The sequence below is a fragment of the Pseudomonas sp. Sample_22 genome (assembly GCF_004307635.1).
GTDB lineage: Bacteria > Pseudomonadota > Gammaproteobacteria > Pseudomonadales > Pseudomonadaceae > Aquipseudomonas.
Genome location: NZ_RCNY01000031.1, coordinates 57,672 through 112,741 on the forward strand (window position 1 = coordinate 57,672; position 55,070 = coordinate 112,741).

Annotated in this window: 61 protein-coding genes (2 of these 61 cut by a window edge); 31 read left to right on the forward strand and 30 right to left on the reverse strand. The window is 58.5% G+C overall.

The window, feature by feature from the left end; translation table 11 throughout:
- Together D8U73_RS07285 and D8U73_RS07290 are read left to right on the forward strand one after the other, a co-directional pair.
- Window positions 1-349, forward strand: the 3' end of a protein-coding gene (locus D8U73_RS07285; RefSeq protein WP_056856359.1) for a sensor histidine kinase. 545 nt of this gene lie to the left of the window's left edge; the window shows 349 of its 894 coding nt (coding positions 546-894); its start codon lies off the left edge, out of view; it ends in the stop codon at window positions 347-349.
- Complete coding sequence (locus D8U73_RS07290; protein WP_130904081.1) at window positions 346-1,002, forward strand: response regulator transcription factor; 657 nt, start codon at window positions 346-348, stop codon at window positions 1,000-1,002. The genes D8U73_RS07285 and D8U73_RS07290 overlap by 4 nt, the downstream gene beginning before the upstream one ends.
- Here the strand turns inward: D8U73_RS07290 and yegS are convergent.
- Window positions 986-1,903 (reverse strand): lipid kinase YegS, encoded by a 918-nt coding sequence (yegS, locus tag D8U73_RS07295; RefSeq protein ID WP_056856361.1) that lies wholly within the window; start codon window positions 1,901-1,903, stop codon window positions 986-988. The two genes, D8U73_RS07290 and yegS, sit on opposite strands and share 17 nt — an antisense overlap.
- Window positions 1,904-2,131: 228 nt before the next feature.
- On the opposite strand from yegS, the gene D8U73_RS07300 reads away from it, so the two are divergent.
- Window positions 2,132-2,443, forward strand: coding sequence for a hypothetical protein (locus D8U73_RS07300; RefSeq protein ID WP_056856362.1), 312 nt, complete (start codon window positions 2,132-2,134; stop codon window positions 2,441-2,443).
- A 62-nt stretch (window positions 2,444-2,505) separates the two neighbouring features.
- Here D8U73_RS07300 and glp read toward each other — a convergent pair whose 3' ends face one another.
- Both glp and moaB read right to left on the reverse strand, forming a co-directional pair.
- Window positions 2,506-3,732, reverse strand: a complete 1,227-nt coding sequence (gene glp, locus D8U73_RS07305; protein ID WP_130904082.1) for a gephyrin-like molybdotransferase Glp — start codon at window positions 3,730-3,732, stop codon at window positions 2,506-2,508.
- Window positions 3,716-4,255: a molybdenum cofactor biosynthesis protein B gene (gene moaB / locus D8U73_RS07310; protein WP_046816112.1), complete on the reverse strand. Its 540-nt coding sequence runs from the start codon at window positions 4,253-4,255 to the stop codon at window positions 3,716-3,718. Before moaB ends, glp begins: the two co-directional genes overlap by 17 nt.
- 81 nt (window positions 4,256-4,336) lie before the next feature.
- Here moaB and mobA point away from each other — a divergent pair, with 81 nt between their 5' ends.
- Together mobA and D8U73_RS07320 are read left to right on the forward strand one after the other, a co-directional pair.
- Window positions 4,337-4,939: a molybdenum cofactor guanylyltransferase MobA gene (gene mobA / locus D8U73_RS07315; RefSeq protein WP_130904083.1), complete on the forward strand. Its 603-nt coding sequence runs from the start codon at window positions 4,337-4,339 to the stop codon at window positions 4,937-4,939.
- A gap of 77 nt (window positions 4,940-5,016) precedes the next feature.
- Window positions 5,017-5,238 carry a YgdI/YgdR family lipoprotein gene (locus tag D8U73_RS07320; protein ID WP_056856365.1) on the forward strand — a complete coding sequence of 74 codons (222 nt, stop codon included), beginning with the start codon at window positions 5,017-5,019 and terminating at the stop codon, window positions 5,236-5,238.
- A gap of 79 nt (window positions 5,239-5,317) precedes the next feature.
- Here the strand turns inward: D8U73_RS07320 and D8U73_RS07325 are convergent, their stop codons facing one another.
- The 5 genes from D8U73_RS07325 to D8U73_RS07345 all read right to left on the reverse strand — a co-directional run bounded on the left by D8U73_RS07325 (window position 5,318) and on the right by D8U73_RS07345 (window position 8,756).
- Entirely contained in the window at window positions 5,318-5,596 is a 279-nt protein-coding gene (locus tag D8U73_RS07325; protein WP_056856366.1) for a hypothetical protein, read from the reverse strand.
- Between the two features lie 126 nt (window positions 5,597-5,722).
- The gene (locus D8U73_RS07330; protein ID WP_056856367.1) at window positions 5,723-6,613 is read right to left on the reverse strand and encodes a pseudouridine synthase; all 891 of its coding nucleotides are present in this window, start codon (window positions 6,611-6,613) and stop codon (window positions 5,723-5,725) included.
- Window positions 6,614-6,684: 71 nt separating this feature from the next.
- Complete coding sequence (locus D8U73_RS07335; protein WP_056856368.1) at window positions 6,685-7,002, reverse strand: hypothetical protein; 318 nt, start codon at window positions 7,000-7,002, stop codon at window positions 6,685-6,687.
- A 167-nt stretch (window positions 7,003-7,169) separates the two neighbouring features.
- Window positions 7,170-7,406, reverse strand: a complete 237-nt coding sequence (locus tag D8U73_RS07340) for a glutaredoxin family protein (RefSeq protein WP_056856369.1) — start codon at window positions 7,404-7,406, stop codon at window positions 7,170-7,172.
- Window positions 7,407-7,547: 141 nt separating this feature from the next.
- Window positions 7,548-8,756 carry an ammonium transporter gene (locus D8U73_RS07345; protein WP_130904084.1) on the reverse strand — a complete coding sequence of 403 codons (1,209 nt, stop codon included), beginning with the start codon at window positions 8,754-8,756 and terminating at the stop codon, window positions 7,548-7,550.
- A gap of 327 nt (window positions 8,757-9,083) precedes the next feature.
- On the opposite strand from D8U73_RS07345, the gene D8U73_RS07350 reads away from it, so the two are divergent.
- From D8U73_RS07350 to D8U73_RS07385, 8 genes are all read left to right on the forward strand, one after another.
- Window positions 9,084-9,398, forward strand: a complete 315-nt coding sequence (locus D8U73_RS07350; protein ID WP_008055105.1) for a YqjD family protein — start codon at window positions 9,084-9,086, stop codon at window positions 9,396-9,398.
- Between the two features lie 2 nt (window positions 9,399-9,400).
- A complete protein-coding gene (locus tag D8U73_RS07355; protein ID WP_056856371.1) occupies window positions 9,401-9,790 on the forward strand; it encodes a phage holin family protein in 390 nt (129 codons plus the stop codon).
- Window positions 9,787-10,131, forward strand: coding sequence for a hypothetical protein (locus D8U73_RS07360; RefSeq protein WP_056856372.1), 345 nt, complete (start codon window positions 9,787-9,789; stop codon window positions 10,129-10,131). Before D8U73_RS07355 ends, D8U73_RS07360 begins: the two co-directional genes overlap by 4 nt.
- A gap of 140 nt (window positions 10,132-10,271) precedes the next feature.
- The gene (locus tag D8U73_RS07365) at window positions 10,272-11,600 is read left to right on the forward strand and encodes a deoxyguanosinetriphosphate triphosphohydrolase (RefSeq protein WP_056856373.1); all 1,329 of its coding nucleotides are present in this window, start codon (window positions 10,272-10,274) and stop codon (window positions 11,598-11,600) included.
- Window positions 11,601-11,772: 172 nt separating this feature from the next.
- The gene (locus D8U73_RS07370; RefSeq protein WP_056856887.1) at window positions 11,773-12,159 is read left to right on the forward strand and encodes a response regulator; all 387 of its coding nucleotides are present in this window, start codon (window positions 11,773-11,775) and stop codon (window positions 12,157-12,159) included.
- A gap of 246 nt (window positions 12,160-12,405) precedes the next feature.
- A complete protein-coding gene (locus tag D8U73_RS07375; protein WP_056856374.1) occupies window positions 12,406-13,032 on the forward strand; it encodes a response regulator transcription factor in 627 nt (208 codons plus the stop codon).
- Window positions 13,033-13,040: 8 nt separating this feature from the next.
- On the forward strand, window positions 13,041-16,682 hold the full coding sequence (locus D8U73_RS07380) for a transporter substrate-binding domain-containing protein (protein WP_130904085.1): 3,642 nt from the start codon (window positions 13,041-13,043) through the stop codon (window positions 16,680-16,682).
- 48 nt (window positions 16,683-16,730) lie between these two features.
- Window positions 16,731-19,676 carry an HD domain-containing phosphohydrolase gene (locus tag D8U73_RS07385; RefSeq protein ID WP_130904086.1) on the forward strand — a complete coding sequence of 982 codons (2,946 nt, stop codon included), beginning with the start codon at window positions 16,731-16,733 and terminating at the stop codon, window positions 19,674-19,676.
- Here the strand turns inward: D8U73_RS07385 and D8U73_RS07390 are convergent, their stop codons facing one another.
- Window positions 19,677-20,159, reverse strand: coding sequence for a GAF domain-containing protein (locus tag D8U73_RS07390; protein ID WP_056856377.1), 483 nt, complete (start codon window positions 20,157-20,159; stop codon window positions 19,677-19,679).
- On the reverse strand, window positions 20,156-21,046 hold the full coding sequence (locus D8U73_RS07395) for an ATP-binding protein (RefSeq protein ID WP_056856378.1): 891 nt from the start codon (window positions 21,044-21,046) through the stop codon (window positions 20,156-20,158). Before D8U73_RS07395 ends, D8U73_RS07390 begins: the two co-directional genes overlap by 4 nt.
- 163 nt (window positions 21,047-21,209) lie before the next feature.
- Here D8U73_RS07395 and D8U73_RS07400 point away from each other — a divergent pair, with 163 nt between their 5' ends.
- Window positions 21,210-23,537 carry a response regulator gene (locus D8U73_RS07400; RefSeq protein ID WP_177434402.1) on the forward strand — a complete coding sequence of 776 codons (2,328 nt, stop codon included), beginning with the start codon at window positions 21,210-21,212 and terminating at the stop codon, window positions 23,535-23,537.
- On the opposite strand, the gene D8U73_RS07405 is transcribed toward D8U73_RS07400, so the two are convergent.
- The 3 genes from D8U73_RS07405 to msrB form a co-directional block, all read right to left on the reverse strand.
- Complete coding sequence (locus tag D8U73_RS07405; protein WP_056856380.1) at window positions 23,521-23,982, reverse strand: MarR family transcriptional regulator; 462 nt, start codon at window positions 23,980-23,982, stop codon at window positions 23,521-23,523. The genes D8U73_RS07400 and D8U73_RS07405 overlap by 17 nt on opposite strands.
- The gene (locus tag D8U73_RS07410) at window positions 23,979-24,464 is read right to left on the reverse strand and encodes a glutathione peroxidase (RefSeq protein WP_056856381.1); all 486 of its coding nucleotides are present in this window, start codon (window positions 24,462-24,464) and stop codon (window positions 23,979-23,981) included. Before D8U73_RS07410 ends, D8U73_RS07405 begins: the two co-directional genes overlap by 4 nt.
- A 160-nt stretch (window positions 24,465-24,624) precedes the next feature.
- The gene (msrB, locus tag D8U73_RS07415; RefSeq protein ID WP_056856382.1) at window positions 24,625-25,020 is read right to left on the reverse strand and encodes a peptide-methionine (R)-S-oxide reductase MsrB; all 396 of its coding nucleotides are present in this window, start codon (window positions 25,018-25,020) and stop codon (window positions 24,625-24,627) included.
- Between the two features lie 225 nt (window positions 25,021-25,245).
- Here msrB and D8U73_RS07420 point away from each other — a divergent pair, with 225 nt between their 5' ends.
- Window positions 25,246-26,457 (forward strand): pyridoxal phosphate-dependent aminotransferase, encoded by a 1,212-nt coding sequence (locus D8U73_RS07420; protein ID WP_056856383.1) that lies wholly within the window; start codon window positions 25,246-25,248, stop codon window positions 26,455-26,457.
- A 319-nt stretch (window positions 26,458-26,776) separates the two neighbouring features.
- On the forward strand, window positions 26,777-27,667 hold the full coding sequence (htpX, locus tag D8U73_RS07425) for a protease HtpX (RefSeq protein WP_007973520.1): 891 nt from the start codon (window positions 26,777-26,779) through the stop codon (window positions 27,665-27,667).
- A 172-nt stretch (window positions 27,668-27,839) separates the two neighbouring features.
- Here htpX and D8U73_RS07430 read toward each other — a convergent pair whose 3' ends face one another.
- The gene (locus D8U73_RS07430; protein ID WP_130904088.1) at window positions 27,840-28,496 is read right to left on the reverse strand and encodes a thiopurine S-methyltransferase; all 657 of its coding nucleotides are present in this window, start codon (window positions 28,494-28,496) and stop codon (window positions 27,840-27,842) included.
- Window positions 28,497-28,598: 102 nt separating this feature from the next.
- On the opposite strand from D8U73_RS07430, the gene D8U73_RS07435 reads away from it, so the two are divergent.
- Entirely contained in the window at window positions 28,599-29,366 is a 768-nt protein-coding gene (locus D8U73_RS07435) for a class III extradiol ring-cleavage dioxygenase (protein ID WP_130904089.1), read from the forward strand.
- An 82-nt stretch (window positions 29,367-29,448) separates the two neighbouring features.
- Here the strand turns inward: D8U73_RS07435 and D8U73_RS07440 are convergent, their stop codons facing one another.
- The gene (locus D8U73_RS07440) at window positions 29,449-31,122 is read right to left on the reverse strand and encodes a DEAD/DEAH box helicase (RefSeq protein ID WP_056856386.1); all 1,674 of its coding nucleotides are present in this window, start codon (window positions 31,120-31,122) and stop codon (window positions 29,449-29,451) included.
- Between the two features lie 420 nt (window positions 31,123-31,542).
- Between D8U73_RS07440 and D8U73_RS07450 the strand changes: the two genes are divergently transcribed.
- On the forward strand, window positions 31,543-32,334 hold the full coding sequence (locus D8U73_RS07450) for a crotonase/enoyl-CoA hydratase family protein (RefSeq protein WP_130904090.1): 792 nt from the start codon (window positions 31,543-31,545) through the stop codon (window positions 32,332-32,334).
- Window positions 32,335-32,461: 127 nt separating this feature from the next.
- Here the strand turns inward: D8U73_RS07450 and D8U73_RS07455 are convergent, their stop codons facing one another.
- Window positions 32,462-33,217 (reverse strand): spermidine synthase, encoded by a 756-nt coding sequence (locus D8U73_RS07455; protein WP_056856388.1) that lies wholly within the window; start codon window positions 33,215-33,217, stop codon window positions 32,462-32,464.
- A gap of 148 nt (window positions 33,218-33,365) precedes the next feature.
- Between D8U73_RS07455 and D8U73_RS07460 the strand changes: the two genes are divergently transcribed.
- A complete protein-coding gene (locus D8U73_RS07460; protein ID WP_056856389.1) occupies window positions 33,366-34,712 on the forward strand; it encodes a 3-deoxy-7-phosphoheptulonate synthase class II in 1,347 nt (448 codons plus the stop codon).
- 146 nt (window positions 34,713-34,858) lie between these two features.
- Here D8U73_RS07460 and D8U73_RS07465 read toward each other — a convergent pair whose 3' ends face one another.
- Window positions 34,859-36,088, reverse strand: a complete 1,230-nt coding sequence (locus tag D8U73_RS07465) for a winged helix-turn-helix domain-containing protein (RefSeq protein WP_130904091.1) — start codon at window positions 36,086-36,088, stop codon at window positions 34,859-34,861.
- Window positions 36,089-36,169: 81 nt separating this feature from the next.
- The gene (locus tag D8U73_RS07470) at window positions 36,170-36,385 is read right to left on the reverse strand and encodes a DUF1127 domain-containing protein (RefSeq protein ID WP_056856391.1); all 216 of its coding nucleotides are present in this window, start codon (window positions 36,383-36,385) and stop codon (window positions 36,170-36,172) included.
- 95 nt (window positions 36,386-36,480) lie between these two features.
- Here D8U73_RS07470 and D8U73_RS07475 point away from each other — a divergent pair, with 95 nt between their 5' ends.
- On the forward strand, window positions 36,481-37,335 hold the full coding sequence (locus D8U73_RS07475) for a LysR substrate-binding domain-containing protein (protein WP_056856392.1): 855 nt from the start codon (window positions 36,481-36,483) through the stop codon (window positions 37,333-37,335).
- On the opposite strand, the gene D8U73_RS07480 is transcribed toward D8U73_RS07475, so the two are convergent.
- Window positions 37,325-38,074 carry a sulfite exporter TauE/SafE family protein gene (locus tag D8U73_RS07480; protein WP_082557657.1) on the reverse strand — a complete coding sequence of 250 codons (750 nt, stop codon included), beginning with the start codon at window positions 38,072-38,074 and terminating at the stop codon, window positions 37,325-37,327. The two genes, D8U73_RS07475 and D8U73_RS07480, sit on opposite strands and share 11 nt — an antisense overlap.
- A gap of 109 nt (window positions 38,075-38,183) precedes the next feature.
- Here D8U73_RS07480 and D8U73_RS07485 point away from each other — a divergent pair, with 109 nt between their 5' ends.
- The 4 genes from D8U73_RS07485 (at window position 38,184) to D8U73_RS07505 (ending at window position 41,486) form a co-directional block, all read left to right on the forward strand.
- Window positions 38,184-39,146, forward strand: coding sequence for a LysR family transcriptional regulator (locus D8U73_RS07485; RefSeq protein ID WP_130904092.1), 963 nt, complete (start codon window positions 38,184-38,186; stop codon window positions 39,144-39,146).
- Between the two features lie 64 nt (window positions 39,147-39,210).
- A complete protein-coding gene (locus D8U73_RS07490; RefSeq protein ID WP_056856395.1) occupies window positions 39,211-39,672 on the forward strand; it encodes a MarR family transcriptional regulator in 462 nt (153 codons plus the stop codon).
- A gap of 345 nt (window positions 39,673-40,017) precedes the next feature.
- On the forward strand, window positions 40,018-40,437 hold the full coding sequence (locus D8U73_RS07500; protein WP_056856396.1) for an organic hydroperoxide resistance protein: 420 nt from the start codon (window positions 40,018-40,020) through the stop codon (window positions 40,435-40,437).
- Between the two features lie 35 nt (window positions 40,438-40,472).
- Window positions 40,473-41,486, forward strand: coding sequence for an alpha/beta hydrolase (locus tag D8U73_RS07505; RefSeq protein WP_056856397.1), 1,014 nt, complete (start codon window positions 40,473-40,475; stop codon window positions 41,484-41,486).
- A 328-nt stretch (window positions 41,487-41,814) separates the two neighbouring features.
- On the opposite strand, the gene D8U73_RS07510 is transcribed toward D8U73_RS07505, so the two are convergent.
- The gene (locus D8U73_RS07510; RefSeq protein ID WP_056856398.1) at window positions 41,815-42,384 is read right to left on the reverse strand and encodes an elongation factor P; all 570 of its coding nucleotides are present in this window, start codon (window positions 42,382-42,384) and stop codon (window positions 41,815-41,817) included.
- 48 nt (window positions 42,385-42,432) lie between these two features.
- Complete coding sequence (gene earP, locus D8U73_RS07515) at window positions 42,433-43,575, reverse strand: elongation factor P maturation arginine rhamnosyltransferase EarP (protein ID WP_130904093.1); 1,143 nt, start codon at window positions 43,573-43,575, stop codon at window positions 42,433-42,435.
- A gap of 124 nt (window positions 43,576-43,699) precedes the next feature.
- Here earP and D8U73_RS07520 point away from each other — a divergent pair, with 124 nt between their 5' ends.
- Together D8U73_RS07520 and D8U73_RS07525 are read left to right on the forward strand one after the other, a co-directional pair.
- Complete coding sequence (locus tag D8U73_RS07520; RefSeq protein ID WP_130904094.1) at window positions 43,700-44,107, forward strand: hypothetical protein; 408 nt, start codon at window positions 43,700-43,702, stop codon at window positions 44,105-44,107.
- A gap of 2 nt (window positions 44,108-44,109) precedes the next feature.
- Window positions 44,110-44,592: a GreA/GreB family elongation factor gene (locus D8U73_RS07525; protein ID WP_056856401.1), complete on the forward strand. Its 483-nt coding sequence runs from the start codon at window positions 44,110-44,112 to the stop codon at window positions 44,590-44,592.
- Window positions 44,593-44,598: 6 nt separating this feature from the next.
- Here D8U73_RS07525 and cysB read toward each other — a convergent pair whose 3' ends face one another.
- From cysB to D8U73_RS07550, 5 genes are all read right to left on the reverse strand, one after another.
- Entirely contained in the window at window positions 44,599-45,573 is a 975-nt protein-coding gene (gene cysB, locus D8U73_RS07530; RefSeq protein ID WP_007899921.1) for an HTH-type transcriptional regulator CysB, read from the reverse strand.
- 113 nt (window positions 45,574-45,686) lie between these two features.
- Window positions 45,687-46,190 carry a universal stress protein gene (locus D8U73_RS07535; protein WP_056856402.1) on the reverse strand — a complete coding sequence of 168 codons (504 nt, stop codon included), beginning with the start codon at window positions 46,188-46,190 and terminating at the stop codon, window positions 45,687-45,689.
- A 94-nt stretch (window positions 46,191-46,284) separates the two neighbouring features.
- On the reverse strand, window positions 46,285-47,190 hold the full coding sequence (locus D8U73_RS07540; protein WP_130904095.1) for a 5'-nucleotidase: 906 nt from the start codon (window positions 47,188-47,190) through the stop codon (window positions 46,285-46,287).
- 26 nt (window positions 47,191-47,216) lie between these two features.
- Complete coding sequence (locus D8U73_RS07545; RefSeq protein WP_130904096.1) at window positions 47,217-48,170, reverse strand: putative 2-dehydropantoate 2-reductase; 954 nt, start codon at window positions 48,168-48,170, stop codon at window positions 47,217-47,219.
- Window positions 48,167-48,553 (reverse strand): thioredoxin family protein, encoded by a 387-nt coding sequence (locus D8U73_RS07550; protein ID WP_056856405.1) that lies wholly within the window; start codon window positions 48,551-48,553, stop codon window positions 48,167-48,169. Before D8U73_RS07550 ends, D8U73_RS07545 begins: the two co-directional genes overlap by 4 nt.
- Here D8U73_RS07550 and D8U73_RS07555 point away from each other — a divergent pair.
- The gene (locus D8U73_RS07555) at window positions 48,552-48,995 is read left to right on the forward strand and encodes a PilZ domain-containing protein (RefSeq protein ID WP_056856406.1); all 444 of its coding nucleotides are present in this window, start codon (window positions 48,552-48,554) and stop codon (window positions 48,993-48,995) included. The genes D8U73_RS07550 and D8U73_RS07555 overlap by 2 nt on opposite strands.
- Before the next feature lie 128 nt (window positions 48,996-49,123).
- On the forward strand, window positions 49,124-50,200 hold the full coding sequence (locus D8U73_RS07560; protein WP_056856407.1) for a 3-deoxy-7-phosphoheptulonate synthase: 1,077 nt from the start codon (window positions 49,124-49,126) through the stop codon (window positions 50,198-50,200).
- 72 nt (window positions 50,201-50,272) lie between these two features.
- Here the strand turns inward: D8U73_RS07560 and D8U73_RS07565 are convergent, their stop codons facing one another.
- Window positions 50,273-50,560: a GNAT family N-acetyltransferase gene (locus D8U73_RS07565; protein ID WP_020800382.1), complete on the reverse strand. Its 288-nt coding sequence runs from the start codon at window positions 50,558-50,560 to the stop codon at window positions 50,273-50,275.
- Between the two features lie 637 nt (window positions 50,561-51,197).
- Here D8U73_RS07565 and oprI point away from each other — a divergent pair.
- Window positions 51,198-51,449, forward strand: coding sequence for an outer membrane lipoprotei OprI (gene oprI / locus D8U73_RS07570; protein WP_003183784.1), 252 nt, complete (start codon window positions 51,198-51,200; stop codon window positions 51,447-51,449).
- 123 nt (window positions 51,450-51,572) lie between these two features.
- On the opposite strand, the gene D8U73_RS07575 is transcribed toward oprI, so the two are convergent.
- The 3 genes from D8U73_RS07575 to D8U73_RS07585 all read right to left on the reverse strand — a co-directional run bounded on the left by D8U73_RS07575 (window position 51,573) and on the right by D8U73_RS07585 (window position 53,685).
- Window positions 51,573-52,544 carry a L,D-transpeptidase family protein gene (locus D8U73_RS07575; RefSeq protein ID WP_056856408.1) on the reverse strand — a complete coding sequence of 324 codons (972 nt, stop codon included), beginning with the start codon at window positions 52,542-52,544 and terminating at the stop codon, window positions 51,573-51,575.
- 185 nt (window positions 52,545-52,729) lie between these two features.
- Window positions 52,730-53,023 carry a hypothetical protein gene (locus tag D8U73_RS07580; RefSeq protein WP_003226812.1) on the reverse strand — a complete coding sequence of 98 codons (294 nt, stop codon included), beginning with the start codon at window positions 53,021-53,023 and terminating at the stop codon, window positions 52,730-52,732.
- Between the two features lie 56 nt (window positions 53,024-53,079).
- Window positions 53,080-53,685 (reverse strand): arylesterase, encoded by a 606-nt coding sequence (locus D8U73_RS07585; protein WP_056856409.1) that lies wholly within the window; start codon window positions 53,683-53,685, stop codon window positions 53,080-53,082.
- Between the two features lie 10 nt (window positions 53,686-53,695).
- On the opposite strand from D8U73_RS07585, the gene D8U73_RS07590 reads away from it, so the two are divergent.
- A complete protein-coding gene (locus D8U73_RS07590) occupies window positions 53,696-54,379 on the forward strand; it encodes an ABC transporter ATP-binding protein (protein WP_034150171.1) in 684 nt (227 codons plus the stop codon).
- Window positions 54,379-55,070, forward strand: partial view of an ABC transporter permease gene (locus D8U73_RS07595; protein ID WP_056856410.1) — the 5' end (the start) only. Its footprint extends 1,813 nt past the window's final position; the window shows 692 of its 2,505 coding nt (coding positions 1-692); it begins with the start codon at window positions 54,379-54,381; its stop codon lies off the right edge, out of view. Before D8U73_RS07590 ends, D8U73_RS07595 begins: the two co-directional genes overlap by 1 nt.

Consider the following 55,070-nt stretch of genomic DNA (forward strand, 5'->3'; position numbering starts at 1 on the left):
CCTGACCGGCATACCGGAAGAAATGGCCGTCGCGGCATTTCGCATTACCCAGGAAGCCGTCACCAATATGCTGCGACATGCCGAGGCAAAGAATCTGCTGGTGTGTCTTAAACGCTTGCCCCAGGGATTGAGCTTGTTGATCAGTGATGACGGCCAAGGTTTTGCGCCTGCCATTGATCCGGGCCGCGAGGGGCAGCGCGGAATGGCTGGAATGTCGGAGCGGATCAGCCAGCTGGGCGGTACATTGACCGTTACCAGCGAGCCTGGCAAAGGCACGCAAATCCAAGCACTCTTCCCCTGGGCGCCCCGTGCGCTTGAGCGGGCCAGTACGAATAAGGTTATGCATTGACTTGTCACTTACTTCTGGTGGATGACCACTCGCTGATCAGGGCTGGCGTGCGCGCCCTGGTGCTGGACCTTCCTGGCTACGACGTCATTGGCGAGGCCAATGACGGCTCACAATTGCTCGCGATGGTCGAACACCTGTCCCCGGATATCGTCCTGCTGGATATTTCCATGAAGCAGACCGGCGGCCTTGAAGCCTTGCAGCAACTCAAAAGGATTCGCCCGCAAAGCAAGGTGCTGATCCTGTCGATGCACACTGACCCCGCGCTGATCATGCAAGCGCTCGAATCCGGGGCCCACGGCTATTTACTCAAAGACACGACGGCTACTGAACTGGAGCATGCGCTGCAAGCCTTGCGTAACAATGAACGCTACCTCAGCCCGGCGATCGCCCATACCGTGATCAACCAGGCACTGACCCGCAACCAGAAACACCCGGCCCCGGCAGACTCGCACAACCTGACCGCCCGCCAACTGGAAATCCTGCGCCTGATCGTTCGCGGGAAATCCACTCGGGAAATTGCCAACGGCTTGGGCTTGAGCGTCAAGACGGTCGAGACCCACCGCTCGCAAATCATGAAGCGCCTGCAGATCTACGATGTGGCTGGCCTGGTGTTGTTTGCCGTGCGCGAGCAAATCATCAGTCTGGACGATTGACGACCTCATTTACGCTCAACAATGGAGAGTCGACCGGCAGATGCACTCGCAATGCTCCCGGCTGCGCGCAGAAGCGCAGATTGTCACCCTCCAGCGGTTCGCCATCGAGGTTGATGTACAACCCCTCAGCCACCTTGATCTCGACCCACGGCAGTCGGGCGCGGACAAACATGCTATCGATGCCGAATCCATCCGTCAGCAAGCTTTTCAAGGTCCCGACCACTTCCTGTGGCGCTGGCAAAATGCTGATATCGAGCAGTCCATCGTCCGCCAGGGCTTGCGGGCATAATTCATGTCCGCCGCCAGCCTGCCGGCCATTGCCGATGCCCAGGGCCAGCAGCTCTCCGCTCCAATGAAAGTCCGGCCCCTGCAGTTCACCGTAAGCGGCGTGCAGCTCACTGAACCGTGACAAACCGGTGAACAGATAGGCCGCACCACCGAGCACCTTTTTCAGGTCCTCGGAAGTATTGGCTGTGACCTGACTGCCGAATCCCCCCGTAGCCATGTTGAGAAAGACTTGCCCACCGACCTCGCCCAGATCGATGGAACTCGCAGCGACGTCCAGTAGATCCAGAGCCAGCGCAGGTTCCAGAGGAACGCCAGCGGCGCGTGCAAAGTCATTGGCCGTTCCAAGAGGCATCAGCACCAGGCTTGCCTGCGTCGACTGCGCGGCCATGGCCTCGGCAATATCACGCAAGGTGCCGTCGCCCCCGCCCGCAACGATTTTCGGGTAACCCGCGGCCAGTGCCTCTTCCACCAGGCGCTGCGCATCGCCAGCTTCCCAGGTCAATCGAACGGCGAGCTCCCAACCCTGTTCACGCCTGGCTTCAACGGCAGCGCGCACATCCTCGTTGAGCGCCTGCTTGCCATGCAGAATCAACAGCGCCTTGCGTTCACTCATGGTGTTCACTCCCGGAATTGAATGGCGTATGGAAGATGTTGACCTCCTTGCCCCCACTAAAAGTTGCACGCTGACGATCTTTTTCCAGACGGGCGCCCTAGAAGCCCTGCAAGACGGGATTTTTCCCACAAAACCTTAGGAATCCGCTCAATTGACCAATACCTGTGATTGGTACACCTTGGTGTCTACGGATTTCACTCAGCAGCAGGACAAACACAAGGACGTGCCATGCAAAACCATGACATCAGGCTTCCAGTGATGCCGGTCGTGCCCACCGCTGCACAACGCACTGATCATCTGACGGATTTCGCAAGCAGCAAAAAACCCAAGGGAGAAGTCGATATGGAACCTCGCGTCATCGAGCTGGAGACACACCTGAAATACATTCGCAAGGACATGGAAGAAGTGCGCAATGACGTCAGGTCAATAAAACACAGACTCGCCTATTCCGCGGGCGGAACGGCGGTGGTCCTGGGACTGCTTGGCTGGATCGCCAACAGTCGCTTCGATCAGCTTGTCACACTGCTGCTGGCTCATTAAGCCACCCAAACGCAAAACCCGGTTTCGTCAACCGGGCTTGCGAGCTTTCATTGCCGCGAGAATCAAATCAATACTTCACTCAACGGAATGAAACTAACGCTATCACCTGCGACCAACGTGCGCCCTTCCATGACTTCAACCAGTCCATCAGCCCAGGCGGCACTGCGCAGCACGCCAGAGCTCTGATTTTTGTAGATGATCGCCCGACCGTTCTCAAGGCGACCGCGCAAGTATTCGCGTCGATTGCCTGCAATGGGCCAGTCAAAGCCGCATTGCACTTGCATGTTCAACGGCGCGACATCCTTGACGCCCAGACGACGCAAAAGATAAGGCCTGGTCAACAAGGCAAAGGTCACAAGCGTCGACGCCGGGTTACCGGGCAGACCGATGACCGGAACACCACGAAAATGTCCGAATGTCAGCGGCTTGCCCGGCTTGATAGCGAGCTTCCACAAACTCAACTCACCCTCTTCCCGCAAGGCAATGCCCAGAAAATCGGCCTCACCCACCGATACACCGCCGGTCGAGAGAATCAAATCGACATCTTTCAGTTCGCCGAGTCGCGCGCGCGTGGTGACAAGATCGTCTGGAAGAATACCGGCATCGACCACTTCACAACCCAAACGCTGCAGCCAACTGCAGAGCAGCACGCGGTTACTGTTATAGATCTGCCCTGGGCCTAATGCTTGACCTGGCTCAATCAACTCGTCGCCAGTGGACAGAACCGCGACGCGGATCTTGCGAACCACGTCCAGCTCAGCACAACCCAACGACGCAGCCAAACCTTGCTCGATCGGCCCCAGGCGCGTACCCGCTGGCAAAACCAGTTCTCCGACAGTCGTTTCCTGGCCCTGTGGTCGAATGTTTTGCCCGGGGTTCATGACTTCGGTAAACGCTACTCGCTCGTCCGACTGGACTTCAGCGTTTTCCTGCATCTCGACACAATCGGCGCCGGCGGGAACAGGCGCCCCGGTGAATATCCGGGCACAGGTGCCTGGCTGCAAGGGCTCGGGAACCTTGCCTGCAAAAATTTTCTGGCTGACAACCAGTGGTTCTCCGGTCCAGTCAGCAATACGTAGCGCATAGCCATCCATGGCACTGTTCGGCCACGGCGGGAGATCCAGCGTCGACAGCAGATCATCCGCCAACACACGACCCTGAACCTGAGCCAACGGCAAGCGTTCACGTTGAAGAATTCTCGTGGCGTCCGCCATTTCCAGTAACCGCGCCAGTGCTGCCTCAACGGGCATCAGGCTACCGGTCTTGCCCGGCTTACCCACGGGATTCACAAGGGGCTGCCTGTTTCAAATGAGTGACGAAGTTGCATGGGCGATGGCGTGAATCCAACTGCTCGCCAAGAATGCCGTCCCAACCGGTACGCACCGCATTGGTCGAACCAGGCAAGCAGCAGACCAGCGTGCCATTCGCCAGGCCAGCCAAGGCGCGGGACTGGACCGTAGACGTGCCGATGTCCGCTACGGAGATCTGGCGGAACAGTTCACCGAACCCATCAACTTGTTTATCGAGCAGGCAGCTCACCGCTTCCGGAGTACTGTCGCGACCGGTGAAACCGGTGCCGCCAGTTATCAGCACGACCTGCACGACCTCGTCGGCAATCCAGTTGGCGACTTGCGCACGAATTTTGTAGAGATCATCTTTGAGCAGTACACGGCACGCCAGGTTATGGCCGGCCGCCGTCAAACGGTCGACAAACACCTGACCTGATGTATCGGTTTCCAGGGTACGGGTGTCGCTGACCGTCAACACCGCAATGTTCAGCGGCGCGAAAGGTACATCAGCCTTGGCTTTCATAGGCTCGTCCAGTTGTAGGAGAAACAGCCCGGTGTTATATCACAGCGCCCCCTTTTTTCGCCGCCCCCCTGGAGAACTGCCATGACTTCGATTGCACAATTGCCGTCCTGCTCCATTCTGCTCCTGGCAGGCGGGCGCGGCCAACGCATGGGCGGACAGGACAAAGGGTTACTGGAATGGCACGGCGAGCCGCTGATCGCGCATTTGCATCGCAAGACGCGCCCCCTGAGCGATGACCTGATCATTTCCTGCAATCGCAACATGGATAAGTACGCTGCCTACGCCGACCAGTTGGTTCATGACGACGAAGGCGACTTCCCTGGGCCGCTGGCCGGCATTCGTGCCGGCTTGAAAGCAGCCCGCCATTCGCATTTATTGGTCTTGCCATGTGACGTTCCCCGCATCGATGCTGCCCTGCTTGCCAGCATGCGTGAAACCGCCAGCCTGCATCCCGACAAACCGTTGATGTTGCGCCATGACGAACACTGGGAACCGTTGCTGTGCGTCATCCCCGTAGCCCTTCGCGCAGACTTTGAAAGTGCCTGGCAAGAGGGCGAACGAAGCCCGGGGCGATTGATGCGCAAGTTGGGCGCTACTGCTCTGCAGTGCCCCGATAACGACCCTCGCCTGGCCAACCTCAACACGCCGGACCTGTTAAGCACGCACGACACTGTGTCAGACTGACACTACCCAAGGAACTTGCAGGCGCCGTTCACGTCTCAAGCTCAGGTAACCTAAAGAATTCATTTCGGAGACACACCATGACTCAACGGACCCTGGCCACTTTCATGCTCGCACTGGGCCTCGCCACCCTCGCCGGTTGCGCATCGCCTACAGTGATCACCTTGAATGACGGTCGCGAAATCCAGGCCGTCGACACGCCACAATATGACGATGATTCGGGCTTCTACGAATTTGAACAGCTGGATGGCAAACAGACCCGCATCAACAAGGATCAGGTTCGTACCGTTAAAGAGCTGTAATCTTCGCGGTGAATACCGGATAAAAAAATGCCCCGACCAATCGGGGCATTTTTTTGTCTGTTTCATGAGTACCGAAGGGCTATGGATTCGGCTCGTTGTTCAGTTTATCGACCCGGGCCAACGCTTGTGTGGCTTCGGTGATGCATTTCTTGTCATCGTTGGCCGCCCGGGCTGCTTCAGCGCTTGCCTGCATCCGCTTGATTTCCATGGTGGTGTTTTCGGATGTGGCTGGCAGGCTCGTTACTTTGTCCTTGAGCTCCTGAAGCTTGATGGCGCAAAGGTCATTGTCAGCGGCGAAAACGGGAGAGGCCAGCATTGCAGCGCAAATGAACATTCCAGCAAAAACGGTACGTTTCATGAGTATCTCCAGGCTTGGACAGTCCCGGGATTGCGTGTCGCAGTTCCGGGATCATTGATCGCCACATTTGTGGTGCATGATCAAATGACTGCAAACCCGGGTGAAAATTCTATTTCAGTTCCGGGATCACCATTGCAGGGTGATCGAGCTCTCGAATTCCCGGTCCTCTCCACTGACCGGATCGACAAACTTCAGCCCTTGCGCCAGTAGCTTCAAAGGATTGGCGTAGTCATCTTCCACGTCCTTGAGTACCTGGGGATAAAACGGATCGTTACAGATGCTGGCGCCCAAAGCTGTCATGTGGACCCGTAACTGGTGCTTCTTGCCCGTCACCGGATAGAGCCCATAACGCCACAGATCGCCATTTTTTTCCCTGACCTCCACCGCCGTCTCGGTGTTGCTGATGCCCGGACCTTCCTGCATGCGGAAAAACGGTTCGCCATCAATCAGTCGGCTTTTATGGATCAGCGGAAAAGACAGATCAGGTAATGCCCGGGCAATGGCTTCGTAGCGTTTTTCGATCTGCCGTGTTGGAAACAGGGACTGATACGCCGAACGACTTTGCGGGTTGGCGGAAAACAGCACCAGGCCAGCGGTATGGCGGTCGATGCGATGCAGGGGCACCAGATGGGGATTATCGAGACGGCGGATCAGCCGTCTCAGCAATGTCTGCTCCACGTATTCCCCGGCCGGGGTCACGGGAAGAAAATGCGGTTTGTCCGCCACGACCAGATGCTCATCCGCGTACAGGATCGACTCCGTCACGGGGATGGTTTTTTCGTCTGGCACTTCGCGAAAATAGTGAATCCGTAAACCTTCCTTGTACGGCAGATCAACGGCGATCGGCACTCCGTGCCCATCGAGAACGCGGCCTCGCGCAACCCTGTCCAGCCACTGATCACGACTGATGGCGCTGAAATGCTCGCACAGGCATTCGATTACGGTCCGCCACGGGCCAGGTGGCAAATAGAGCGTGCTGGCCTGGCTGTGTGCGGCAGAAAAAGATGAAGTGGACATACGAACGTTCTAACCCTCAATGCAGAACGGCATTATCCAACAGCAACGGGGGCGAACCTAGCAGAGATTCTTCAGGCTGGAATCTGCCTGCGCGCCGCTGCCTCGGTGTACTCCTTCAGCCAGCGCAGTACATCGACCGCCTCCCAACGCCCCGGATCGTAGAGCGCATACAACAAGCCCTGATAGCCCACCACATCCAGTTGCCGGTGATAGCCAGCACGCTGGAACAAGGCTTCGATTTCTGCAAAACAGGTATTGAAGTGGACCTTGTTGAACGGAGTTTTTCCCTCCGTTACCAGACCGTCCAGACGCAACTCGAGGACCGCCTCACGTACCACGTCCACCGACATCAGGTTGACGCTGCTTTTCAATTGCTCGACATTGACCACGATTCTTCCCTCTCACGCCCGCACCCGCACGCTTCAGCCGATAACCGGCGGCGGCAAGGCTGCATTGCGAATAACTGTATGCGCATACAGTATCCGAATACCATCCTTTAAGCCAAGAGGATCAATCGCAAAGTTCGACAGGCGGGAACGTCGTGCCGGGAAAATTTCTACCGCAAAAATGCCACCACATCATCGGCACTGAAGGGCCAACCCAGTTCAGCCCCTGTATCGACCCGGCGCAACACCGGAATGCGCAGGCTGTAAGCCGCAAACCAGGTTTCGTCGTCGGCAATATCCACCAGTTCCACCAGCAGACCACGCTCGACGAATTCCATCAGCATGGCTTCGGCCACTTCACAGAGATGGCACCCCAGGGTGCCGAACAACTGACATTCAGGAAGCATGAGGGCTCAACCGAAGAAATTAAGTGACCATTCTAGGCCTGCCCTGAAAAACCGTCGAGCCATTGTAATATCTGGCCTGTAGCCAGGGACCGCTACCGCCTCCGGCTCGATTTCCAGCCCGGGCCGAAGGCGGTGGAAGGGTCAATCCTGACTGACAGCACCGATCTTGTGCACCGACAAATCCGCGCCGTAGTACTCCTCTTCCTGACTCAGTCGCAAACCGTGGAACGCCTTGATCGTGCCGTACACGGCAAAGCCGCCGGCCAACGCCACCATCACACCTGACGCGGTGCCGATCAACTGGCTGATCAGGCTAACGCCCCCCAGCCCACCCAATGCGCTCTGGCCGAAGATGCCGCAGGCGATCCCGCCCCACACACCGCACAAGCCATGCAACGGCCAGACCCCCAACACATCGTCGATATGCCATTTGCTCTGCGCGGCGGTAAAGCACCAGACAAACAGTGCCCCGGCGACGGCGCCGGTCACGAGTGCTCCCACCGGATGCATGAGGTCGGAACCGGCGCAGATCGCCACCAGTCCGGCCAATGGGCCGTTGTGCAGAAAGCCGGGATCGTTGCGGCCGACAATCAGGGCCGCCATTGTGCCCCCGACCATGGCCATCAAGGAGTTGATCGCCACCAGCCCGCTGACCCCCTGCAAGGTTTGCGCACTCATCACGTTGAAACCGAACCAGCCGACAATGAGAATCCACGAACCCAATGCCAGGAACGGAATACTCGACGGTGCGAACGCCACCAACCGCCCTTCGCGATAGCGCCCATTGCGTGGTCCCAGCAACAACACCGCGGCCAGTGCCAGCCAGCCGCCCATGGCATGGACGACAACAGAACCGGCAAAGTCGTGGAAACCGGCGCCGAAATGCGCCAGCAGCCAGGCTTGCAAACCAAAATTGCCATTCCAGACGATGCCTTCAAAGAAGGGATAAATGAACGCCACGATGAGTGCCGTCGCACACAGTTGCGGCACGAATCTCGCCCGTTCGGCGATACCTCCGGAAATGATTGCCGGGATCGCCGCGGCGAAAGTCAGCAAAAAGAAAAACTTCACCAGAGCGTATCCATGATCGGCATTGATCACCGCCGCCGGTTGCATAAAGGTGACACCGTAGGAGATCCAATAGCCTATAAAGAAGTAAGCCAACGTTGAAATCGCAAAGTCGCTGAGGATTTTCGACAATGCGTTGACCTGGTTTTTTTGTCGGACCGTTCCGACTTCGAGGAAGGCGAACCCGGCGTGCATGGCCAGAACCATGACGGCGCCGATCAGAATGAACAACGTGTTGGAACTATGGACCAGGCTGTCCACAGCGCTTTGCATATTTTCCATGGATTTGGCAGACCTTAAGGCTGAAAAAAGCACCAAAGCAGTTCGCGCGGGCAATCCATGCACCAAGTTGTGACCTATCAAAACGACTAGCTCACTCCCGATGAACCGCTTTGAAGCACAGGGTTCGTCAAGTCCGATCGGGGCCGGACAAATCGCGCGGGTTTCGATTGTTTGAGTTATGGTTTCAGGCAAACCTTGCCCAGCAACAGCGCATCCGGACAGGCCGGCGCACCACGACACAGCAAAAGTTGTACCAGTCATTTGTACTGAACCTTCGCGCAAGGCTCATACTCGAACGTTTCAGAAAGCCACTTATGGAGATCACCAATGGCCAGCATCAAGGCAAAGACTGCTCAAGAAATCCTGATGAGCGATTTTCAGACACTGGTCAGCGACACCGAACGGTTGCTCGAGCACACCGCGTCTCTGGCCGGTGATCAGGCGGATGAGCTGCGAGACCAGATCCACGACAGTCTTCTGCGGGCGCGGGAAACCTTGAAACTGACTGAAGACTCCCTGCGCGAGCGCGGCAAAGCTGCCGTCACCGCCACTGAAGATTATGTCCAGGCCAACCCTTGGCAATCGGTCGGGATTGCCGCCGGCGTGGGTTTCCTGATTGGCCTTCTGGCGACACGGCGCTGATTATGGCGATCGGTGACCCCGTCTCGCCCGAGACCAGCCCAAGTTCCTCATCGCGGCGCCTGGGTGCTGCATTCCTTGGCTTGCTGCACAGTCACGTCGAACTGTTTGGCATCGAGTTGCAAGAGCAGAAGGCCCGCACCGTAAGCTTGCTGCTGTTTGCAGGCCTGGCGTTGGTATTTGCCTTGCTGTTGCTCGTGGGGCTATCAACGCTGGTGCTGATTCTGTTCTGGGACACTTATCGTCTGGCGGCGATCATCGGGCTCTGCGTGTTCTACACCCTGGCAGCGATCTTCTGCGGCATGCGTTTGAGAGCAGCCATCTTCGATGAATCCTCGCCCTTCCATGGCACCCTGGAAGAACTGGCCAATGATCGGGAGCGTCTGCTGCCATGAACCTGCCTGAACTTCCAAGAAACAGTTCGCGTACGGAAATGCGCAAGGCGCTGATCCGCCTGCGCATGGAAATGCATCGCCAGGAAATCCGCCATGAATCGGGCCAACTGCTGCAGCCCCTGCAGCGTGTTCGCGGCATGACGCAAAATTTGCAGGACGGTTTCGGTATCAAGCACGCTCCACTGTGGGGTGTGGCCGCCGTCACCTTGCTTGGTTTTCTGACCGGCAAGGGCGCAAAACATGGCGGTGGCATCAGCAGCCTGACTCGGCTGGTTCGACTGGGCACCACCCTGGGACCTCTGGTCAAGCTGGTCATGCAAGGCTCCTCGCGCAAACAGTAGCGGCCACGCTGCTGTTTGTACGCAGCAAAAACATGCGGGATGAACCTCTTCATCGAGGGGGTCATCCCGCGTGCCACTTGCAGGTCGCAGTGTGAACCGGGAAGCTAGGCTCATCAGTCACCTGACGGAGAGAACCAGCCTTGGATTGGCATACCCTGCTTACCCGCGAACGCCTTGGGAAGCCGCTGCATAGCCCGCAAGAGCTCGGCCGCAGCCCTTTTCACAAAGACCATGACCGGATCATTTTCTCAGGTGCGTTCCGCCGCCTCGGACGCAAGACCCAGGTTCATCCGGTGTCCAGCAACGACCACATTCACACCCGCCTGACGCACTCGCTGGAAGTCAGTTGCGTCGGCCGATCGCTGGGGATGCGCGTCGGCGAAACCATTCGCAACGCCCTGCCAGACTGGTGCGACCCCAGCGACCTGGGAATGGTCGTTCAATCGGCCTGCCTGGCCCATGACATCGGGAACCCACCGTTTGGCCACTCTGGCGAAGATGCGATTCGCCACTGGTTCCAACAAGCCGCTGGCCGGGGCTGGCTGGACGCGATGAGCGAAGCCGAGCGCAATGACTTCCTCAATTTCGAAGGCAACGCCCAAGGCTTTCGGGTACTGACTCAACTGGAGTACCACCAGTTCGATGGCGGCACGCGATTGACCTACGCCACGCTCGGCACTTACCTGAAATACCCATGGACGGCCAAGCACGCCGATTCGCTGGGTTACAAAAAGCACAAATTCGGCTGCTATCAAAGCGAGCTGCCGCTCCTGGAGCAGATTGCCCAGAAGCTTGGCCTGCCACAACTTGAAGACCAGCGCTGGGCGCGCCACCCGCTGGTGTACCTGATGGAAGCCGCCGATGACATCTGCTACGCGCTGATCGATCTGGAAGACGGCCTGGAAATGGAGTTGCTGGAATACGCCGAAGTCGAGTCCCTGTTATTGGACCTGGTGGGTGACGATTTGCCGGAAACCTATCGCCAGCTCGGCCCCAGGGATTCACGTCGGCGCAAACTGGCGATTTTGCGTGGCAAGGCCATCGAGCACCTGACCAATGCCGCTGCCCGCGCCTTCGTCGAGCAGCAGCACACCTTGCTGGCCGGAACGCTCCCCGGGGATCTGGTGGAGCACATGCACGGCCCTGCCAAGCGTTGCGTCCTGAATGCAAAAGACATGGCGCGCAAAAAAATCTTCCAGGACAAACGCAAGACCTTGCACGAGATCGGTGCCTACACCACGTTGGAAATTTTGCTCAACGCCTTTTGCGGTGCGGCACTGGAGCAGCATGACGGTCGCACGCCATCCTTCAAGAGTCGGCGGATTCTCGACCTGCTGGGCAACAACGCGCCCGACCCGCATGGCCCTTTACACACCTCGTTTCTACGAATGATCGACTTCATCGCCGGCATGACCGACAGCTACGCCAGCGATATGGCGCTGGAGATGACCGGGCGCTCCAGTCACTGAGCCAGATCGGCCATTACGTCATTCGTAATGGCCGATTAACCGCGGATAACTCAAGAGCATTCAACGTTCGCGGAATATCCCTACAGCCAATGTCGAGTGAACTGATCGATTGTTCAGAGTTGTCAGGAAACAATCACGACTATTTTTGTACAACATCATAAGCGTGGTAAAGATGATAAAGGACAATCTGCGCATCTTGCTGGTGGAAGACCATCCGTTTCAGCTCAGGGCAACACAATATTTATTAGAAAGTTTTGGTTTTACCCGACTGATTACAACCGATTGTGCCCAAGGTGCGTTTCAGGAAATGAACCGCGCCGAGCAGCCGTTCGATATTTTATTGTGTGACCAATGTCTGCCGGACATGCCTGGAATCGAGCTGGTCAAACTGGCCAGCGAGCTTGGAATGATCAGGCAAGCAATCCTGCTGAGCAGCCTGACGTCCGCAGAACTGGATGGCATAGAAAACTCGGCAAACATTCACGACCTTCCTTTACTTGGTTACTTGATAAAACCATTGAAACAATCTGAATTTATACAACTATTGACCTTGACATAACCATTGAAAGCCAATTTAAAACAGTCAAAAAAAGCAGTAAAAGCCCCGAAGTAAACTTCCTGCCAAACACAAACATACAAAGTAACTTTTATTCACCCTCATCAAAAACCTAGTTACCACGTAAGGCTATTCTTTATCACTTGTAGGAACTTTCCTATATTGCAGGTACAGCCGCAGCTGTTTGTACGTCACCTCGACTATCTGAGCTAAGGTGCGCGCTTTATTGAGCTCGCATGGGATTTGATTATGAACTCCGTTTTTATCGTCGACGATCACCCTGTCATCCGACTTGCCGTTCGCATGCTGCTGGAACACGAAGGTTTTAAAGTCGTTGGCGAAACCGATAACGGGGTCGACGCCATGCAAATGGTTCGCGAGTGCATGCCTGATCTGGTCATTCTCGATATCAGCATTCCCAAACTTGACGGGCTGGAAGTACTTGCCCGCTTCAACGCCATGAGCACTCCGCTGAAAACACTGGTTTTAACTGCACAATGCCCGACCCTTTTCGGTATTCGTTGCATGCAATCCGGGGCCTCGGGCTATGTATGCAAACAGGAAGAACTCAGTGAATTGGTCAGCGCGATAAAAGCGGTATTGTCGGGTTACAACTATTTCCCGAGCGAGGCGCTGAACCCTGTACGAAGTGATGATATTCGCTGGGCCGAACTGGAACTATTCAAGTCAGTCAACGACCGTGAGCTGATGGTATTGCAACTTTTTGCACAAGGCCGCACCAACAAGGAAATCGCCAAAGGCATGTTCCTGAGCAACAAGACTGTCAGCACTTACAAGAAACGTCTTATGCAAAAGCTCAAAGCCAAATCCCTGGTCGAACTCATCGAAATGGCGAAGCGCAACGCTTTGGTGTGAGAAAAACCATGCCCAGCCGCCTGACGGATTACCTGATACTGATGATCGCAGGCTTGTGCCTGAGCACTTCATTGTTCGCGGCACAGGGCGCTGAAAACTATGCCCTGTTGAGTCGCTCCACGGCCGGCACCCTGGAAATCCGGCTGGATGCCACGCAACGGCAATGGCTCGAGCATAAACGCGCGCTGGTCCTTGGAACGTCAGCACCGGATTATCCACCCTTCGACCTGACACTCAGCGGCCAGGATTATGAAGGTTTCACTGCCGATTACGCAGGCATCCTTGGTACTGTCACCGGCTTGCCGGTCAGGGTTCAACGCTTTGCGACCAGAAATGCTGCCATCGAGGCACTGGAAAGCGGCAAGATTGACCTTCTGGGAACTGCCAACGGGTTTGAAGCCCACAATGACAACATTGTCCTTTCCGCACCCTATGCCGTGGATCAACCGGTACTGGTGACACGCGAAGGTGAAACCAGGTCGTTGACCGATGGCCTCGCCGGCATGCGATTGAGCATGGTCTATCACTACTTGCCGCAGGAAGAAGTCAAAGCGCTTTATCCGAAGGCAATCATCACGTCCTATCCGTCCTACCAGAATGCGATCAACGCCGTGGCCTTCGACCAGGCCGATGTGTTTCTGGGCGATACCATTTCAACCCATTACATGATCAACAAGGGCTACCTGAACAACATCCGCATGGCCAACTTCGGCAAACACGAAGCCCACGGTTTCAGTTTCGCGGTGAACAAAAACAATCCACAACTGCTCGGCATCATCAATGCGATGCTGATGGCGGTTCCTGTAAGCATCCGGGAAGACATCGCCAAACGCTGGAGTGCCGGCAGCGACATTCTGCTCACCGATCACAAACTGGAACTCAGTTACAGCGAGGAGCGCTGGCTGGCACAACATCCAGTCGTGCGAGTGGTGGTCAACGAAGCTTTCGCGCCACTGACGTTTTTCGATAGCGCCGGCAACTTTCGCGGCGTGGCCGCGGACTTGCTCGAGCTGATCCGCTTGCGTACCGGGTTGCGCTTCGACATTCAGCGCAGCCGAAGTGACAGCGACATGATCGAACGGATCAAGCACAACCAGGCCGACCTGATCGCCGCCCTGCTCCCCAGTGCGCAGCGCGACACCCTGCTGAACTTCAGCCGCCCGTACCTGCAAAACTCCTACGTCTTGCTGACACGCAAGGCCCCGGACAGCCCGCTCAATCTTGAACAGCTCGAAGGCAAACGCCTGGCTGTCGCCCAAGGCAACCCGGTGGTGGAGTATCTGCGCAAGGATTTTCCCAGAATAAAACTCATTGAAACGCCGGATACATTCAGCGCCGTAGAGATGCTGGCCGAAGGTTTGGCCGAAGGTGCGGTCAACTCGTTGGTGATCGCCAACTACTTCATTTCATCGCGTCTGTTCGAGCGCTCGCTGCAGATCAGTACCACCATCGGCACCGAGCAGGCAGCCTTTTCCCTGGCAACCGGCCGCGAGGCCAAGGAGCTCAATGACATCCTCAACAAGGCATTGCTGAGCATCGCCCCGGAAGAACTGGGCATCATCAACAGCCGCTGGCGTGGGTATTCGGAGTCCACGCAAAACACCTGGCGAACCTTGCACCGGCTCTTCTACCAAATCGTCATAGGTGCCGGTGTATTGCTGATGATTTCCGTGGCCTGGAACGCGTACATGCGGCGCCAGATCAACCAGCGCAAGGCGGCCGAGCGAGCCCTGAACGATCAGTTCGAATTCATGCGTTCACTGGTCAACGGTACGCCTCACCCGATTTACGTACGCGACCGCCAGGGCTTGCTGCAAAGTTGCAATGACAGTTATCTGCAAGCGTTCTGCGCAAAACGCGAAGACGTCATCGGCAAAAGCGTGATTCAGGGCTCGATGAGCAATGCGTTCGAAGCCCTGGAGTATCAGGCCGATTACCAGCGTGTCGTGACCGAAGGCACGCCGCTGATTCTCGACCGTGCGCTGCACATCGGCGGCCGGCGATTGACGATCTATCACTGGATTCTTCCGTATCGGGATTCAAGTGGTGAGGTTCAAGGCATCATCGGTGGCTGGATCGATATCAGCGAACGGCGACAACTGTTCGATGATCTGCGCTTGGCGAAAGAACGCGCCGATGAAGCCAACCGGGCCAAAAGCACATTCCTGGCGACCATGAGCCATGAGATCCGCACCCCCATGAATGCAGTGATCGGCATGCTCGAGCTGACACTCAAGCGCATTGAACACAACCATCCCGATCGCTCGGCAATCGATGTGGCGTATCACTCGGCCAAAGACCTGCTGGAGTTGATCGGAGACATACTCGACATTGCACGCATCGAATCCGGGCACCTGAGCCTGAGCCCTGAACGCGTCAATCCTGAGGAGATCGTGGCGTCGGTGGTGCGTATCTTCGATGGGCTTGCCCGGCAGAAAGCGCTCGAACTGCTGCTGGAATTCGAATCGGCCGATCCGCCCATGGATGTTCTGCTCGATCCTCTGCGCTTCAAACAGGTGCTGTCCAACCTGGTCAGCAACGCCATCAAGTTTACCGAGCAAGGCCAGGTCAGGATTGTCGTCCGACTGCAGCACGCCACCGAACCCGATCAGGTGGACATGATGTTGCAGGTCGAAGACAGCGGCATCGGAATCAGTGAAGAGGACCAACTGCGCCTGTTCGCGCCTTTCGCTCAGGCCGATGCCACCGGCCAGTCAGGCAGAGGTGGTGCCGGGCTGGGCCTGGTGATCAGCCGCAGCCTGTGCGAAATGATGGGTGGCCAACTGCAATTGAGCAGTCAGCCCGGGACAGGAACCAACGTGCGAATGTTGCTGCGCCTGCCCATGCTGCCGCGCGAGCCGCAGGTGGAAAAAATTGAAACCCCGCTCGCTACCGCCATTGCTCCGTTGCACGTCCTTGTGGTCGACGATCACGCCGCCAACCGCTTGCTCATGTGTCAGCAACTGGAGTTTCTGGGCCATCGTTTCCGCGTTGCGGCGGATGGTCAGGCAGCATTCGAGGCGTGGAAAAACGACAGGTTCGATCTGGTGATCGCCGATTGCAACATGCCGGTCATGAATGGCTACGCGTTGGCGCGCGCCATTCGCCGACACGAACAACACCTGCAATTGCCACCCTGCACCGTGCTGGGTTTTACCGCCAACGCGCAGCCCGAAGAAGTGCAACGCTGCAAACAGGCCGGTATGGATGACTGCCTGTTCAAGCCCCTGACGCTGACCGCCCTGAGTCAATGGGTCAACGGCCTGGCGCCTGCTCTTGTAACACCGGCCTTCAGCCTGCGCGCGTTGCAACAGTTGACCGGAGGAAATCCGCAGCTCAATCAGCGGTTGCTGGCCGAGTTGCTCAACAGTAACCGTCTGGATCGCCAGGCATTGAAGACGCTGTCGGGGTCAACCGAATCGCAACCATTTCTGGACATTGCCCACAAAATCAAAGGCGCCGCGCGAATCGTGCAGGCCTGCCGACTGATCGACTGTTGCGAGGCGCTCGAAGCCGCCTGCCGTGAACGCTTGCTGCGCGAAAAAGTGACCGAGCGCTGCACGGAACTGGAGCACGCGATGCTCGAACTGGAGCAGGCATTGCTGCTGCAAATCGACAAAACGGAGCAAGGCGAAATGCCAGAGGCTTAACTATGCTTGGACGCTGAGCAGTGTGTTAACCATCATGGAGTAACTTGCATGCCCAGCCCACTGCGCCCGAATCAACGTCGGTTTCCGTTGCACGTGCATATCAGCGTGATGTTCACCTTTTTGCTTTTGCTGACCGGGGTGGTGCTGGGTGTTTTCAACTATCACCAAACCACGCAGATCATCCTGTCCAGCAGCGAGAGGCTTTTCAATCGAATTGAGCAGGACGTGCGCGTGGACCTGCACGCGACCTACGAACCGATTCGACATTTGCTCAGCCTGCTGGTGCACGCGCCTGCAGTCCAGGCTCCCGATCTGCAACAGCGCCTGGCGTTACTCCCGCCGTTCAGCCAGTCACTCCAGGACAATCCCGACCTCGCCTCGTTGTACCTGGGCTACGACAACGGTGACTTCTTCATGGTGCGGCCGCTGCGCTCCGCACCTCTGAAAGCCCTGCTCAAAGCACCGGATACAGCGGCATTCCAGGTATGGAGCATCGAACATGACGCTAACGGCCAGGTTCATTCCCAATCACTTTTTTTCGATAAAGACCTGATGTTGATCAGTCGCCTGGACAATCCCGGCGATAATTACGATCCACGCAGCCGTGCCTGGTTCTCCAGCGCCAGCGACGACAACGATCAGATCACCACCGAGCCCTACATCTTTTTCTCCACCCGCGAAATTGGCACTACGCTGGCCCGGCGCGGCGGTGAGAATGTGGTGATGGGCGCCGACCTGACCCTGGCCGCACTCAGCGCTACCCTGGCCAGGCATGTGGTGACGCCGGCTACCGAAATCGTGCTCTTCGATGGTCAGGGCAATGCCATTGCCTACCCCGACAGCAGTCGATTGATCATCGACGATCAGTCCGCCCGCCTGATCAAGGCGGCCGACCTGAACCCCAGTCTTGGCGCATTGCTCAACAACCCGACGCAGGGCAACCGCCTGAGTGCCGCCGGTCGCAACTGGATCGTGGCCCGCAGCAGCATGCAGGAGGGTGGCCCCCAAGGGCTGCAACTGGCAATGCTGGTGCCGGAAGATGAATTGCTCGTTGACGCCTACCGCATGCGCTGGCAAGGCGCGCTGATTACGCTGGCGACCTTGTTGCTGTGCCTGCCGCTTGGCTGGCTGACGTCGAGAATCCTGGTCAAACCCCTGCGTGCACTGGTGCAGGAAGCGGACGCGATACGCAGTTTCGATTTCAACTTTCCGCTGTCCCGGCGATCCCCGGTGCTGGAGATTGACCAACTGAGCGTGTCGATGGCGCGCATGAAAGACACACTGGCGAGCTTTTTTCAGATCACCGACAGCCTGAGCGCCGAGACCCGCTTTGCGCCGCTGCTGGAACGGGTGTTGTTCGAAACGGTAAAAATCGGCCAGGCCCAGGCCGGCCTGATTTACCTGCGCGAAGGCGACGGGGACCGCATGGAACCGCATGGCCTGGTGATTAACGACGTCGCTCAGCCCCTGTCATCCTTCGACATCCAGGCGCATGAACTGCAAGACGTGCAAAGCCCAACGTGGCTGCGGCAGCTGTCGGGCGCCAACAACGTAGTGACCAACCTGGGCTTCGAACAGGCAGGGGACCTGCAGAAAGTACTGCTGGCAATGGCCTGCCCGCGAGTCCATCTGATTGGCATCCGCCTGCACAATCGCCACAACGAAACCGTGGGGCTGCTGGTGTTTTTGCTGGCCGATAGCGGCGAGCGCAGTGATCTGGAGAAACTGCGTCCGGATCGCATAGCGTTTCTTCAGGCCGTGTCTGGCGCGGCCGCGGTGAGTATCGAGAGTCAGCGACTGCAAGTCAGGCAAAAACAGTTGCTGGACGCTTTCATCAAACTGCTGGCCGGTGCGATTGACGCGAAAAGCCCCTACACCGGTGGCCATTGCCAGCGCGTGCCAGCACTGACCCTGATGCTCGCCGAGGCTGCAGCGGCCAGCCAGGCCCCGGAGTTCGCCAGCTACCAACCCACGGACGATGAATGGGAGGCGCTGCACATCGCCGCCTGGCTACACGATTGCGGCAAGATCACCACCCCGGAATACGTCGTCGATAAAGCCACGAAACTGGAAACCCTGAACGACCGTATCCACGAAATCCGCACTCGCGTCGAAGTGCTCAAGCGCGATGTCTGGATCGGTTATTGGCGAGGCATTGCCCAGGGTGGCGACGAACAACAACTGGCGCCGCTACGTGATACAGCGCTGACGGCGCTCGATGAGGATTTTGCGTTCATCGCGCGTTGCAATCTCGGTGGCGAAGCCATGGCCGAAGCCGATCTGCAACGCCTGCACAGCATCGCTCAACGCACCTGGACCCGAACCCTGGATGACCGCTTGGGAGTTTCATGGGAAGAAAACCGGCGTCAGGCCCGCACCCCGGCGGCAACTCTGCCGGTCATTGAATCACTGCTGGCCGACAAACCCGAGCATCTGTTCGAACGCCCGGCAGTTGAACTGATAGCGCCGGACAATCCCTCGGGTTTCAAGCTCAATGTGCCACCCTTCAAGTACAACCGCGGCGAACTCTACAACCTGAGCATTACCCGCGGCACCCTGACGAACGAAGAGCGATACATCATCAATCATCACATGGTGCAGACCATCCTGATGCTCAACCACCTGCCTTTCCCGGAACACCTGCGCAACGTTCCGGAAATCGCCGGTGGTCATCACGAAAAAATGGACGGCACCGGTTATCCGAAACGGCTCAAACGCGAGGAAATGAGCCTGCCGGCGCGAATGATGGCGATTGCCGATATTTTCGAAGCACTGACCGCCGCCGACCGCCCCTACAAGAAAGCCAAGTCCTTGAGCGAAGCGCTGGGCATCATGGCATTCATGTGCCGGGACGCCCACATCGACCCGCAACTGTTTGGACTGTTCATCAACGCGCGCATCTATCTGCTCTACGCCGAACGCTTTCTCGACCCTCAACAGATCGATGCGGTGGACGTGCAAGGCCTGCTGATCAAGGCAGGCCTGAAGGGGTGATCAGCAATCGGTCAGGCGCAGGAAAATCGCGGCCAACTGCTCGATTCCGGCCTGATCCTGCGCCGTGAAACGCGAAAGTTTCGGGCTGTCGAGGTCAAGCACGCCGATCAGTCGGCCATCCTTGATCAGCGGCACCACCAGTTCACTGTTTGATGCACTGTCACAAGCGATGTGCCCTGGGAAGGCGTGCACGTCTTCGACCAGTTGCGTCTGCAAGGTCGCAGCCGCCGTTCCGCATACTCCACGGCCAAACGGGATACGCACACAAGCGATCTGCCCTTGAAACGGGCCCAGCACCAGTTCTTCGTTGCGATTGAGGTAGAAGCCCGCCCAGTTCAGGTCATCGAGCTGATTGAACAGAAACGCCGAAAATTGCGCGGCGTTGGCGATGAAATCCCGCTCGTCCGCCAGCAACGATTCGAGCTGCGCGTGCAGCATGCCGTAACCTTCGAGGCCCTGGCCGCTTTTTTGTAAATCGATCATGCCTTGTGCTCCAACAGTTTCAGCCCAACCCAATAGCGGGCAAATTGATACGCGCAACGACCGTTGCGATTGCCGCGTCCCGTGGCCCAACGCACGGCGAGGATGTCCAGCGCTTCGTCCCGTTGCCACTTGAGGCCGGCCTTGTCCGCCAGTTGGCCGATCCAGTGTTCGACGACGTTGAGATAGTGCTCTTGGGTAAACGGATAAAACGACAGCCACAGACCGAAGCGATCCGACAGCGCGATCTTGTCTTCCACCGCTTCGCTGGGGTGCAGTTCGCCGTCGACGCGTTTCCAGTTTTCGTTATCGCTTTCTTTCTCCGGCACCAGGTGGCGACGGTTCGAAGTGGCGTACAGCAATACATTGTCCGGCGCTTGTTCGAGCGAACCGTCGAGCACGCTCTTGAGCACGCGGTAGTCACCCTCGCCCGACTCGAACGACAAGTCATCGCAGAACAGCACGAAACGTTGCGGCAATTTGGCGATCTGTTCGACCACTCGCGGCAAGTCGGCCAGGTGATCGCGTTCAATCTCGATCAGGCGCAATCCACCCTTGGCATGCTCGGCCAGCAAGGCACGCACCAGCGACGACTTGCCGGTACCGCGCGAACCCCAGAGCAAGGCGTGGTTGGCCGGCATGCCATCGAGGAACTGCCGGGTATTGCGTCCCAGTTGCTCCAGTTGCCGGTCAACGCCGATCAGGTCGGACAGGCGCATGTCGAGGCTGACTTGCAGTGGCAGCAGAAACCCGCTTCGTCCCTCGCGCTGCCAGCGCGCTGCCAGGCAATGGGACCAGTCTATGGCTTGCCGAGGTGCAGGCAGCAACGGTTCGATTCGAGCCAGAACGGCGTCGGCACGTTCAAGAAAAGCATTCAATCGGGAGTCCACGTCTTTTCCTCGGGCACGTTCACGGTAATGATGGTGATACATCGACGAAACTTAGCGTTCAATGAGCGATCACCCCGGTACACGGGGTCGCGAGAACATCGGTATACATGCATGATCGACTATGCTTGAGCAGCGAAGGGAAACGGAAGTGGTTCAGCACCCCATGGATATCAAGTTCACCAACCGGCTGTCCTACAAGCAAGCCCGGCTTACCGTGCTGGTTGGTTTCATTTTGGGCATGCTGCTCAGCCTGCTGCAAATAGGCATCGATTATGCCAGTGAAGACGCCTCCATCAACCGCGAAATACTGTCTTTGCTGGAAATCAGCCACAACCCCGCCTCGCGCATCGCCTATAACATCGACGCCGAACTCGCTCAGGAACTGACACTGGGCCTGCTGCGTTCTCCGGCAATCATCGGAGCCAGACTGATCGATAACAACGGCAACGTGCTGGCCGACGTCAAGCGCCCCGGCCAGCAAAGTGGCTATCGCATGATCAGCGACCTGTTGTTCGGTGCCGAACGACAATTCGAAGACCGCCTCTATCTGGACCACCTGCCCAACGAATCCCTTGGCACACTAAAACTGGACGTCGACACTTATTCGTTCGGCTATCGCTTCCTGCGTCGGGCCGAGGTGACGCTGCTCAACGGCTTCGCCCGCAGCCTGATCCTGACCGGCATTCTGTTGACACTGTTCTATGTAATGTTGACCAAACCTCTGGTGCGGCTGATTCACGAACTCAGTAGCCGGGATTCACGCAGCGGGGAACCCACGCCTCTGGAATGTCCGGCAGGGCACGCCAACGATGAAATCGGCGTGCTGGTGAAAGTCGCCAACCAACAATTCGAGAACGTCACCACTGAAATCCAGCAGCGGCGCAACGCCGAAAACCGCCTGACCGATTACCTCGGCCAACTGGAAAACATCGTCTCGGCGCGCACAGCGGAGCTCAAGGCAATCAACACCCGGCTCAGTCAGTCCAATCAGGAACTGGAACTGGCTCGCAGTACGGCGCTGGACATGGCCGAAGCACGCTCGGTATTCCTGGCCAACATGAGCCACGAAATCCGTACGCCGCTCAATGGTCTATTGGGCATGATTGCGCTATCGCTCGATGGGCCATTGACTGCCGAACAACAGCAACAGCTGTCGATTGCTCACGACTCGGGCAAAGTTCTGGTGGAATTGCTCAACGATATTCTCGATCTGTCGAAGTTCGATGCCGGTCAGCTTGAACTCGAAAACATCCCGTTCGACCTTGGCTCATTGGTCGAAGACACGGCCAACCTGTTGTCGCAAAACGCCGCACCAAGTGTCGAGCTGACTTGCCTGATCGACCCGCACTTCCCGGCGCTGGTGCTCGGCGATCCGACGCGGGTCAGGCAAATCGTCAGCAACCTGCTCTCCAACGCCCTCAAATTTACCCGTTTCGGCAGGGTCGACGTCCGTCTGTCGAGCATCGGCGACGGCGATGGCGTACGAATCGAGGTTTGTGACACCGGCATCGGTATTCCCCAGGATGCCCAGGTCAAAATCTTCCAGCCCTTCACCCAGGCCGGCGCCGGTATTACCCGGCAGTTCGGCGGCACCGGGTTGGGGCTGGCCCTGACCTACAACCTCTGTGAAGCGATGCACGGGCGCCTGACCATCAGCTCAGAAGCAGGTTTCGGCAGTCAGTTCTGCGCAGAATTGCCGTTGCCTCGCCACACGCGAGCCCTGCCGCCGCTGCCATTGCAGGGCAAGGTCGTCGCCATTACCGCCGCAAGCAGTGGCTTGGCGGAACTGCTGGGCAGCCTGCTGCCGGGTTGGGGGCTGGAATACCAGCAACGCGCCATTGATGAATCCCTTCTAGGTTTGAATCCTGATGTGCTGATCACCGATTGCCCCGAATGCCTGTTCAACCTGCGCCCGACTTTCACCGCGCCAATTCTGCTGGTGACCGCTTACGGCAATTTCATGCCCGGAGAGCAAGTCAACGCCCTCGCCCCCTTGCAGCAGCAAGCGCGGCCCCTGGCACGCAACGCTCTGCACCAGACCTTGCGACGTATCCTGCAACCGCAAATCAGCACCGTCAGCGATACGCCGGTGGATATACTCAGCCCGCAGCGCCGGGCACGGGTGCTGTTGGTCGAGGACAACCCGGTCAATCAATTGGTGGCCAAAGGCATGCTCGGCAAACTCGGCTGTGACGTAACGGTCGCCGCTCACGGAGCCGAGGCGCTCGACCGGCTGGAGAATGATGAATTCGATCTGGTGCTGATGGACTGCAACATGCCAGTGATGGACGGCTATGAAGCCAGTCGGCAAATCCGTCGTAGCGGACGATGGCCGGAACTGCCGATCGTCGCCCTGACCGCCAACGCCATGTCGGAGGAACGCGAACGATGCCGCGCGGCGGGCATGAGCGACTACCTGGCCAAACCCTTCCGCCGCGAAGAACTGGCCTCACTGCTGGACCTGTGGGTTCCCGTTACGACAGAGCCCTGATCTGCCCCAAAAGATGGTCCAGCCCCTGGCGCAAGTCATTCAGGCGATTGAGGTCCACGCCGCTGTCGCATAACAACCGAGCCTTGAGCGGTCCGACTTGATCGCGCAATGCCGTACCGGCGGGCGACAGGCTCAGGTGCACCTCGCGCTCATCGCGCGCCGAGCGTTGGCGCTGAACCAGTTGCAGTTGCTCCAATCGCTTGAGCAACGGCGTCAGCGTGCCGGAATCCAGCGCCAGACGCTCGCCCAATGCCTTGACGGTCGGTTGCTCCGGGGCGGTCTCTTGCCATTCCCACAACACCAGCATGGCCAGGTACTGCGGGTACGTCAGCCCCAGTTGATCGAGCATCGGCTTGTAGGCACGAATCACCGCGCGGGAAGCGGCGTACAGCTTGAAGCACAGTTGACTGTCGAGATTCAGGGAGTCGACTGACACGCTGTTCATTTGAGCAGGGCTTCGATCTCGCGGCTCAGATCCTGCGGCTTGGTGGCAGGGGCAAAACGCTTGACCAACTGGCCGTCCTTGCCGATCAGGAACTTGGTGAAATTCCATTTGATGCCCTGGGAGCCGAGCACGCCGGGCGCACGCTGTTTCAACTGCACGAACAGCGGATGGGCACCCGCGCCGTTGACTTCAATCTTTTTGAACAGCGGGAAACTGACACCGTAGTTCAGCTCGCAAAACTCACTGATCGCGCCTTCGTTTCCGGGCTCTTGCTTGCCGAATTGATTGCAGGGAAAGCCGAGCACTACCAGGCCTTGATCCTTGTAGGTCTGCCACAGTTCCTCGAGGCCTTTGTACTGTGGCGTGAAACCGCACTTGCTGGCCGTGTTGACCACCAGCACGGCCTTGCCAGCGAAATCCGCCAGAGTCTTTTGCTCGCCCTTGATCGTGGTGCAAGGAATGTTCAGCAGATTGTCGCTCATGATTTGCGCTCTGGAAGAGATGAGGGATACAAAATAGAGTGCAATTGAATTGTGTGCAATTTAAATTACCGGACGCCACGCTGCTGTAGGAGCAAGGCTTGCCCGCGATGGCGTTCTTGAGATCGCCATCGCGGGCAAGCCTTGCTCCTACGGATAAGTGTTATCCCCGTGGTACCAGGTCCAGGCACACCGAGTTGATGCAGTACCGCAGCCCGGTCGGCGGTGGTCCGTCAGGAAACACGTGGCCCAGGTGCGCATCGCATTTGGCGCAGACCACTTCAGTGCGGATCATGCCGTGGCTGACATCGCGGATTTCCGTCATGGCACTGTCGCCGATCGGCGCATAAAAACTTGGCCAGCCGCAGCCGGAATCGAATTTGGTTGTGGAATCGAACAACGGCTCGTTACAGCAGATGCAGTGGTAGATACCGTCGACCTTGCTGTCGTTGTATTTGCCGGAAAACGGCCGCTCCGTGCCCTTGAGCCGGCATACGTTGTACTGCTCCGGATCGAGCATGGCTTTCCATTCTTCCAGGGTTTTTTCCAACTTTTCCATCATCACACCTCGGCGGCTGAAAAAGCCCGATCTGTACCTTTTCCACGGATCGGGCGGCACGTATGATTGCGCCTCGTAAAACGCCAGTCTGGCAGCCAGACCACGCGCATTCAAACAGATTTATGGGTGCAGCCTCCAAGGCGTCAGGCCTGTGTGATTACGCAGGATTCCCAGTACGGTTGTTCATACGCCGCCTGGATCGTTCATTTTCGGGAACACATCGCCATGCAGGTCAGCAAATCGAACAAGCTCGCCAACGTCTGCTACGACATTCGCGGCCCAGTGCTCAAGCACGCCAAACGCCTGGAAGAGGAAGGCCATCGCATCCTCAAGCTGAACATCGGCAACCCGGCGCCCTTTGGTTTCGAAGCGCCGGATGAAATTCTCCAGGACGTCATCCGCAACTTGCCGACCGCCCAGGGCTACAGCGACTCCAAAGGCCTGTTCAGCGCGCGCAAAGCCGTGATGCAGTACTACCAGCAAAAGCAGGTGGAAGGCGTCGGCATCGAAGACATTTACCTGGGCAACGGCGTTTCCGAGCTCATCGTGATGTCGATGCAGGCCCTGCTCAACAACGGCGATGAAGTGCTGGTGCCGGCTCCCGACTATCCGCTGTGGACTGCCGCCGTGAGCCTGTCGGGCGGCAACCCGGTGCATTATCTGTGTGACGAGCAGGCCAACTGGTGGCCGGACCTGGCCGACATCAAGGCCAAGATCACCCCGAACACCAAAGCCCTGGTGATCATCAACCCGAACAACCCGACCGGTGCGGTGTACTCCAGGGAAGTCCTGCTGGGCATGCTGGAACTGGCCCGCCAGCACAACCTGGTGGTGTTCTCCGACGAGATCTACGACAAGATCCTCTACGACGATGCCGTGCACATCTGCACTGCTTCCCTGGCGCCGGACTTGCTGTGCCTGACCTTCAACGGCCTGTCCAAGTCCTACCGCGTAGCCGGTTTCCGCTCTGGCTGGATCGCCATTTCCGGGCCGAAACACCATGCCCAGAGCTACATCGAAGGCATCGACATGCTGGCCAACATGCGCTTGTGTGCCAACGTGCCGAGCCAGCACGCGATCCAGACCGCGTTGGGTGGCTATCAGAGCATCAACGACCTGGTGCTGCCACCGGGTCGTCTGTTGGAGCAGCGCAACCGCACATGGGAACTGCTCAACGACATCCCGGGCGTGAGTTGCGTCAAGCCGATGGGCGCTCTGTATGCCTTCCCGCGGATCGACCCAAAAGTCTGCCCGATCCACAACGACGAAAAATTCGTCCTCGACCTGCTGCTCTCCGAGAAGCTGTTGGTGGTTCAGGGCACTGCGTTCAACTGGCCGTGGCCGGACCACTTCCGCGTCGTGACCCTGCCTCGCGTCGATGACCTGGACATGGCCATCGGCCGCATCGGCAATTTCCTCAAGTCCTATCGGCAGTAAATGACCGGTTTACCGTGCGACGGCGCTTGCAGAGTCGCACGGTGATTCATTCAGCAACATATGTTTGCACCCAGTCGAGCACTGACACTTCTAGCCTTGATCAATACTGCGCTGCCTGCTCCGGTCCAACGCCGACGGGGCAAATGAGACCTGCCGGCTTACAAACACTTCCTGCATCAATGTCGGAAATGCCCTGCAAGCAGCTAAGCTTTTACCGTAGGACACAGTTTGAAATAGTCACCCGGTTGAATACCCCGGTGCAGCACCTTATATACCCCGCAGTACGCTACATTTTTAGCATAAGGAGATTTCTACAACCATGATGCGCATCCTGCTGTTTTTGGCCACTAACCTGGCGGTCGTGCTGATTGCCAGCATCACCCTGAGCCTTTTCGGCTTCAACGGGTTCATGGCGGCCAACGGGGTTGATCTCAACCTCAATCAGCTGCTGATTTTCTGTGCGGTCTTTGGTTTCGCCGGTTCCCTGTTCTCGCTGTTCATCTCCAAGTGGATGGCGAAGATGAGCACCAGCACCCAGATCATCACCCAGCCACGCACGCGTCACGAGCAATGGCTGCTGCAAACAGTCGAGCAACTGTCCCGCGAAGCCGGGATCAAGATGCCCGAAGTCGGGATTTTCCCGGCCTACGAGGCGAACGCCTTCGCTACCGGCTGGAACAAGAACGATGCACTGGTGGCGGTCAGCCAGGGCTTGCTCGAACGTTTTTCGCCGGATGAAGTGAAAGCCGTTCTGGCCCACGAAATCGGCCACGTGGCTAACGGCGACATGGTCACACTTGCGTTGATCCAGGGCGTCGTGAACACCTTCGTGATGTTCTTCGCGCGGATCATCGGCAACTTTGTCGACAAGGTGATCTTCAAGAATGAAGAAGGCCAGGGTATTGCCTACTACGTGGCAACCATCTTCGCCGAACTGGTTCTGGGCATCCTGGCCAGTGCCATCGTCATGTGGTTCTCGCGCAAACGCGAATTCCGCGCTGACGAAGCCGGCGCCAACCTGGCCGGCACCGCCGCGATGATCGGCGCCCTGCAACGCCTGCGCGCCGAACAAGGCCTGCCGGTGCACATGCCCGACACCCTGAACGCCTTCGGCATCAACGGTGGCATCAAACAGGGCTTCGCCCGCATGTTCATGAGCCACCCGCCGCTGGAAGAGCGTATCGACGCTCTGGCTCGTCGTCGGGGCTAAGTGGCAACGCAATAAACAGGAAGGCCCGCAGAGATGCGGGCCTTTTTTTGTCTGCTGATTGATGCGGTGTTCTTCAGGGCCTCTTCGCGGGCAAGCCTCGCCCCTACTGAAGATCCACCCCTTGCAGGAGCGAGGCTCGTCCGCGAAAGGGCCAGTACAGACAACACATCTTTTATTGAATGGAAACCCGGTACACCCGCTCTTCAAGCCGAGTAACACCCGCCTCCAGAAATTTCCCGCTCTCACTCAGCACATCCTGATCTTCCAGGATCTTCAGCGCCCACGAATCGCCAAACAGCCGCTGCACTTCATCATCGACAACGGCAAACGGCGGGCCAGGCATCTGCGTCTGGTCATAGTCCAGAGTGATCAGTAGCCCCAGGGATTCTTTGGGCAATATCCGCTTCAAATGATCCGCATATTCCTCACGCATTGCCTGGGGTAACGCGATCAATGCGGCACGGTCATAGAGCGCAGAACAATCGGCCACGTCGCCGGCAGTCAGCGCAAAGAAATCACCGCACCACAACTCTATCGAACCTGCCCGATAAACCTTGAAAGGCCCTTGCTCGCTGACGGCAGGATCAAAGCCGTGTTCGCTGAAGAAATCCTCCACGGCCTTCTCCGACAATTCGATCCCCAGAACCTCATGCCCCTGATGGGCAAGCCAAAGCAGGTCCAGACTTTTTCCGCACAAGGGAACCAGCACACGAGCCCCCTCCTCCAGCCCTAACGACGGCCAGAACCGTTGCAGATACGGGTTCACCCGCGGCAGATGAAAGCCGATCTGGTTTGCCGCCCACTTTTTGTGCCAAAACTCCGGCTGCATAGATAACCCCGAAAATTCGATCAAAACACCCTAAAACTTATATTAGATTTAGATCAATGATCTGATTGAAGATGGCGCCATCTTACTCTCTGGAGCTTAAACATGTTCCCCAGCCTGTACATCTCCCATGGCTCCCCGATGCTAGCCCTGGAACCCGGCGCCAGTGGGCCGGCCCTCGCTCGCCTGGCAGCTGAAATGCCGAAGCCAAAAGCCATCGTGATTGTTTCTGCACACTGGGAAAGCAACGAGCTGCTGGTCGGCGGCAATCCGCAACCTGACACCTGGCACGATTTCGGTGGTTTCCCCAAAGCCCTGTTCGAAGTGCAATACCCGGCGCCTGGGGACCCCCAACTGGCCGCCGAAGTTGTCGAGCAGTTGAAGGCCAGCGACCTTCCGGCACGCATCGATCCCCAGCGCCCCTTCGACCATGGCGTATGGGTACCTTTGTCGTTGATGTATCCACAGGCGGACATCCCGATCGTTCAGGTGTCGCTGCCCACCCGTGGCGGCCCTGCCCTGCAAACCCGCGTCGGCCATGCCCTGGCCAGCCTGCGCGAGCACGGCGTATTGCTGATCGGCTCCGGCAGCATTACCCACAACCTGCGGGAACTGGATTGGCATGCCGGCCCGGAAAGTGTTGAACCCTGGGCACAAGCGTTCCGCGACTGGATGATCGAGAAACTTGCCGCCAACGATGAGGCCGCGCTGCATGACTATCGCGCGCAGGCACCGCATGCCGTGCGCAACCATCCGAGCGATGAGCACTTGCTGCCGCTGTACTTTGCCCGCAGTGCCGGAGGTGATTTCAGTGTTGCGCACAAGGGATTCACCATGGGGGCGCTGGGCATGGACATCTATCGCTTCGGCTGACCTGCGATCTTTTTCAAAGGCAAAAAAAATCCCCGAACCAGTCGGGGATTTTTCATGTTCGATCAATCAGCCCAAAGGCGGATCAATCTTCGCGATAGCGACGCAGCTTCAACTGCTTACCGGCAACGCGAGTGTCCTTCAGCTTGGTCAGCAACTTCTCCAGACCATCTTCCGGCAGCTCGACGAGGCTGAAGCTGTCACGCACCTGAATGCGGCCGATCGCTTCACGCGCCAGGCCACCTTCGTTGAGGATGGCGCCCAGCAGGTTCTTGGCAGCGATACCGTCACGCGCACCCAGCGCGGTACGGCAACGGGCACGACCTTCACCCAATGGCATCGGAGCGCGACGCTCACGATCACCACGCTCAGGACGATCACCGGAACGCTCCGGACGATCGCCACGTGGCGCGTTGTTCGGCACCAGTGGACGCTCTTTCTCGATAGCGGCCAGGTTCAGCGCTTGACCGTTGGTAGCCTTGCGCAGCAGGGCTGCGGCCAGGGCACGCGGGCTGCAACCGATGTCGGCGGTCAGGCGATCGAGCAGATCACCGTGGGTCGATTCGGCATCAGCCACCAGCGGCGACAGGCTGTTGGTCAATTTCTTGATGCGCGCATCCAGAACGGCTTGAGCGTCCGGCAGGCGAACTTCAGCGACTTTCTGACCGGTTACACGCTCGATCACTTGCAGCATGCGGCGCTCACGTGGAGTCACCAGCAGCAGTGCACGACCTTCGCGACCGGCACGGCCGGTACGGCCGATACGGTGAACGTAGGATTCCGGATCGTACGGCATGTCAACGTTGAATACGTGAGTGATGCGCGGAACGTCCAGGCCACGGGCAGCAACGTCGGTCGCCACAACGATGTCCAGGCGGCCATCCTTGAGGGAGTCGATCACGCGCTCACGCTGGTTCTGGGCGATGTCACCGTTCAGCGCAGCGGCTTTGTAGCCTTTGGCTTCCAGGGCACTGGCCAGGTCCAGGGTCGCTTGCTTGGTGCGCACGAACATGATCAGGGCGTCGAAATCTTCCACTTCCAGCAAGCTGAGAACGGCAGAAGTCTTCTGGTCAGCGTGAACCAACAGGTGAGCCTGTTCGATCGCGGTAACGGTCTGGGTCTTGCTCTGGATCTTCACGTGCTTCGGATCGCGCAGGTGGCGCTCAGCGATGGCACGGATCGATTGCGGCAGGGTGGCTGAGAACAATACGGTCTGACGGGTTTCCGGCATGGCCTTGAAGATAACTTCCAGGTCATCCATGAAGCCCAGTTTGAGCATTTCGTCTGCTTCGTCGAGAACCAGGTGGTTCACGGTCGCCAGAACTTTTTCGTCGCGACGCAGGTGGTCGCACAGACGGCCCGGTGTGGCGACAACGATCTGTGCGCCATTACGGATTGCTTTCAATTGTGGGCCCATCGGCGCGCCGCCGTAGACAGCCACAACAGTTACGCCCGGCATTTGCTTGGCGTAGGTTTCGAAAGCGGTTGCAACTTGTAGCGCCAACTCACGAGTTGGGGCCAGGATCAGAGCTTGCGGCTCGCGCTTGGACGGATCAATGCGGTGCAGGATAGGCAGGGCAAAGGCAGCGGTTTTACCGGTACCGGTTTGCGCCTGACCAATCATATCGTGACCGGCGAGAATGATCGGGATCGACTGCTGCTGAATGGCCGAAGGCTCTTCATAGCCGGTAGCGACTACTGCAGCGACAATATTGGGATGAAGTTCAAGAGCGGCGAAGCCGCCGATTTCCTGGGTCATGGGTCTGCCTCTAAGTGCATCCGCAAAGACCCATGCTCCAAAGCTGCGCATGCCGTGTTGAGACTCAAGAGTCGCCCTGGCAGCTTTGTCGGCGGGGATTTGCGAAAACGAATGAATGAAAAGAATCGTCAAGGGAGAGTCCGCAGTACGGACGTGCAGCCGAAGCTGACTTCGGGGAATTGCTCTACCTAAACGCGGCCCGGCTAAAGGCCGGCGCGCACTATACCGGAATTTGCCGAAAAAGGGAGCTTTTTTTATCGCAAAACTCCCGCATACGGCGTTCTGTCACAGGCTTTGCGGATAATCGTGCAAGCGTCTATTTTTCAAAGGCCCGGCCCAGCGGGCGATGGCGCTAAAACGGTTCATCTTGAAGACCCGGACCGCCGGTCTGACTCCCCTTCCCGCCCGAGGATATGCACCATGAAAGAGCTCGACACCCGCCGTGTGAGCCGTGAAAAGCGCGGTCATGTCCTGTTGATCGGCCTGGATCGGGTAGCCAAGCGCAATGCTTTCGACCTTGACCTGCTCAACGAGCTGAGCCTTGCCTATGGTGAGTTCGAAGCGGACAGCGATGCGCGGGTTGCGGTGGTATTCGGTCACGGCGAGCACTTCACCGCCGGGCTGGATCTGGTCAACGCCAGCGCTGCGCTGACCGAAGGCTGGCAGGCTCCGCCTGGCGGCTGCGATCCGTGGGGCGTATTTGCCGGCCCCCGGGTCAGCAAACCGGTAATCGTCGCCGCGCAGGGTTACTGCCTGACCATCGGCATCGAGTTGATGCTGGCCGCCGATATCAACCTGTGCGCCAGCAACACGCGCTTCGCGCAAATGGAAGTGCAGCGCGGGATCTTCCCTTTCGGCGGCGCCACATTGCGCCTGCATCAGGTCGCCGGTTGGGGCAATGCAATGCGCTGGATGCTGACCGGCGACGAGTTCGATGCTCACGATGCGCTGCACTTGGGCCTGGTACAGGAAGTGATGGCCAGCGAGGATTTGTTGCCAAGGGCCATTGAATTGGCTGAACGGATTGCCCGACAGGCACCTCTGGGTGTGCAGGCGACGTTGATGTCGGCGCGACAGGCGCGTTACGAAGGGGAAACCGCCGCTGCGCACGGGTTGCCGGCGCTGGTGAAAAAGTTGCTGAGCAGCGAGGATGCCCAGGAGGGGGTGCGGTCGCTGGTGGAGCGGCGGCCCGGCATCTTCAAAGGCTGCTGAGATTTGCGTCGAAATAAAGATCGCTATCGCGGGCAAGCCTTGCTCCTACAGGTTTTGTTTCATCCGCAAGGACACGAAAACTGTGGGAGCATGGCTTGCCCGCGATGAGGCCCTCACGGGCACCGAATCATGTCGCCGGGCGAATCGCCTTGATCAACGACTGCAACGAATACCCCAACCGCGGCGCCAGCCCTTCGGCCCGGGATACCAGGCCTTCCATATCCAGCTCCTGATCCAGGTCCGACGGCACGATCAGAATCACATTGCCCTCCTTCACCGGCAGTTCCCAGTAATGTCGATGATAGAGCCCGCGCAGCAACGCGGCGCCCAACGGCTTGCCGTCATCGGTGGCCCATTGATTGATCACCAGCCAGCCACCCGGGTTGAGGCGTTTCTGGCAGTTTTCCAGGAAAGTCCACGCCAAGTGTCCGGCTCCCGGGCCTACGTCGGTGTAAAGATCAACGAAAATCAGGTCCGCGGGCTCGGCGGTATCGAGCAACTCCAGCGCATCACCCACACGGATGTAAAGACGCGGATCGTCATCCAGCCCCAAATATTCGATGGCCAGTCGCGGCACATCCGGGCGCAACTCAATGGCTTCGACGTCGTCCAGCGGCAGGAATTTGAGGCAAGCCTGGGTCAACGTGCCTGCACCGAGGCCGAGGAACAATGCCGATTCCGGCTGTTCGTGGCACAGCGCGCCAATCAGCATCGCCCGGGTGTAGTCATATTCGAGCCAGCTCGGGTCGGCGGTGAACACGCAGCTTTGCTCGATGGCATCGCCGAATTCGAGAAAACGGTAATCAGCCACTTCCAGCACACGAATCACACCAAATTCGTCCTGCACCTCGGCGAGCAAATGCTCGACGCGCTCCTCAGTCATTTCGTCTCCCGATCGCTGCCAGGCCCGGCAACGCAACACACCGCAACATGAAGCGGCAAAGGCGCGATTGTCCGCGAAGCGACGGGAACAGGTCACGCACTAATTGCTGATAACATGGACGCCCGAGCGTAAAACACTAGAGATGATGATGAGCCAACCCTGGAGCCCTGACAGCTGGCGCGCCTTGCCGATCCAGCAACAACCTCAATATCCCGACGCTGCGCATTTGCAGCAGGTCGAGCAAACGCTGGCCAGCTATCCACCGCTGGTGTTTGCCGGCGAAGCGCGGGAATTGCGTCGTCAGTTTGCCGAAGTGACCCAGGGCCGCGCGTTTCTGTTGCAGGGCGGCGATTGCGCCGAAAGCTTCGCCGAGTTCTCCGCCGCAAAAATTCGCGATACGTTCAAAGTGTTGCTGCAAATGGCAATTGTCATGACCTTCGCGGCCGGTTGCCCGGTGGTCAAGGTTGGACGCATGGCCGGGCAATTCGCCAAACCGCGTTCAGCCAACGACGAGACCATCGACGGCATCACCCTGCCGGCCTACCGTGGCGACATCGTCAACGGCATCGGTTTCGACGAAAAAAGCCGTGTGCCGGACCCGGAACGCCTGCTCCAGTCCTATCACCAGTCCACCGCCACCCTGAACCTGTTGCGCGCCTTCGCTCAGGGCGGGTTTGCCGATCTGCATCAGGTGCACAAGTGGAACCTGGACTTCATCGCCAATTCGGCCCTGGCGGAAAAGTACAGCCACCTCGCCGACCGCATCGATGAAACCCTGGCCTTCATGCGTGCCTGCGGCATGGACAGCTCGCCGCAACTGCGCGAAACCAGCTTCTTCACCGCCCACGAAGCGCTGCTGCTGAACTACGAAGAAGCCTTCGTGCGGCGCGACAGCCTGACCAACGATTACTACGATTGCTCGGCGCACATGCTGTGGATCGGCGACCGCACCCGCCAGCTCGACGGCGCCCACGTCGAATTCCTGCGCGGAGTGAACAACCCGATCGGGGTCAAGGTCGGCCCGAGCATGAATCCTGACGACCTGATCCGCCTGATCGATGTGCTTAACCCGGACAACGACCCCGGTCGCCTGAACCTGATCGCCCGGATGGGCGCGAACAAGGTCGGCGATCACTTGCCGCAGCTGATTCGTGCGGTGCAGCGTGAAGGCAAGCAAGTACTGTGGAGTTCCGACCCGATGCACGGCAACACCATCAAGGCCAGCAGCGGCTACAAGACCCGCGACTTTGCGCAGATTCTGGGTGAGGTGAAGCAGTTCTTCCAGGTGCACGAGGCGGAAGGTTCCTACGCCGGTGGTATCCACATCGAGATGACCGGGCAGAATGTCACCGAGTGCATCGGTGGCGCGCGGCCGATTACCGAAGATGGGTTGTCGGATCGATATCACACCCACTGCGACCCGCGGATGAATGCCGATCAGTCGCTGGAACTGGCGTTTTTGATTGCAGAGACCTTGAAGCAAGTTAGGCGGTGAGTCATTAAATCTTTGATTGCCTGACAGGCAGCCATCGCGGGCAAGTCGAATCGTCGCACCGCCGCTCCCACAGGGATAGCGTTGTACACATAATTTGTGAATGGCGCGGTCATTGTGGGAGCTGGCTTGCCAGCGATGGCGTCAGCTCAGTCACCCTCAATCTGTGCTAATGCCACCCGCAACCGATCCGCACTCGCCCTTGGGCAATTCAACTGCACCCGCTCCAGCCCCAACCAGTCCGCCATCCGCCGCAGATTCACCGCCAACGCCAGCATCCCTTCGTCATCCAGCCCCGCCTCTTCCTCATGCACCGCATGCACTGCCAGCCGCCCTGCCGCCCGCTCGGCGCGCAAATCGACTCGCGCGGCAATCCGCTCGTTGTGCAAAAACGGCAAGACGTAATAGCCGTAGACCCGTTTTTCCTGCGGCGTGTAAATCTCCAGCCGATAGCGAAAATCGAACAGCCGCTCGGTGCGGCTGCGCTCCCAGATCAGCGAATCGAACGGTGAAAGCAGTGCACTGGCCTCGACCCTGCGCGGCAGCTTGGGCTCGGGCAGGCAATAAGCCGGTTGCTTCCAGCCCTGGACTTCGCAGGTGAGCAACTCGCCCGCCTCGACCAATTCAGCCAGACGCGGGCGGCTGTCGCCGGGGTTCAGGCGGAAGTAGTCGCGCAAGTCTTTCTCGGTGCCCACGCCCAAGGCTGTCGCGGCATGCACCAGCAAGCCACGCTGGGCCTCGGCTTCAGTGAGCAACGGCAGCGCCAGAACCTGTGAAGGAATGACTCGCTCCGGCAAGTCATAAAGCCGCTCGAATCCGCGCCGGCCAGCCACGGTCACCTCTCCGGCGGCAAACAACCATTCCAGCGCGTGCTTTTCCGCACTCCAGTCCCACCATGGCCCGGCCCGTTCCTGTCGGGTCGACAGGCTGCCGGCGCCCAACGCGCCCAGTTCTTCAACCGAGGCCAATACCCGGCGAATGGTGTCTTGCTGTTCACGACCGAAACGCGCCAGTTGTTGATAAATGTCTTCGCCACGCGTGGCACGCTGCATGCGCCAGCGCATCAGGGGGTACATCGACATCGGCAGTAACGACGCTTCGTGGCCCCAATATTCAAACAGCGTGCGACGTCGCCCCGAACTCCAGGCAGCCTGGTCGAGCAAGTCAGAAGAATAGGAACCCAGACGGGAAAACAGCGGCAGGTAGTGCGAGCGCACCACGGCGTTGACCGAATCGATTTGCAGGAGACCCAGCCGTTCGATCAGGCGGTTGAGCTGGGCAGACTTGATCGCCGCTGGCGGCTGGCGCCCGTTGAACCCTTGGGCGGCCAGTGCCAGACGCCGAGCCTGTTTGAGGGTAAAGGACAACGTTGCGGGCATGAGCATCTCCTTGTCTGCTCGCAACCTACCTCACCGGTAAGGGGTTTGTGTAGCGTCGTTCTCATCATTTATTGATCGGGTTCATTTATGCATCGGGTCGTTCCAGAACGGCTTGATCGACTCGTGCTCGACATCCGCCCGGCTCATGCCAATGTCCTTCAATGCCTCGTCGCTCAGGCTTGCCAGCAGTTCGCGCTCACGATGCAACTCGTACCAGCGGCTGATCTTGTGCAGCAGATCGGATATCAGGTGAACCGAATGGTGTTCTGTGCCTTGGAACTCATGTTGACCTTTCATCTTGTTGCCCTCCGTTTGGATGGCTCCAGTCTCGCGCCGGGTCTAAGATCAATCCAACAAATGTTTCTGATGGCAATCATCTCGGAGATTGATGTATGTCGAGCTACCCGACGATCGATACCGAAGTGTTGCGCACCTTTGTCGCGATTGCCGACCAGGGCGGCTTTACCCGCGCCGGTGAATTGGTCCATCGCACCCAGTCGGCCGTCAGCATGCAGATGAAACGGCTGGAGGAAGACGTGCTGCAGCGCCAGTTGTTCCAGCGCGACGGCCGTCAAGTGCGGCTCACCGCCGAGGGCCAGGTGCTGCTGGGGTATGCGCGGCGCATCCTCAAGTTGCACAGCGAAGTCTTCAACACCCTGCGCGAGCCAGACATGATCGGCACCGTGCGCATTGGTACGCCAGACGATTATGTGATGCGTTTCCTCCCGGGCATCCTGCGGCGGTTTGCCCAGTCCTATCCGCTGATCCAGATCGAAGTGCATTGCGAATCATCAAAACAATTGCTGATGCGCCAGGACCTGGACCTGTCCATCGTCACCCGCGAACCGGGCAGCGAAATCGGCCAGTTGTTGCGCAAGGAGCGTTTTGTCTGGGCCGAAGCGCAATGCTACAGCGCCCACGAACAAACGCCGCTGCCGCTGGCCATGTTCAACAGCGATTGCTTCTGCCGCCTGTGGGCCTGCAACGCCCTCGATGCCCAAGGCCGCGATTACCGCGTGGCGTACAACAGCGACAGCCTGTCGGCGATCATGGCGGTGGTCAGTGCCGGCCTGGCGGTCACCGCGCAGCTGGAAAGCCTGATCACCGCGGACATGCGCATCCTCGGTGAAGCTGAAGACCTGCCGTTGCTGCCCGAGGCCAGCATCATGCTCGTGCGTAATCTGCACAATCCGTCGCCGATCACCGAATGCCTGGCCGAACACATCGTCGAAGGCTTCAAACTTTAAAGGCGAGCATCACCGCACAAAGCACCAGGAAACCGCAGAACAACGCGCGCAACAGGCGCTCCGGCATGGCGTGAGCAATCTTCACGCCCCAACTGATGCTCATCAGTCCACCGATTGCCAGCGGTACGCCCACCCACCAGTCCACTTGATGATGCACGGCATAGGTCACCAGAGTGACGCCGGTGCTTGGCAATGCGAGCGCCAACGACAAACCCTGCGCGACCACTTGAGTGGTGCCGAACAGGCTGGTCAGCACGGGCGTTGCCACCACTGCCCCGCCCACGCCGAACAACCCGCCCATGGTGCCGGATGCAGCACCGAGCACACCCAGCCAGGGCCATCCATAGTTCATCTGTGAAGAGGCCGGTGCGCTGGCGAGGAACATGCGCATCAAGTTGTAGGCCGAAAGCGCGATCAGAAAAGCGACGAAGCCAATACGCATGGTTTGCGCATCTATGCCCACCGCCCAGATCGAGCCGATCCAGGCGAAGCAGAACCCCATCGAGGCCAGCGGCAGCGCGTGATGCAACTCGATCCTGTTGCGTTGGTGATAACGCCACAACGCCAGCATCACGTTCGGTACCACCATCACCAGCGCAGTCCCTTGGGCGATCTGTTGATCGAGCCCGAACAAAACACCCAGCAGCGGAATGGCGATCAAGCCACCTCCGATGCCAAATATTCCGCCGAGCGTACCCAAGGCAGCGCCAAAGGCCAAATACATCAAAAACTCAATCACAGGCGATTTCCTCCTACGTCAGGCGATTCATCCTACGCAGTTGGTTCTGGCGCGGAAACGCACAGCAACGCACAATGGCTGTGCCAACTTCGCATAAGCGTTACAGACGATGAATCCCGATCAATTGACCGAGCAACTGGGCTTGTTTCTGGATGTACTGGAAACCGGCAGCTTTTCCGCGGCCTCGCGCCGTCATCCGTTGACCCCATCGGCCGTCGCGCGACGCATTGACAGCCTGGAAAACGCTGTCGGCAGCCAATTGTTCATTCGCAGCACCCACGCGGTCCGTGCAACGCCGGCCGGCCTGGCGTTTGCCGAACGGGCGCGGCGGATCGTCGCCGAGTTACGCCTGGCCCGCGCCGAAGCTGTGTCCCTGAGCAGCGCTCCAGAAGGCTTGATTCGGGTGGATGCGCCTGCCGCGTTCGGGCGTCGGCATCTGGCGCCGGTCATTGCTGACTTCCTGATGCTGTATCCCGGCCTTGATGTGCAATTGCACCTGATCGACAGTTTCGTCGACATGCAGGGCTTGAACCTGGGCAAGGTCGATCTGGTATTGCGTGCCGGACAGATGGCCGACACGCGATTGGTGGCCACACCGCTGGCGAGCATGGTGCGCATCGCCTGCGCCAGCCCTGACTATCTGAAACGACGTGGCGTGCCCAATGATCCGGCACAATTGATTGAACACGACGGTCTTGACTGGGACGGCCTGGCGCCACCTTTTGCCTGGCGCTTCGAACGTGAAGGCCAAATGCATTTGCATCGCCCCTCGCGCATCCGCATGAGCGCCAACAATGCCGAAGCCCTGGTCTGCGGTGCGCTCGCCGGGCTGGGTATCGCGCATTTGCCGACATGGCTGGCCAGTGAGTATCTGTTGCGCGGGGAACTGATGCCGCTGTTCTGCGACAATGGCCTGCCCAAACCGGAGAGTTCGGGAATCTATGCCTTGCGCCTGCAACAACAATCCAGTTCGCGCAGCCGATTGCTGCTGGAATACCTGAAAACCCGCTTCAGCCCCATCCCCCCCTGGGATCTGGTCCTGCAAACCCACCTGGACCACCACTCGTCCTGAATTATCTGGCGCATTAAAGATTTGCCCGCTAGATTCATGATGATCACCGATCAAAGGCTTCGAAATGACCACCGAGCGCGACACCCCGGACAACTGCGACGACCTGCTGCTGGACAACCAGGCCTGCTTCGCCTTGCACTCCACCTCACTGATGTTGACCAAGGTCTACAAGCCCTTGCTGCAGGCGTTGGGCCTGACTTATCCGCAGTACCTGGCGATGATGGTGTTGTGGGAAAAGGACGGCTTGACCGTGGGCGAAATCAGCACGCGCCTGCTGACTGATCCCGGCTCGCTCACCCCGCTGCTCAAACGCCTGGAAGCAGAAGGTGTGCTCAGCCGCACCCGCAGCCGCGAAGACGAACGCGTGGTGATCATCGAACTCACCGAAAAAGGTCGGGCCCTGCGTGACAAGGCCCGTGGCATTCCTCAATGCATCCTCGGCGCCAGCGGCATGACCCTTGAGCGATTGCAGAAACTGCAGGCGGAACTGCAAGCGCTGCGTCGTCACTTGCAAGACAGTCTGTAACTCTTTCTACCAACGCACATCCCTGTAGGAGTGAGCCTGCTCGCGATAGCGGTTCGACATTCGCATGAGTGTCGACTGACTCACCGCCATCGCGAGCAGGCTCACTCCTACAGTTGTTTTGCGTTGAAGCGAAAATCCCAGCTTCGCTCCCTCCCCCTGAAAACCCCCTTCGACAGCTCTAATTCAAGCCTTTCAAGCGAAGACCATCATCAGGTTCTTAAATCTCCCGGTTTTTTTTCAAAAATTAATCTTGCGCACTAAACATTAGCGCGATACATTCACCTCGCACTTACTTAACGCGCAAACATTTAGCGCAAACAATCAAACCCGAACGAGGCTTTCACCATGCAAACTCTCTACACCGCAGTTGCAACTTCCACCGGTGGCCGTGACGGTCGTGCTGTTTCCAGCGACAACATTCTCGACGTCAAACTGGCTACCCCGAAAGAACTCGGCGGTGCTGGCGGTGCGGCGACCAACCCTGAACAGCTGTTCGCAGCCGGCTACTCCGCCTGCTTCATCGGCGCCCTGAAATTCGTTGCCAGCCAGAGCAAGCGCAGCATCCCGAGCGATGCGTCGATCACCGCCCACGTCGGTATCGGCCAGATTCCTGGCGGTTTCGGCCTGGACATCGACCTGCACATCAGCTTGCCGGGCCTTGAACAAGCCGACGCGCAAGCCCTGGTCGATGCTGCCCACCAGGTTTGCCCGTACTCCAATGCCACCCGCGGCAATGTCGAAGTACGTCTGCACGTCACCGTCTAATCACTGACCCACTCAGGCCCGAACAGGAAATGAACATGAACACTTTCAGCAAAGTCTTGACCGGTACCCTTCTCGCTCTGTCGATCAACAACGCGTTCGCCGGTGATGTCGAGCACAACACCCAGGCATTCCTCGACGTGTTGAATGCCGGCACCGGCAAGCCGATCGAGCAAATGACGCCTGCACAAGCCCGCGCCGTGCTGGTGGGTGCGCAGGCCGGGGTCAAGCTGACGCTGCCAAAAGCCGATGTCAGCCAGAAGACCATTCAGGTCGACGGCCAACCGCTGAGCCTGACTATCGTCCGGCCGGCCGGGGTCAAGGGCGAGCTGCCAGTGTTCATGTTCTTCCACGGCGGTGGCTGGGTACTGGGAGATTTCCCGACCCACGAACGACTGGTTCGTGACCTGGTTGTCGGTTCGGGCGCAGCGGCGGTTTTCGTCAACTACACGCCGTCGCCGGAAGCGCATTACCCGGTGGCGATCAACCAGGCGTACGCCGCGACCAAATGGGTAGCTGAACACGGTAAAGAGATCAACGTCGATGGCAAACGCCTGGCCGTGGCCGGCAACAGCGTCGGTGGCAACATGGCGGCCGTGGTTGCGCTGATGGCAAAAGACAAAGGCACGCCAGCGATCAAGTTCCAGGTATTGCTGTGGCCGGTGACCGATGCCAACTTCGAGACGGCATCCTACAACCAGTTTGCCGAAGGGCACTTCCTCAGCAAAAACATGATGAAGTGGTTCTGGGACAACTACACCACCGACGCCAAGCAGCGTAACGAGATCTATGCCTCGCCGTTGCGGGCTACCCCTGCGCAACTCAAGGGTCTGCCACCGGCGCTGGTGCAAACGGCACAAGCGGATGTGCTGCGCGATGAAGGTGAAGCCTACGCCCGCAAACTCGATGAGGCCGGTGTACCTGTGACCTCGGTTCGCTACAACGGCATGATCCACGACTACGGTTTGCTCAACGTGGTGAGCCAGGTTCCAGCGGTTCGTTCGGCAATGTTGCAGGCTTCGCAGGAACTCAAGGAACACCTGAAGAAATAACTGCCCTGCAGGAGCCAGGCTTGCCGGCGAAAGCGAGCTCAAGTACGCCTTCGCCGGCAAGCCTGGCTCCTACGGGTTCAGTCTCAGCTTGAACAGGATCCACAGGCACAAAAAAGCCCGACTCCAAGGTCTAATTCAGTTCACTCAAGGACGACCACTGTACCCGTGGCGAGGGAGCTTGCTCCCGCTGGGGCGCGAAGCGGCCCTGAAAGGGACTGCTGCGCAGCCCATCGCGAGCAGGCTCGCTCCTACAGCAGAACTGGATGTTTCATCCAGGCACAAAAAAGCCCGACTCAATGGTCGGGCTTTTTCATTCCTCAAGCAGTGCTTATTTAGCACGGCCTTTGTAGGAACCGCCTTCGCGGGTATCGATCTCGATCATGTCGCCGATTTCGATGAAGTCAGCAACCGACAGCTCGGTACCGTTCTTCAGTTTGGCAGGCTTCATTACCTTGCCGGAAGTGTCGCCGCGAGCGGAACCTTCGGTGTAGTCGATCTGACGCACGATGGTGGTCGGCAGCTCTACGGATACCAGACGGTCTTCGAAGAACACGGCTTCGCAAACGTCGGTCATGCCTTCTTCGATGAACGGCAGAACGCTTTCGATGTCTTCAGCGTTCAGCTCGTACATGGTGTAGTCAGTGGTGTCCATGAACGTGTAGGTGTCGCCGCTGATGAAGGACAGGGTCGCTTCTTTGCGGTCGAGGATCACGTCGTCCAGTTTGTCGTCAGCGCTGTAAACGATCTCGGTCTTGTAACCGGTCAGCAGGTTTTTCAGCTTGGTCTTCATGATCGCGCTGTTACGACCCGACTTGGTGAATTCAGCTTTCTGAACCAGCCAAGGATCGTTTTCGAGACGGATCACGGTACCGGGTTTCAGTTCTTTACCAGTTTTCATTGCGAATATCCGAATTTGGATGGGATTTACAAAAATCTAGGCCGCGTATCATATCCAATTTCCATAAAACTGTACCAGCGCCGTGGCAAGATCGGCCTGCAAGGCTTGTTCCAGACACCATGACTCGGCGTGTTTTTCCAGCTCCAGCCAGTGTTTACGAGTGGATTGCCAGTGGTCGGTCATTTTTTCGCCGGCGTTCCACGCCCGCCAAAGACCGCTGATCGCCTCCCGAGCAGGTTCCGACAGCCCTTTCACATACAACGACAGAAAGGCTTCGAGCTTGTCCAGGTGGACATCTTCTTCCTGCTGATAGATATGCCAGAGCAGAGGCCGACCCGCCCATTGCGCGCGGACGAAGGAATCTTCACCACGCACGGCGTTGAAATCACAACTCCACAGCAACAGGTCATATTGATCCTGGCGGACAAACGGCAGCACCTGCACGGTCACGGCCTCACGCACGTGCAACGCGCCGGCCTGCAAATCATTCACGCCCAGCCAGCGTTCGACATCGCCGAGGATCCGCCCTTCCGGCACCAGCAGATGAGTGGCCGTCGAATCACTGGCCAGCGCATCCAGCCAACTGGCAAGCCCGGCATTTTCATAGGCGAACAACGACATCAGCTGCGCACCGGCTGCACACTCGACACCCAAGCCCTGCAGAAAGGTGCGCCGAGCCTCGGGATCCTGCTGAAACCGCCGACGTCGTTCGAGCAATCCGTTTTCACGCAACAAGCCGCCCGTGCCTTTCTGGAATCCCGGAAAGAAGAAGAATTTCTGTACGTGCTTGTACTTCACCGAAGGCAAGCCGTGACAGCCGACCACCCAATCCTCGGCACTCAGGTAATCGAGGTTCATCCACAACGGTGTTTTTTGGCGCTCGGCCATCGCTTCCATATAGGCAGCGGGCAACTGGCAGGCGAATGCGGCTATCACCACATCCGCCGCTTCTGTCGGCAGCCACTCGGCGGGCCACTGCCGCACCTCGACACCTTGCTGCCACTGCTGCGCAACATGGATATCGATCTCGGGGCACATGCGCTCAAAGGCACGCAGGTCGTCGACCCATAAACGCACCGCCAGCGAATGCTCGGCCACCAGCTGCCGAGCCAGGCGCCAGGTCACACCGATGTCGCCGTAGTTATCGACCACGGTGCAAAAAATATCCCAGCGGGGTTTCATTTCAAGCATTCCAGGTTCCCGTTGGCAAAAGCCGCGATTGTCCGCATAAATTACCCTGCGCAGAAGAGCCGACGACGATTAATCTTCGTGCGACAATCGGCACTCGCCCGCGCCCCACCGCCAGGAGGCAGTCATGCCCTACCGTACCAATCCGCGCCGCTCGTTGCCGATCCAGCTCAATGCCGTGCAATTGACCGGCAGTATCGCCCTCGGTCTGTGGCTGGGCTTTCTCGCCATCGCGCTGACCTGCTGGCTCGCCTCGCGCCTGTTTTTCAGCGAGCAATTGGCCCCGGTGGCCCAAGCGGTACAGCAAATGGCCAACCCGCCGGTGGTGCAACAGGTTCCGGATATCCCACCACAGAGTCCGCTGTTCGAGCAGTATGAACAGAACCTGCGCAAGGACGAACAGGCGCAACGACTCGATCAGGCGCGCAGCAGCAACCGCAATCTGTCGAACGCCAAATGTCAGTTCTGGCTGCAACAGGACCAGACGGCACCCAGCGAAAAAAGCCGCGCCAATGTCCTGCAGTTCTGCGATTGATCATGAACAAACAAACTGTCCACCAACTGATTCTCGACAAGCTGCGAGTCGATCTCGACATCGCTGAGCGGGCCGCACAGACCGCTTACGAAACCGCGACCCATGAAGAAAACATCGCCGAGAACAAATACGACACGTTGGGGCTCGAGGCGTCATATCTGGCAGCCGGGCAGGCCAGGCGTGTGGAGGAAATTCGCCAGTCACTGGCGTTGTGTCAAAACCTGGTGCTGCGTGCGTATGACGAGCGACGCGGCATTGAAGTCGGCGCCCTGCTGGGTCTGGAAGACGAAAAAGGTCGAGAGCAATGGCTGTTTCTGGCGCCTGATGCGGCGGGTCTGAAGGTCGATCTGGTGGGGCAGTTGATTACTGTCATCACCCCGCGCTCACCGCTGGGCAAAAGCCTGCTGGGCAAGTTCGAAGGTGATGAAGTGGAGATTCTGGTGGCGGGCACTCGGCAACAGTTCGCTGTTACCGAGGTCGTATAAACAGGCTTAGTGAACCGGCAGTTCGACGCCGTCGAACAGCTCTTCCAGTTCTTGCTTGTTGTGGCACTGGATGGCTTTGGCCATGACTTCGCGGGTCAGGTGCGGGGCGAACTTCTCGATGAAGTCGCACATGAAACCACGCAGGAAGGTGCCACGACGGAAGCCGATCTTGGTGATGCTGGATTCGAACAATTCGCTGGCATCGAGCACCACCAGGTCGCTGTCGAGTTTGGTGTCGACGGCCATTTTCGCCACGATACCCACACCCAGGCCCAGGCGAACGTAGGTCTTGATCACGTCGGCGTCGGCAGCGGTGAACACCACTTTCGGCGTCAGGCCGCGATGGCTGAAGGCTTCGTCGAGCTTCGAACGGCCAGTGAAACCGAACACGTAAGTCACGATCGGGTATTCAGCGAGGGCTTCGAGGGTCAGCTTCGACAGCTTGGTCAGTGGGTGGCCCTGAGGCACGACCACGCAGCGGTTCCAGCGGTAGCACGGCATCATGACCAAATCACCGAACAGCTCGAGCGCTTCGGTGGCGATGGCGAAATCCACGGTGCCATCAGCGGCCATTTCGGCGATCTGCATCGGCGAACCCTGGTGCATGTGCAGGGCAACGTCCGGGTACTGCTTGATGAAATTACTGATCACCGGCGGCAACGCATAACGCGCCTGGGTGTGGGTGGTGGCGATCGACAGGGTGCCTTTTTTCTCGTTGGAGAATTCCTGGGCGATCTGCTTGATGCTTTCAACCTTGCGCAGGATTTCGCCAGCGGTGGTGATGATTCGCTCACCGGCCGGGGTGACGCGGGTCAGGTGCTTGCCACTGCGGGCGAACACTTCGACGCCCAATTCGTCTTCCAGCAGGCGGATCTGTTTGCTGATGCCCGGTTGCGAGGTGTAAAGGCTTTGGGCTGTAGCGGAAACGTTGAGGTCGTGGTGCGCCACTTCCCAGATGTAGCGCAGTTGTTGAAGCTTCATATGAATCCCTCAAAGCAGTTGGACGCCACGGGCATCAGCGACGGTATATAACTATATTAATGGTTTGAAGAATAAATCTAGAACTTTTTTATCAAAGTCCTGCTATTCGCAGCCTAGCGATCCCCTTGGCGACGGCGTTGCACCAGCGGCACCAGATAAACCGGCACCTTGGCCAACTGCAACACCCGCGCCGCGGTGCGGCCCAATGGCGTTTCCGCACCAGCCCCGTGGCTGTGACTACCTACGATCAGCAAATCCACAGAGAGTTTCTGCGCCTGGTCGAGAATCACCTGCGACGGATCGCCCTGCAGCACCCGTACTGCCTGGATTCTTTTCAGGTCCAACTCACCCTCGCCGCCCAACTCCTCACGAAAGCTATCCAGCACCCGCTGCTCGATACTCGCAATGACCGTGTTCAAGCCCTGGCTGTGAAACTCGTTCAACGCCTGCTCGTCGAGGTAGCTCTGGAGCACCGATTCGGCAAACAGGCCCATGGGTTCCACCGCGTGCACCACATACAAGTCGGCATCGAATGTCCGAGCCAATTCCAGGGCGTGTTGCATCACCACGGGGGCGTACAGGCCGAGGTCAGTGGCATACAGCATCGAACGGATCATATGACCTCCTCGAATGCCAACATGGCGGAGATTGATTCAGCTTAGCAGCGCCTTGGCGAGTACGACGTCCGGTGTAACGCGTTGAACGGCAGGCTTAAATCTTTTGTTCGTTGCTTATGCCATGTGGCACATGACCGGTGGCGACGACTTCACGGGCCAGCTCGCAGTGACCGGCCTGATCATCGAAAAACACATCCGCGGCAAAGGCTTCGAGGAATGCCGACTTGGTCAGGCCACCGAGGAACAGCGACTCGTCCAGACGAATATCCCATTCGCGCAATGTGCGAATCACCCGTTCATGGGCCGGCGCCGAACGTGCGGTCACCAGCGCCGTGCGGATGGGGCATTCGCTATCCGGGAACTCGCGCTGCAACAAATTGAGAGCGGCGAGGAAGCCCTTGAACGGCCCGCCGCGCAAAGGCTGGCGCGCCGCTTCGCGTTCACTGGCCTGAAATGCCTCCAGACCACCGGCCTGGTAAACGCGCTCCGACTCATCGGAAAACAGCACCGCATCGCCGTCAAACGCGATGCGCAGTTCGTCGCTGGCCGCGCGGCTGGCACCGCCGGACAAAATGGTTGCCGCGGCGAAACCCGCGTCCAGCGCACTGCGCACGTCTTCGGCGTGGGTTGAAAGGAACAGATCGCAGCCAAACGCCTTGAGGTATGGATAAGGACTGCGCCCGCCAACGAATGCCGCGCGGGAGATCGCCAGCCCGTAGTGATGAATCGAATTGAATACCCGCAGACCGGTATCGGCGCTGTTGCGCGACACCAGGACCACCTCGACCCGGGCACGTCCAAGGCTGGCGTTGAGATTCAGGAGTTTTTGCACCAAGGGAAACGCGTCACCGGGCTCGAGGATTTCGTCTTCCTGTTCGATCTGATATTGCCGGTAAGCCTCGACGCCGCTCGACAGGTAGACCTTGTGGCTGTCACTCAGGTCGAACAATGCGCGCGAGGAAATCGCCAGCACCAGTTTGTCGTCAATTACGTTTGGCATCCCCTTCCCCCATTGCCTTGATCAACTCAAGTATTACGTCGATCGATAAAACTCAAACTGCGATACAACGCCTCGATTCGTGGCAGTTCACATCCCGCCGCTTTGGCCGCGGCCAGTGGCCGGGCATAGATAGCCTGTAGCTCCAGCGGTCGCTTGTGCAGAAAATCGTGATACATGCTCGGCCAGTAGTCAGGCATTTTCTCGGTCATCAGGAACAGGTGCTCGGCGTAACCCGCCGGCACCTCGTGACCACAGGCGATTGCGCCCTGCACCACCTCGGCCATCAGCGCCTTGATCATTTCCCGGCTGTCGGCATCGGCCATCAAGGGTGTGGTGCTGGCCCCGAGCAACACCGACAGACCGTTGTAAGGGATATTCCAGACCAGTTTTTGCCAACGTGCCTGATGCAGGTTCGCCATGGCCTGAGAGTCGATGCCCGCGGCCTGGAACAAGCCGACACCTTCTTCGACGATCGCAATCCGCGCCGATTCATCGGCGGGGCCGCTGTGGTAGCCGACATGCACGGCACCGAGCGCCTGATGGGTAATGACGCCCGGCCCTTCCCGATGAACGCAGATATAGCAAAGCCCGCCCAGCAGATGCAGCGAGCCGGGAAGCAGTTCGCGCAGGCTGTCTTCGACATCCAGGCCATTCTGCAACAACAGGACCTTTGCATTCGGTGCGGCGGCTTGCAGGATCGCCGGTGCCAGATCCGCGTTGCTGGTGGTCTTGGCGCCGACCAGCAACCAGTCGCACGGTGGCATGTCTTCTGCGCTCGAATAGGCCTTGACCGGATTCAATGTCAGCGCACCCTGGGCTGCATGGTTCACTAGCAACCCGCGTTCGGCCACCACGGAAAACTCGCTGCGCAGCAGAAAATGCACATCGAAACCGGCTCGCGCCAGCATCACCCCGTAGAAACCACCGATTGCACCGGTTCCGATCATACCGATGGTCGGTTTCGCAACTGTCCCTATCATGGCAACTCCTCTGCTGTTCGACTCAGCGCCTGACGTATCGCCCGATTGAGTTCGGTGCCGGTAAGGCGCGAATGCAATGCCCCGAAGAATTCACCGTCGCGTACCACGAACAGCGCCGGCAAATGAAAAACCTGATATCGCTCGACCACCCCGCCATTGTTCCCGGCATCGATCCAGCACAGGCGATCGACTGCCAGATCGAGTGACGGCAATTGCTCGCGGGCGAAACGGCAACTGGAACAGCCGACACTGGTGAAAATCACCAGCGACACACCGTTCATCGTCAGCAGCCGTTGGTCGGCGTCGAAATCGGTCAGTTCCGATTCGACCACTATACTGGGAGAAACAATGTCAGATGGCCGACACATGGAGTCCGTGTTCATGGGACGATTCATTCCTCATCCTGACGATGTACCCGTGGAATTAACGTTGCTCAAACCCGAGTGTATTTCGCGACGACAGCTGCACACTATCAGCCTCGGGGGCATGGCATGCAATTATCACCGCGCGTGGCGTCACGGCACGGCGCTCGAAGTGCGCATGCCGACGCTCAATCCCGACCTGCGTTTTCCGGGCTATGTAGCCTGGTGCCTGCGACGAAAACATGGCTATCTGGTTGGCATTGCCTTCGTCGACGAACAGACGCTGTTCAGTGCCCGAATGGGTGAGCAGGTGTGCCAGATCGAGCGTTATTGCCGCCAGCACGATCCCCACAATGACCTGCAGGAAGTTCAGGCACTGGCGCTCGAGTGGGTCCAGGAACACGCCGACGAGTTCTCTCACGAAACGGTTCGCAAGGCATTTGCACAGCCTGTACTGGATTAAAGCGCTGCCAGCCCATTGTCTAGCCACGGTGTAACGCGCTAAGGTTCGGCTCCCCGACGCGCTTAATTTGCTGTGCTCCGCCGCGCGGGTTCGCTGGCGGCCGGCACCCGTGACCTGACGAGTAAACGATGGCTGATTTACCGATCAACGACCTAAACGTCGCCTCCAACGAGACACTGATCACCCCCGATCAGCTCAAGCGCGATATTCCCCTGAGCGACGCTGCGTTGCGCACCGTGACCAAGGGCCGCGAAGTCATTCGCAATATTCTCGATGGCACCGACCATCGCCTGTTCGTCGTCATCGGGCCTTGCTCGATCCACGACATCAAGGCAGCCCACGAATACGCCGAGCGCCTGAAGGTTCTCGCCGCAGAAGTGTCCGATACCCTGTATCTGGTCATGCGTGTGTATTTCGAGAAGCCACGCACCACCGTCGGCTGGAAAGGCTTGATCAACGATCCGTACCTGGACGACTCGTTCAAGATCCAGGACGGGCTGCACATCGGTCGTCAACTGCTGCTGGACCTGGCCGAAATGGGCCTGCCAACCGCCACCGAAGCCCTCGATCCGATCTCCCCGCAATATCTGCAGGACCTGATCAGCTGGTCGGCCATCGGCGCGCGCACCACCGAATCGCAGACTCACCGTGAAATGGCCTCCGGCCTGTCCTCGGCTGTCGGCTTCAAGAACGGCACCGATGGCGGCCTGACCGTGGCGATCAACGCCCTGCAATCGGTTTCCAGCCCGCACCGCTTCCTGGGGATCAACCAGGAAGGTGGCGTGTCGATCGTGACCACCAAGGGCAACGCCTACGGTCACGTCGTGCTGCGCGGCGGCAACGGCAAGCCTAACTACGACTCGGTCAGCGTCGCCCTGTGCGAGCAAGCGCTGAACAAAGCGAAGATCAAGCCGAACATCATGGTCGATTGCAGCCACGCCAACTCCAACAAGGACCCGGCCCTGCAACCGCTGGTGATGGAGAACGTCGCCAACCAGATCCTCGAAGGCAACCAGTCGATCATCGGCCTGATGGTCGAAAGCCACCTGAACTGGGGTTGCCAGGCTATCCCGAAAGACCTCGCCGACCTGCAATACGGTGTGTCGATCACCGATGCCTGCATCGACTGGACAGCGACCGAAAACACCTTGCGCAGCATGCATGCCAAGCTCAAGGACGTGCTGCCGAAACGCAAACGCACCTGATCGCCATTTGCGGCAGACAAAAAAACGCCGGGCTGAACCCGGCGTTTTTTTATGCATTCGTTTTGTTGAAGGTCACTGGCTCAGCTTGGCCGCATGCCGCTGGTGACGCTCCATGTAGCGCTCGACGTAGGAACACGACGGGATAACCGTGTAGCCCATCTCTTCGGCGTACTGCAACGCCTGCTCGGTCAGTGCCGCTGCAATACCCCGACCACGCAGTGCGTTAGGCACGAACGTGCGATAGATATCCAGGGTCTGTTTCCCCAGATCCATATAAGTCAGGTAGGCACGATGACCGTCCACATTGGTCTCGAACTGATGACCAGCCTGGTCATGGTGGATGGACAACGCCTCGCTCATCACTACTCCTCGCGGGTCTTGGATTCCGACCCCTACCTTACCGATGTTTTTCCGGCGAAGGAACATCTACGCCACCCCGTGCCTGAATGGACACCGAGAAGAGCTACACCGATCTCGCGCAACCGAGCACGTACAAATAGTAGGCACCATTGGCAGAAATGCTCAAGGTACGCTCGTCATCATGCAGGTTGGCAGGTGTCGCTCCGGGTCACGCAGGACGGGCTCGACCGAAGATCACCAAGGTCGCAAGCCTGAACATTGCCGGATATTGAGACTTAAGACGAGCGCCCGTTGTTAAAGTCACCTGAATAAGGAGAAAGATATTGAGAGGCGCCGCGCAGAATTCGAACAAAAGTGTAGACAGTCCATCTAGCCAGACTTTAGCCAAGACTGGAAAAAGAGCCTCGAACCTCGGGAACTTTTCTTCGCCGGCTCGCTCAGCTCGGGCCTTCTAGCTGGATATTTTTTATACAGCGCAGTTAAAAGTTGCTCGAAAAAGAATCAACGCCTACAATTTTTTAGGCTTCTTGCGTCACGTCAGTTTTACTTACTACAACTTATGGGTAGTATGTACGCCGGCTATTTCCTCACTCTGAGGAGACAGCTACTTAATAGAAAGTCCTTGAAGGGGAACACGATGAACAACGTTCTGAAATTCTCTGCTCTGGCTCTGGCCGCAGTTCTGGCTACCGGTTGCAGCAGCGCATCGAAAGAAACCGAAGCACGTCTGACCGCTACTGAAGACGCAGCTGCTCGCTCCCAGGCTCGTGCAGACGAAGCTTACCGTAAAGCTGATGAAGCTCTGGCTGCTGCTCAAAAAGCACAACAGACTGCTGACGAAGCTAACGAGCGTGCTCTGCGCATGCTGGAAAAAGCTAGCCGCAAGTAATAGTCCTTCGGGATTGTTATCAAGCCGACCCATTTTTGGGTCGGCTTTTTTATTGCCCGGCTTTTGATGCAGGCATAAAAAAACCCGTCGATGCGAGCAACATCGACGGGCTCCTTTCAAGCATTACTGCAGCGGGTCGAGGGGTGCGCTCGATACCATCGGAGCGGCCGTGCTCGGTACGCCGATTTCCACCGGCAGACCATCTTCGGCTGCCACTACATCACGTACCACATCCCAATTCATGCGCAGATTATTGGTGATGTCTTCACGCTTGAGCATCGCATTGATCACAGCCGTGTGCTTGTCGACCACCGACGGATTGCCCTTGTCGTCCAGTGGTGTGTGCGCTTCCAGGTAAACCTTGCCGCCACTCACGCCGAACTTGTAGGAGTCGTTGATGATCCGCACCGACGTCCCGACTGGCACCATGCCGGCCATTTCCAGCACGTTGTTGTTGAACATGCGGAAGCAGCCGTGGCTGGTGCGCATGCCGATGCCGAATTTCTTGTTCGAACCGTGGATCAGGTAGCCCGGGGTGCCCAGGGTGAACTTGAACGGCCCCAGCGGGTTGTCCGGGCCGGCCGGCACCACATTCGGCAACGGGTCGCCGTCGGCGGCGTGCTCGGCCTTGATCGATGCTGGAGGCGTCCAGGTCGGGTTTGGCGTCTTGGCGATGATGCTGGTGTGGGCAATCGGCGAGCCCCAGCCTTCACGACCGATTCCCAGCGGGAAGGTGTAGACCACGTTCCGGCCTTTCGGGAAGTAGTAGAGGCGGTACTCGGCGAGGTTGATGACGATGCCTTCACGCGGCCCCGGCGGCAGAATGAAGCGGGTCGGCAGCACGATTTCGGTGCCGGCGCCCGGCAGCCATGGGTCCACGCCAGGGTTGGCCGCGACCATTTCCGTGTAGCCCAGGTCGTAGGTGGTGCCAAGGTCGGCGAAGGTATCTTCGTATTTGGCCTTGATCACTTGCACCTGGCCGACGATGTCTTCCCCAGGCGGTGGTAGTGGCAGCTCCAATGCTGCGACGGGGCCAGCTACACAGAGAGCGGCAAGTGTCAGGCAGCGGGTGACGGCAGGAAAGCGCGGCAACATCCGGAAAATCCTTCGCATGATCAACAGAGGGTATAAGAACGCGATTGTACACCGCTGTCTGTTATTTCGGGGAGGTTGCCCTGGTTACAGGCGATGCAAGGTGGTTCTGGCTTGGGTCGACTGGCAGGCCGTCATCGCTGGGATTGCAGAAATGGATATGTACACCGTCAAGCCGCGATGTCAGATCAAAGCTCAAACCGCAACTCAGGCCAGATCGGCGAAGTCCCGCGTTTTTGCGATTCGAGAATGGCGCGGCACAGCGAACACAGGCGCTGATCCTGGAACACCCGACGATCAACGCTCGACCAACGCGGCTGCGCCGGCAACAGGCTGCCGCACAAGGTCCGGTCCGCCGAGCCGCCCAACTCCAGTTGCCGTGTCACAAGATGCACCCGTACTTCCTGGCAGGCGAACAGATCCAGCTGTTCGTCAGGCTCGATCAGTTGATAGGCAAATAGTGACCAGGCAGGACGCGGCATCGGGGGCTCCAAATCGGGGGCGCCACCTTAGCCGAAAGCCTGCCGCTAGAAAAGTGTCATAACAGCGGTTTTAGGGTAGGCCAGACATTTTCCAGCAACTTGTCCTGAGCCCCGGCCGCCGGGTGTATGCCATCGGCCTGCATCAGGTCGGGATGACCGCCCACGCCTTCGAGAAAAAACGGCACCAGCGGGATTTTCTTCTCGTCGGCCAGGTTGCTGTAGACATCAGCGAAAGCCTTGGTGTAACGCGCGCCATAATTGGGTGGCAACTGCATGCCGAGCAACAGCACCTTGGCACCGCTGGCGCGGGAGCTGTCGATCATCGAAGCAAGATTTTGTTGCAATTGTGTTGGGAGCAGTCCACGCAGTCCGTCATTGCCGCCCAATTCCAGGATCACCAACTCCGGCTTATGCTCTGCAAGCAGCGCCGGCAGCCGCGCCTGGCCACCGGCACTGGTGTCGCCGCTGATGGACGCATTGACCACTTTATCGTCAAAACCTTCGCGCTTGAGCCGCTGCTCAAGCAACGACACCCACCCCAGCCGGGTATCCAGCCCGAAACCGGCGCTGATACTATCGCCAACGATCAGGACAGTACCCGCCGCTGCGTTCTGGGCCATGCACATCAAGGCCAGGCCAGCACTCAAAAACCACACACGCATCGGATTCTCCATGGGCGCAAGCATTCTCACCGCGAAGAACCTCAGCAAAGTGGTTCCCAGCGCGGAAGGTGAACTGACTATCCTGCACGAACTCAGCCTGGAACTGAACAAGGGCGACAGCCTGGCCATCGTTGGCGCGTCCGGTTCCGGCAAATCCACCCTTCTGGGCCTGCTCGCCGGTCTCGACCTGCCGAGCAGCGGCGAAGTCACACTCGCCGGCCAAGGCCTGAGCAATCTGGATGAAGACCAGCGCGCACGAATTCGCGCCGAGCATGTCGGTTTTGTTTTTCAGTCCTTCCAGTTGCTCGACAGCCTCAATGCCCTGGAAAACGTCATGCTGCCGCTGGAACTCGATGGTCGCAAGGACGCCCGTGGCCGCGCCACCGAGCTGCTGCAACGGGTCGGCCTGGGCCAACGCCTGACCCACTCGCCCCGCCAGCTCTCCGGCGGCGAACAGCAGCGCGTGGCGATTGCCCGGGCGTTTGCCGCCGAACCCGATGTGCTCTTCGCCGACGAGCCAACCGGCAATCTCGACAGCCACACCGGTGAGCGCATCAGCGATCTATTGTTCGAACTCAACAAGGAACGCGGCACGACGCTGGTGCTGGTGACCCACGATGAACGCCTGGCACATCGCTGCCGGCGCCTGATCCGTCTTGAAGCCGGCCTGCTGGTCGCCCCTCTGGAGCCTTGATGGCACGTCTGCCGCTGTTGCGCCTGTTCAGCCTCGCCATCCGCCAACTGCTGCGCGACGCTCGCGCCGGTGAATTGCGGGTATTGTTTTTCGCGCTGTTGGTGGCCGTGGCCGCGAGTACTGCCATTGGTTATTTCGGCGCTCGCCTGAACGGTGCCATGATGCTGCGCGCCACCGAATTCCTCGGGGCCGATCTGGTGCTGGAAGGCAGCTCCGAAGCGCGCCCGGAACAAATCAGAAGCGGCACCGAGCTGGGTCTGCAACATGCGCAAGTGGTGGAGTTTTCCAGCGTCATCGCCACCGACAACGGCATTCAACTGTCCAGCATCAAGGCTGCCGACGATCTCTATCCACTGCGCGGCGAACTGAAAAGCGCCCCCGCCCCTTTCGCCCCGGAAGCACCCGGAGGGAGACCGAAACCCGGCGAAGCCTGGGTCGAAGCCCGATTGCTGACAGCGCTGAACCTGAAGATCGGCGACAGCATCGATGTGGGCATGAAAACCCTGACACTGGCGCGCGTGTTGACCTACGAACCGGACCGTGCGGGCAACTTCTACAGTTTGACGCCGCGCGTGCTGATCAATCTCAACGACCTTGCCGCCACCGGCGTCGTCCAGCCCGGCAGTCGGGTCAGTTACCGCGAGCTCTGGCGCGGGAACGCCGAGACGCTTGAGCTCTATCGTCAATTGAT

Bases quoted from the DNA above. Each gene is read 5' to 3' on its own strand.
- msrB (WP_056856382.1), bottom strand. From the start codon at position 25,020: ATGGAAAAGTTGGAAAAAACCCTGGAAGAATGGAAAGCCATGCTCGAT.
- D8U73_RS07400 (WP_177434402.1), top strand. From the start codon at position 21,210: ATGGATATCAAGTTCACCAACCGGCTGTCCTACAAGCAAGCCCGGCTT.
- D8U73_RS07560 (WP_056856407.1), top strand. From the start codon at position 49,124: ATGGCTGATTTACCGATCAACGACCTAAACGTCGCCTCCAACGAGACA.
- D8U73_RS07555 (WP_056856406.1), top strand. From the start codon at position 48,552: ATGGGACGATTCATTCCTCATCCTGACGATGTACCCGTGGAATTAACG.
- D8U73_RS07505 (WP_056856397.1), top strand. From the start codon at position 40,473: ATGAACACTTTCAGCAAAGTCTTGACCGGTACCCTTCTCGCTCTGTCG.
- D8U73_RS07510 (WP_056856398.1), bottom strand. From the start codon at position 42,384: ATGAAAACTGGTAAAGAACTGAAACCCGGTACCGTGATCCGTCTCGAA.
- D8U73_RS07325 (WP_056856366.1), bottom strand. From the start codon at position 5,596: ATGAAACGTACCGTTTTTGCTGGAATGTTCATTTGCGCTGCAATGCTG.
- D8U73_RS07350 (WP_008055105.1), top strand. From the start codon at position 9,084: ATGGCCAGCATCAAGGCAAAGACTGCTCAAGAAATCCTGATGAGCGAT.
- htpX (WP_007973520.1), top strand. From the start codon at position 26,777: ATGATGCGCATCCTGCTGTTTTTGGCCACTAACCTGGCGGTCGTGCTG.
- D8U73_RS07320 (WP_056856365.1), top strand. From the start codon at position 5,017: ATGACTCAACGGACCCTGGCCACTTTCATGCTCGCACTGGGCCTCGCC.
- earP (WP_130904093.1), bottom strand. From the start codon at position 43,575: ATGCTTGAAATGAAACCCCGCTGGGATATTTTTTGCACCGTGGTCGAT.
- D8U73_RS07535 (WP_056856402.1), bottom strand. From the start codon at position 46,190: ATGATCCGTTCGATGCTGTATGCCACTGACCTCGGCCTGTACGCCCCC.
- D8U73_RS07585 (WP_056856409.1), bottom strand. From the start codon at position 53,685: ATGCGTGTGTGGTTTTTGAGTGCTGGCCTGGCCTTGATGTGCATGGCC.
- D8U73_RS07450 (WP_130904090.1), top strand. From the start codon at position 31,543: ATGAAAGAGCTCGACACCCGCCGTGTGAGCCGTGAAAAGCGCGGTCAT.
- D8U73_RS07375 (WP_056856374.1), top strand. From the start codon at position 12,406: ATGAACTCCGTTTTTATCGTCGACGATCACCCTGTCATCCGACTTGCC.
- D8U73_RS07470 (WP_056856391.1), bottom strand. From the start codon at position 36,385: ATGAAAGGTCAACATGAGTTCCAAGGCACAGAACACCATTCGGTTCAC.
- D8U73_RS07580 (WP_003226812.1), bottom strand. From the start codon at position 53,023: ATGCCGCGTCCTGCCTGGTCACTATTTGCCTATCAACTGATCGAGCCT.
- moaB (WP_046816112.1), bottom strand. From the start codon at position 4,255: ATGAAAGCCAAGGCTGATGTACCTTTCGCGCCGCTGAACATTGCGGTG.
- D8U73_RS07590 (WP_034150171.1), top strand. From the start codon at position 53,696: ATGGGCGCAAGCATTCTCACCGCGAAGAACCTCAGCAAAGTGGTTCCC.
- D8U73_RS07345 (WP_130904084.1), bottom strand. From the start codon at position 8,756: ATGGAAAATATGCAAAGCGCTGTGGACAGCCTGGTCCATAGTTCCAAC.
- yegS (WP_056856361.1), bottom strand. From the start codon at position 1,903: ATGAGTGAACGCAAGGCGCTGTTGATTCTGCATGGCAAGCAGGCGCTC.
- D8U73_RS07330 (WP_056856367.1), bottom strand. From the start codon at position 6,613: ATGTCCACTTCATCTTTTTCTGCCGCACACAGCCAGGCCAGCACGCTC.
- D8U73_RS07460 (WP_056856389.1), top strand. From the start codon at position 33,366: ATGAGCCAACCCTGGAGCCCTGACAGCTGGCGCGCCTTGCCGATCCAG.
- D8U73_RS07360 (WP_056856372.1), top strand. From the start codon at position 9,787: ATGAACCTGCCTGAACTTCCAAGAAACAGTTCGCGTACGGAAATGCGC.
- D8U73_RS07430 (WP_130904088.1), bottom strand. From the start codon at position 28,496: ATGCAGCCGGAGTTTTGGCACAAAAAGTGGGCGGCAAACCAGATCGGC.
- D8U73_RS07500 (WP_056856396.1), top strand. From the start codon at position 40,018: ATGCAAACTCTCTACACCGCAGTTGCAACTTCCACCGGTGGCCGTGAC.
- D8U73_RS07475 (WP_056856392.1), top strand. From the start codon at position 36,481: ATGTCGAGCTACCCGACGATCGATACCGAAGTGTTGCGCACCTTTGTC.
- D8U73_RS07355 (WP_056856371.1), top strand. From the start codon at position 9,401: ATGGCGATCGGTGACCCCGTCTCGCCCGAGACCAGCCCAAGTTCCTCA.
- D8U73_RS07435 (WP_130904089.1), top strand. From the start codon at position 28,599: ATGTTCCCCAGCCTGTACATCTCCCATGGCTCCCCGATGCTAGCCCTG.
- D8U73_RS07370 (WP_056856887.1), top strand. From the start codon at position 11,773: ATGATAAAGGACAATCTGCGCATCTTGCTGGTGGAAGACCATCCGTTT.
- D8U73_RS07565 (WP_020800382.1), bottom strand. From the start codon at position 50,560: ATGAGCGAGGCGTTGTCCATCCACCATGACCAGGCTGGTCATCAGTTC.
- D8U73_RS07545 (WP_130904096.1), bottom strand. From the start codon at position 48,170: ATGATAGGGACAGTTGCGAAACCGACCATCGGTATGATCGGAACCGGT.
- D8U73_RS07440 (WP_056856386.1), bottom strand. From the start codon at position 31,122: ATGACCCAGGAAATCGGCGGCTTCGCCGCTCTTGAACTTCATCCCAAT.
- D8U73_RS07520 (WP_130904094.1), top strand. From the start codon at position 43,700: ATGCCCTACCGTACCAATCCGCGCCGCTCGTTGCCGATCCAGCTCAAT.
- D8U73_RS07485 (WP_130904092.1), top strand. From the start codon at position 38,184: ATGAATCCCGATCAATTGACCGAGCAACTGGGCTTGTTTCTGGATGTA.
- D8U73_RS07410 (WP_056856381.1), bottom strand. From the start codon at position 24,464: ATGAGCGACAATCTGCTGAACATTCCTTGCACCACGATCAAGGGCGAG.
- oprI (WP_003183784.1), top strand. From the start codon at position 51,198: ATGAACAACGTTCTGAAATTCTCTGCTCTGGCTCTGGCCGCAGTTCTG.
- D8U73_RS07385 (WP_130904086.1), top strand. From the start codon at position 16,731: ATGCCCAGCCCACTGCGCCCGAATCAACGTCGGTTTCCGTTGCACGTG.
- D8U73_RS07490 (WP_056856395.1), top strand. From the start codon at position 39,211: ATGACCACCGAGCGCGACACCCCGGACAACTGCGACGACCTGCTGCTG.
- D8U73_RS07455 (WP_056856388.1), bottom strand. From the start codon at position 33,217: ATGACTGAGGAGCGCGTCGAGCATTTGCTCGCCGAGGTGCAGGACGAA.
- D8U73_RS07575 (WP_056856408.1), bottom strand. From the start codon at position 52,544: ATGTTGCCGCGCTTTCCTGCCGTCACCCGCTGCCTGACACTTGCCGCT.
- cysB (WP_007899921.1), bottom strand. From the start codon at position 45,573: ATGAAGCTTCAACAACTGCGCTACATCTGGGAAGTGGCGCACCACGAC.
- D8U73_RS07300 (WP_056856362.1), top strand. From the start codon at position 2,132: ATGCAAAACCATGACATCAGGCTTCCAGTGATGCCGGTCGTGCCCACC.
- D8U73_RS07420 (WP_056856383.1), top strand. From the start codon at position 25,246: ATGCAGGTCAGCAAATCGAACAAGCTCGCCAACGTCTGCTACGACATT.
- D8U73_RS07525 (WP_056856401.1), top strand. From the start codon at position 44,110: ATGAACAAACAAACTGTCCACCAACTGATTCTCGACAAGCTGCGAGTC.
- D8U73_RS07340 (WP_056856369.1), bottom strand. From the start codon at position 7,406: ATGCTTCCTGAATGTCAGTTGTTCGGCACCCTGGGGTGCCATCTCTGT.
- D8U73_RS07540 (WP_130904095.1), bottom strand. From the start codon at position 47,190: ATGCCAAACGTAATTGACGACAAACTGGTGCTGGCGATTTCCTCGCGC.
- D8U73_RS07390 (WP_056856377.1), bottom strand. From the start codon at position 20,159: ATGATCGATTTACAAAAAAGCGGCCAGGGCCTCGAAGGTTACGGCATG.
- D8U73_RS07465 (WP_130904091.1), bottom strand. From the start codon at position 36,088: ATGCCCGCAACGTTGTCCTTTACCCTCAAACAGGCTCGGCGTCTGGCA.
- D8U73_RS07405 (WP_056856380.1), bottom strand. From the start codon at position 23,982: ATGAACAGCGTGTCAGTCGACTCCCTGAATCTCGACAGTCAACTGTGC.
- D8U73_RS07550 (WP_056856405.1), bottom strand. From the start codon at position 48,553: ATGAACACGGACTCCATGTGTCGGCCATCTGACATTGTTTCTCCCAGT.
- mobA (WP_130904083.1), top strand. From the start codon at position 4,337: ATGACTTCGATTGCACAATTGCCGTCCTGCTCCATTCTGCTCCTGGCA.
- D8U73_RS07380 (WP_130904085.1), top strand. From the start codon at position 13,041: ATGCCCAGCCGCCTGACGGATTACCTGATACTGATGATCGCAGGCTTG.